The sequence below is a fragment of the Mesorhizobium sp. B1-1-5 genome (assembly GCF_006443065.1).
In the GTDB taxonomy this organism is placed as follows: domain Bacteria; phylum Pseudomonadota; class Alphaproteobacteria; order Rhizobiales; family Rhizobiaceae; genus Mesorhizobium.
In genome coordinates this window covers 1-54,559 of the sequence record NZ_VFWS01000025.1, presented here as the reverse complement: position 1 = coordinate 54,559, position 54,559 = coordinate 1, and the positions used below count along the sequence as shown (strand labels likewise).

The 54,559-nt window shown below is 62.3% G+C and carries 33 protein-coding genes; 10 read left to right on the top strand and 23 right to left on the bottom strand.

Translation table 11 applies throughout. From position 1 onward, the window contains the following. Window positions 1–169: 169 nt before the first annotated feature. The 4 genes from FJ980_RS11540 to FJ980_RS11525 are packed head-to-tail and all read right to left on the bottom strand — an operon-like array spanning window position 170 to window position 6,839. On the bottom strand, window positions 170–2,383 hold the full coding sequence (locus FJ980_RS11540; RefSeq protein ID WP_140543013.1) for an exopolysaccharide transport family protein: 2,214 nt from the start codon (window positions 2,381–2,383) through the stop codon (window positions 170–172). Between the two features lies 1 nt (window position 2,384). Then, window positions 2,385–4,379: an asparagine synthase (glutamine-hydrolyzing) gene (gene asnB / locus FJ980_RS11535; RefSeq protein ID WP_140543012.1), complete on the bottom strand. Its 1,995-nt coding sequence runs from the start codon at window positions 4,377–4,379 to the stop codon at window positions 2,385–2,387. A gap of 1 nt (window position 4,380) precedes the next feature. After that, window positions 4,381–5,634: a polymerase gene (locus FJ980_RS11530; RefSeq protein ID WP_140543011.1), complete on the bottom strand. Its 1,254-nt coding sequence runs from the start codon at window positions 5,632–5,634 to the stop codon at window positions 4,381–4,383. Next, window positions 5,631–6,839, bottom strand: coding sequence for a glycosyltransferase family 4 protein (locus FJ980_RS11525; RefSeq protein ID WP_140543010.1), 1,209 nt, complete (start codon window positions 6,837–6,839; stop codon window positions 5,631–5,633). Before FJ980_RS11525 ends, FJ980_RS11530 begins: the two co-directional genes overlap by 4 nt. 824 nt (window positions 6,840–7,663) lie before the next feature. Here FJ980_RS11525 and FJ980_RS11520 point away from each other — a divergent pair. The 3 genes from FJ980_RS11520 (at window position 7,664) to FJ980_RS11510 (ending at window position 10,999) form a co-directional block, all read left to right on the top strand. Beyond that, window positions 7,664–9,136 (top strand): calcium-binding protein, encoded by a 1,473-nt coding sequence (locus tag FJ980_RS11520; RefSeq protein WP_140543009.1) that lies wholly within the window; start codon window positions 7,664–7,666, stop codon window positions 9,134–9,136. A gap of 491 nt (window positions 9,137–9,627) precedes the next feature. After that, a complete protein-coding gene (locus FJ980_RS11515) occupies window positions 9,628–10,452 on the top strand; it encodes a hypothetical protein (RefSeq protein ID WP_246676397.1) in 825 nt (274 codons plus the stop codon). A 196-nt stretch (window positions 10,453–10,648) separates the two neighbouring features. After that, on the top strand, window positions 10,649–10,999 hold the full coding sequence (locus FJ980_RS11510) for a hypothetical protein (protein WP_140543008.1): 351 nt from the start codon (window positions 10,649–10,651) through the stop codon (window positions 10,997–10,999). A 692-nt stretch (window positions 11,000–11,691) separates the two neighbouring features. Here the strand turns inward: FJ980_RS11510 and FJ980_RS11500 are convergent. From FJ980_RS11500 to FJ980_RS11445, 12 genes are all read right to left on the bottom strand, one after another. Beyond that, window positions 11,692–11,940, bottom strand: a complete 249-nt coding sequence (locus FJ980_RS11500; protein WP_140543006.1) for a cytochrome C oxidase subunit IV family protein — start codon at window positions 11,938–11,940, stop codon at window positions 11,692–11,694. After that, complete coding sequence (locus tag FJ980_RS11495) at window positions 11,937–12,572, bottom strand: cytochrome c oxidase subunit 3 (protein ID WP_140543005.1); 636 nt, start codon at window positions 12,570–12,572, stop codon at window positions 11,937–11,939. Before FJ980_RS11495 ends, FJ980_RS11500 begins: the two co-directional genes overlap by 4 nt. Further along, complete coding sequence (ctaD, locus tag FJ980_RS11490; RefSeq protein WP_140543004.1) at window positions 12,569–14,212, bottom strand: cytochrome c oxidase subunit I; 1,644 nt, start codon at window positions 14,210–14,212, stop codon at window positions 12,569–12,571. The genes FJ980_RS11495 and ctaD overlap by 4 nt, the downstream gene beginning before the upstream one ends. Next, on the bottom strand, window positions 14,209–15,162 hold the full coding sequence (coxB, locus tag FJ980_RS11485) for a cytochrome c oxidase subunit II (protein WP_140543003.1): 954 nt from the start codon (window positions 15,160–15,162) through the stop codon (window positions 14,209–14,211). Before coxB ends, ctaD begins: the two co-directional genes overlap by 4 nt. Next, window positions 15,159–15,824, bottom strand: coding sequence for an SCO family protein (locus FJ980_RS11480; RefSeq protein ID WP_181181173.1), 666 nt, complete (start codon window positions 15,822–15,824; stop codon window positions 15,159–15,161). Before FJ980_RS11480 ends, coxB begins: the two co-directional genes overlap by 4 nt. 83 nt (window positions 15,825–15,907) lie before the next feature. Further along, window positions 15,908–16,351 (bottom strand): hypothetical protein, encoded by a 444-nt coding sequence (locus FJ980_RS11475; protein WP_140543001.1) that lies wholly within the window; start codon window positions 16,349–16,351, stop codon window positions 15,908–15,910. Continuing rightward, entirely contained in the window at window positions 16,344–17,459 is a 1,116-nt protein-coding gene (locus FJ980_RS11470) for a hypothetical protein (protein ID WP_140543000.1), read from the bottom strand. The genes FJ980_RS11475 and FJ980_RS11470 overlap by 8 nt, the downstream gene beginning before the upstream one ends. Then, window positions 17,456–17,998 (bottom strand): cytochrome c, encoded by a 543-nt coding sequence (locus tag FJ980_RS11465; protein ID WP_140542999.1) that lies wholly within the window; start codon window positions 17,996–17,998, stop codon window positions 17,456–17,458. Before FJ980_RS11465 ends, FJ980_RS11470 begins: the two co-directional genes overlap by 4 nt. Further along, window positions 17,995–18,522, bottom strand: coding sequence for a DUF3341 domain-containing protein (locus tag FJ980_RS11460; protein WP_140542998.1), 528 nt, complete (start codon window positions 18,520–18,522; stop codon window positions 17,995–17,997). Before FJ980_RS11460 ends, FJ980_RS11465 begins: the two co-directional genes overlap by 4 nt. Then, entirely contained in the window at window positions 18,519–19,877 is a 1,359-nt protein-coding gene (gene nrfD / locus FJ980_RS11455) for an NrfD/PsrC family molybdoenzyme membrane anchor subunit (RefSeq protein WP_140542997.1), read from the bottom strand. Before nrfD ends, FJ980_RS11460 begins: the two co-directional genes overlap by 4 nt. Continuing rightward, complete coding sequence (locus FJ980_RS11450; RefSeq protein WP_140542996.1) at window positions 19,870–22,842, bottom strand: TAT-variant-translocated molybdopterin oxidoreductase; 2,973 nt, start codon at window positions 22,840–22,842, stop codon at window positions 19,870–19,872. Before FJ980_RS11450 ends, nrfD begins: the two co-directional genes overlap by 8 nt. Then, window positions 22,826–23,482 carry a cytochrome c3 family protein gene (locus FJ980_RS11445; protein WP_140542995.1) on the bottom strand — a complete coding sequence of 219 codons (657 nt, stop codon included), beginning with the start codon at window positions 23,480–23,482 and terminating at the stop codon, window positions 22,826–22,828. The genes FJ980_RS11450 and FJ980_RS11445 overlap by 17 nt, the downstream gene beginning before the upstream one ends. Before the next feature lie 194 nt (window positions 23,483–23,676). On the opposite strand from FJ980_RS11445, the gene FJ980_RS11440 reads away from it, so the two are divergent. Together FJ980_RS11440 and FJ980_RS11435 are read left to right on the top strand one after the other, a co-directional pair. Then, window positions 23,677–26,130, top strand: coding sequence for a membrane-bound PQQ-dependent dehydrogenase, glucose/quinate/shikimate family (locus tag FJ980_RS11440; protein WP_140542994.1), 2,454 nt, complete (start codon window positions 23,677–23,679; stop codon window positions 26,128–26,130). Between the two features lie 414 nt (window positions 26,131–26,544). Further along, entirely contained in the window at window positions 26,545–27,642 is a 1,098-nt protein-coding gene (locus FJ980_RS11435; RefSeq protein WP_140542993.1) for an FAD-dependent oxidoreductase, read from the top strand. 3 nt (window positions 27,643–27,645) lie between these two features. On the opposite strand, the gene FJ980_RS11430 is transcribed toward FJ980_RS11435, so the two are convergent. Genes FJ980_RS11430 through FJ980_RS11420 form a run of 3 tightly spaced genes read right to left on the bottom strand, consistent with a single transcriptional unit; the run spans window position 27,646 to window position 31,569 of the window. Continuing rightward, on the bottom strand, window positions 27,646–29,925 hold the full coding sequence (locus FJ980_RS11430) for a xanthine dehydrogenase family protein molybdopterin-binding subunit (protein ID WP_140542992.1): 2,280 nt from the start codon (window positions 29,923–29,925) through the stop codon (window positions 27,646–27,648). A 2-nt stretch (window positions 29,926–29,927) separates the two neighbouring features. After that, complete coding sequence (locus tag FJ980_RS11425; protein ID WP_140542991.1) at window positions 29,928–30,950, bottom strand: xanthine dehydrogenase family protein subunit M; 1,023 nt, start codon at window positions 30,948–30,950, stop codon at window positions 29,928–29,930. Window position 30,951: 1 nt separating this feature from the next. After that, on the bottom strand, window positions 30,952–31,569 hold the full coding sequence (locus FJ980_RS11420; RefSeq protein WP_140542990.1) for a (2Fe-2S)-binding protein: 618 nt from the start codon (window positions 31,567–31,569) through the stop codon (window positions 30,952–30,954). A 182-nt stretch (window positions 31,570–31,751) separates the two neighbouring features. Here FJ980_RS11420 and FJ980_RS11415 point away from each other — a divergent pair, with 182 nt between their 5' ends. The 5 genes from FJ980_RS11415 to FJ980_RS11395 all read left to right on the top strand — a co-directional run bounded on the left by FJ980_RS11415 (window position 31,752) and on the right by FJ980_RS11395 (window position 35,266). After that, window positions 31,752–32,195 carry a PPC domain-containing DNA-binding protein gene (locus tag FJ980_RS11415; protein WP_140542989.1) on the top strand — a complete coding sequence of 148 codons (444 nt, stop codon included), beginning with the start codon at window positions 31,752–31,754 and terminating at the stop codon, window positions 32,193–32,195. Between the two features lie 9 nt (window positions 32,196–32,204). Further along, complete coding sequence (locus FJ980_RS11410; protein WP_140542988.1) at window positions 32,205–33,218, top strand: ATP-dependent DNA ligase; 1,014 nt, start codon at window positions 32,205–32,207, stop codon at window positions 33,216–33,218. A gap of 90 nt (window positions 33,219–33,308) precedes the next feature. Continuing rightward, on the top strand, window positions 33,309–33,590 hold the full coding sequence (locus FJ980_RS11405) for a hypothetical protein (protein ID WP_140542987.1): 282 nt from the start codon (window positions 33,309–33,311) through the stop codon (window positions 33,588–33,590). A gap of 732 nt (window positions 33,591–34,322) precedes the next feature. Then, window positions 34,323–34,649: a DUF768 domain-containing protein gene (locus tag FJ980_RS11400; protein ID WP_140542986.1), complete on the top strand. Its 327-nt coding sequence runs from the start codon at window positions 34,323–34,325 to the stop codon at window positions 34,647–34,649. A gap of 29 nt (window positions 34,650–34,678) precedes the next feature. Further along, window positions 34,679–35,266 carry an isochorismatase family cysteine hydrolase gene (locus FJ980_RS11395; RefSeq protein ID WP_140542985.1) on the top strand — a complete coding sequence of 196 codons (588 nt, stop codon included), beginning with the start codon at window positions 34,679–34,681 and terminating at the stop codon, window positions 35,264–35,266. Window positions 35,267–35,455: 189 nt separating this feature from the next. On the opposite strand, the gene FJ980_RS11390 is transcribed toward FJ980_RS11395, so the two are convergent. The 4 genes from FJ980_RS11390 to FJ980_RS11375 all read right to left on the bottom strand — a co-directional run. Continuing rightward, a complete protein-coding gene (locus FJ980_RS11390; RefSeq protein ID WP_181181172.1) occupies window positions 35,456–46,906 on the bottom strand; it encodes an autotransporter-associated beta strand repeat-containing protein in 11,451 nt (3,816 codons plus the stop codon). A gap of 200 nt (window positions 46,907–47,106) precedes the next feature. Further along, entirely contained in the window at window positions 47,107–48,828 is a 1,722-nt protein-coding gene (locus FJ980_RS11385) for a hypothetical protein (protein WP_140542983.1), read from the bottom strand. Between the two features lie 271 nt (window positions 48,829–49,099). Then, window positions 49,100–51,187 (bottom strand): response regulator, encoded by a 2,088-nt coding sequence (locus tag FJ980_RS11380; RefSeq protein WP_140542982.1) that lies wholly within the window; start codon window positions 51,185–51,187, stop codon window positions 49,100–49,102. An 11-nt stretch (window positions 51,188–51,198) separates the two neighbouring features. Further along, a partial coding sequence (locus FJ980_RS11375; RefSeq protein ID WP_140542981.1) for a response regulator occupies window positions 51,199–54,559 on the bottom strand: 3,361 nt, incomplete at its 5' end.

Below are 54,559 nucleotides of genomic sequence, written 5' to 3'. Positions count from 1 at the left end.
GATCTACACTCCTTGACCTTCTACTTGCTTTGTGACTGAAGACCACTTTCGTAGCGTAGCCCTGCCCGCGCAGCGATTTGGCAAGCGCATGGGCAAAGACTGCTTTGCCAGCTCCAGGCGGTCCAAAGAGTTCGATAATCATTTCTTGCGACCCAGGGGCTTGAGTGCCTTATCGTTTTCCGAACAGCAGAAGATCGCCACTGTCCCCAAAATGATATTTGGCGTGCTGCTTGAGATTTACTCCAGTGAGAGCAATCCCTACCGGAGCGGATCTCGAACCATTAGGCTGCAGTGATTCCAGAATGCCGCGTGCAACACTGCGCGGTGTCTTGGCCCACTGGACAGCAAAGATGACGGCATCTGCCCAACTGCTGAGAAGTCGGGATTCCGGACCGTGCAACCCTGGCGGCCCGTTGAGAATGACAAGATTGTACACGGCGCCCAGCTTGTCCGCGAAGTGTCGCGGCACATCGACGTCAACCAATAGCTTCAAAAGATCGTCCGAAACTATGGGTGCGGCCATGAAATCGATGCCGATACCGGGCATGCTCACGACAGCCTCGTCTAGCTCGCAGCGGCCCTTCACATAATCCGCAAACGACTTATGCGGCTTGGAAATGCTGAATTCGCGCACAAAGTCGTTGGTCAGTTGCTTATCCTGCGGGTCAAGGTCGATGAACAGGACATTGCTGCCCAGGCGTGTGGCCGACAGCGCCAGGCTCCATGCCAGCTCTGTTTTCCCATCACCCTTATCGCTGGAAGTGACGAGCATCATCTGCGACGATCGTCCGGGGGCCGGTTCGGGGGCCACATTGATCAATAGGGACAATGCAGCGCGGCCGTAGGCGGAATTTTTCTGGCTTAGAGTGAGGGTCTGCAAGCGCTTGGCACTCGCTCTTGATGTCCTGGGCAATAGCCCAACGGCAGGGAAGCCGAGCGCTGCTTCTGTCTCAGCCTCACCGCGCATTGTGCGGCTCATGCGACTTTTCAAGAGAACCAAGACGCCCCCGATGAGGCCGAATACGACCATACCCGGCGGGATAAGGAAGATCGGTGAAAGGCTTTTCGGGTTACTCGGTGGCCATGCCGCCGAAATTATCGAAACTCCCGCAGACGGAACCGCGATGCGGTTCCTCAAATCCTGTTGCCTGTTCAGAAGATCATTGTACCGCTGCGTCAATATGGTGACTGCCGGCTCCAACGCGTGAAGCCCGGAAAGCCTGCCTGCTGTGTCGGCTACGACCGCGTCAAGCACATTCTTGCGCGCCTCCAGCGCGGAAACCTGCGCGCGATAGATGTCGGCTTCCGACTTGATGCGTTCGATGCTCTGTTCGATTTCGCGCTTGACGGCAACATTCAGATCCGCATCGGCCGCGGCGCCACCCTGCCGGGCTATCAGATCGCTCAGCGTCGGCGATCCGATTGCACTCGCAAGCGTCGCGCTCGTGGCACCGGACCGTTGCAATTCTTGAATATGCTGAACACGGGCCTCGGCGGTGGAGAGGTTTGCGCGAGACAATGACAGTTGCTGATTAAGGTCGGCCGTGTCGCGGACAGCATTATCAACGGCACCCTGGTCGACAGTCCCGTGACTTAGCCGGTATTTTTCAAGGCGGTCGGTCGCTTGCGCGAGATCGGACTGCACGCCAGGCAGCGCAGCGACGACGGATTCGAGCTCCAACCTATCAGCGGCCTGAGCAGTCCGCGCGAGATCCTGGACATACACTTGCGCGAATGTGTTGGCCACGAATGCGGCCCGGACGGGATCCGGATCGGTAAAGCCGATGGTAATGACTCGCGATCGCAGTTCCTGCCCGACCCTGACGTAGCGCCTCAACGCCTTCAGCCTCGCAGCCTCCCTGCCCTCTGGGGTCATGTCAGCGTGATCCGGCCAAATCCCGGCCAAGAATGCACCTGCAAATGATTTCGATTTGGCTGGGGAAGCGGCGTTTTGCGCCGCGGCGCCATTGAGGTTGGCCTGCCGATCGGGCGTTGGCTTATAAATTGCGTCAATTACCCGACGCAGATGAGATTGTGAGGCCAGCATCGTCAGATGGTTGTCAATGCTGGTATCGAGCATATCCTGGCCGCTCGTCGGCTGAGGAGCGCTTCTGGTCGGACCGTCGACGATGATTTGCGTGGTGGCCTCATACAACGCCGGCTTGGCGAAGCCGGCTAGACCCGCAACCGCACCGCCCAAAACAGCCATTGCGACCAAAAACCATTTGCGCGCCGCCAAAGTAACCAACAATTGGCCGAAAGGGGTCAGGTCTTCTCGAGGGTCACGTAGCGGACGCCGCATGCGCGGATTGGGCTCTCGCACTTCGACGCGCATCTCTGTGGTGCGCGGCAGCTTCGTTCGCCTAGCTATCGAACCTTCCATTTTAAACTCCCGTCATTTCAAGCATGCGCGACTGTCTCGCGGGCACTGGAAGCCGGTTGGCGTCGGCGCGCCATGCCAGGAACATCAATGTTGCCCAAAGATCCCGGGAATGATCCCGCTTTCCGTTGACATGATCGCGCCAGCACGTCTGGACCCTATCGATGTCCAGAAGCCCATCTCTTGACTGGCGCATGTCGGCAAACAGGTCACTCGCCCATGCGCGCAACGGTCCTGTCAACCAGACCGCAATCGGAACATCGAAGCCCTGCTTAGGCCTATCTATCAGCCGCCGGGGAACGTAGCGGTGCAACAACTGTCGAAGCAGCCACTTGCCTCGTCCATGGCGAACCATTGCATCCGATGGCAGCCGCCAGGCGAATTCAACGACGCGATGGTCGAGCAGCGGGCAGCGGCCTTCCAGCCCGTTCGCCATGCTGGCTCGGTCCAGCTTCACCAGGATGTCGCCCGGCAAATATCCTGCCATATCGTTGTAGAGGAGCCGGGACAACAAATCGTCGAGTCGCGGTGTTCGGCGAGTTGACGCCCGGTGGCCAAATCGGGTCAGGCTTGTCGTCGATGACCCTGCCAGGCGCTGGTACAGTTCTTCCTGGTCCGAAGCGGCGAGCAATTGAGCCAATCGCTCCAGCCGATCACCGCGCAACGCATGGCCGAAGAGCGCTGAAAGTGGCAGCCTGCCAAAAAAATCGTAACGGGTGGCGCGCGCCACAAGCCCAATGCTTGCGGCAACTGAACCACGCAGCGAAGAAGGCAAACGACGACGCCGATTTGCTCGCGCCGCCATCAGATGGCGAGCGTAACCGGCGAAACATTCATCGCCTCCGTCGCCCGTCAGCGCCACAGTGACGTGCTGGCGAGCAAGTCGCGCCACCAGCAAAGTGGGGATTTGCGATTCGTCGGCGAACGGCTCGTCCCAGGCACTGGGCAATTCCGGAATGACATCGCGTGCGGAAGCAGGGGAAAGGTGCAGCTCTGTATGATCGCTGCCGATGTACTGAGCGACCGCTGCAGCATGAGGAGCTTCATCGAAACCGTGCTCCCCGAAGGCGATCGTGAAAGTGCGAATGGATTTTCGGGATTGGACCTGCATTAGCGCGGCTACGGTCGAGCTATCTACGCCGCCCGACAGGAAGGCGCCGAGCGGCACATCCGCGCACATGCGCTCTCGAACAGAAAGCCGAAGCAGCCGATCGAGTTCATTCGTCAAATCTTCGTCGCTGCCGACGATCGGGTCTTGCCGGCCTTTCGCGGCGACGTCTGCCAACGACCACCAGAATCGAACTTTATTTCGAACGGTTCCCGTACGGCGCGCTTTTGCGAAATCCGCTGCAGTTAAGGACAGAGCCGATCCCGGCGGCAATTTGAAAACGCCGCGCCAGATACAACTGTCGTCCGGCACCCAACCCTGCGACAGCATAGCCCTTACGGCGCTGGGATTGAGTTCTGGACGGAAATCCGGGAAACACCGAATGGCCTTGAGTTCGGAGCCAAAAACCAGGGCATGGCGGGTCGGGGCGACGTAGATCGGCTTTTCCCCCATCCGGTCGCGGGCCAGATGAAGAGTTCTCGTTTTTGCGTCCCACAACCCGAACGCGAACATGCCGACAAATCGCGTAAGCGCAGCTTCGAGCCCCCACTGCTCCACGGCCCCAAGCACAACTTCCGTATCGCATGTCCCGCGAAAGGTGTGGCCGGCGTTCTCAAGCTCTCGGCGCAAGTCCCGAAAATTGTATATCTCCCCATTGAAGGTGATTATGTACCGGCCGCTGTCCGAGCGCATGGGCTGGGCGCCGGTTTCCGACAAATCCACGACTGCCAGGCGGCTGTGGCCGAAAGCGACACCAGCCTCCACATCTTTCCAAAAGCTTTCGCCGTCGGGCCCTCTGTGACGGAGCGCTGTTGTCATCTGTGCTATAGCTGCGAGCGGCCTTGTGCTGGGCGAGTCTGGCGCAAGAAGGATCCCGGCGATTCCGCACATATCAACGGCTCCTCGCTCCCGCAGTTGCCGCGATAGGCTTGCGCTGCCCGGCTACGAGGCAAAGTGTGATTGAGAACCAAACGATCGGGTGGCGAATGACCAGATGCGGGAAGCCGAAGATGCCGATCGACAAGACGAGTGCCACCAGAGCGTCGAGCCTTGCACGCCAGGCAGAGATGGCCGCGATGCCAAGGATCCACAACAGGGCGAGAACCGCCAGAATGCCTCCTTGAGTATACAAATCCAGTAATGTGCTGTGAGCCTCGAAAGGCAGGTCGATAAACTCCTTGGTCACAACAGATCTGTCGACATGTGGTCCTGGGCCGAGGCCCAGCGAAGCAGACCCCAACCCCTTGCCCAGAGCATTGGTCCAGATATTGATGCGCAGATTGGCTGTCTCGGCCGTCGCCTCACCGCCCTCGCCTTTGGTCAGGCTCTTGGCGAAGTTTTCAACGGTGCTCGTTTCCGCAAGCACATAGGGTGTTGCGGAGATTGCAAGGGGGAACAAAGCAAGCAACAGCAAAAGGCTGATTTGACGACCAAGAGTGACCCTTCCGCCAACCGCGACCCATCTCCGGACGCGCAACATCAGGAAAACCAGACCGGTTATCACTATTGTCAATAGATAAGTATCGCTTTTAGTCAATCTTCCGACGTATATTATGAGAACAATACTTACAATGCCAAACGTCCTGGCTACCATATTACTTGTTGTCATTGAAAGGTATAGCGCAAGAGGACCGAACAGCGCGCAATAAAGAGCCAGTTGGTTTGGGTTGTCCGACCATCCTGTGAACCTGTCCCAAAACCAAGGGTTCACTCCGGACTGATGGAGCAAGCCGAAGCCAAGCGCCAATTGGAAAACAAAACACGCGTTCGCAATGACGATCACCCACCACGCGGTGCGACGCAGATGACGATCCGCCTGAGGATCAGCCGCAAGCAGACATGTAACGAATGCCAGCAATAGATAGGCAATCATGTCGTGAACCGGCGCGTCCATGTACTGAACGCTCGTAAGCATGCCGACAATCAGGCCTAGCCCGAGAGCGAATGCCATGATCCCCCAGAAGGCGGCAAAAATCGAAAGGGCCGGCGTGGCTTCAAGTCGACCACCGGCAAGTACGCGGCCAATCGAAATCAGTATCCAAACCGCCAGCAACAATTCGCTGATTCCGAACGGCGCCCCTGGAATTTCGAGTTGCGATGCATAAGCCATTGCAACGCCGCCGGCCAACAGGACGTCTCGGATCATTGGCGCACCTCGCCCAACGGACGGAATGCGGCATTCTTTTCGGTCTGCGGGGCCTGAACTGAGGCGCCAAGGGCTTTGGCATCAAGAATATGCCGGTAAAGATCGCAATACTGGGCGACCACCAGCGGCAGCGCGAAATGCTGCTTGACGAATTCGATGGAACGAGCGCCCATGGCCGCCCCGGCGGGGCGGTCGGCCAAGACTTGATTTATCCTGGAAGCAAATGCCTCGGCATCGCCAGGCGGAACCAGGTATCCGTTCCAGCCGGGCTGGACCACTTCGTTGCAGCCCGGCATATCTGACGCCACGATAGGCAGTCCAGCCAATCCCGCCTCGAGCAGGACGCGCGGCACTCCCTCCCGATATTGTGTCGGAAAGGCAAACAGATCCGCCATGCCAAGAAGGGCAGGAACATCGTGCCGTGGGCCTAGGGCAATGACATGAGGGGAATGGCGTTCGATTTGCGATTTGTCGACGGCGAACGGCCCCTCGGATTCCCATGGACCGACAAGCACGAAACGCGCATTCGGCCTTTTTTCAAGAACGCGGGGTACTGCCTTAAGCAGCGTTGGGATGCCCTTCTCGCGCGTCAGCCGGCCGACAAAAATGATCACTTCAGCCGATGACAGCCCAAGCTGCTCGCGCATCGCCTGCGATGACGGCGCGCTCTGTCTTGCCCTGGTAAAGCCGTCGATGTCGATGCCGGAACTGCAGATCAGGTGACCAGTCCCGCGCCCGATGAGCCGGTAGCGCTCGAAGAACGCCTTGTCATCACGATTTTGGAAAACCGTGGCAGCCGTCCAGCGCGACGAAAGCCACTGCAACCCCGAGAAGATCGGGCGCAGCGCCATAGCCCTCGGCTCACGAGAAGAAAACGTCCAGCCAAGACCATTGATGGTGCGGATGACCGGAACGGCCCCCCTTATCGCCAACGGCGTCAAGAGATTAGGCTTGGTATCAAAACTCTGTACAATGTCCGGGCGCAGGTCCGAGATCAGTTTTCTGATCGTCCTTACGGCGCCTCCACTCCCGCTGGAAAATCGGTCGAAGCCGTAGCGTCGATGCGGAATGTCGTGCTGCGAAAATGCTGTATCCGGACCGCTCGACACCGCAGTGACTTGGAAGCCCTTCTGACGCAGCGACAGCAGAAACGGAATCCTGAAGGCGTGGTCCTCGCCTCCGACACACACAAGATGCGGATTCATGCTGTCTCCCCCGACCGCCCGTCTGACTTGGGTTGCGTGCACTGGTCAGCATTTCTTCGTGCTTCCATGATCCTGGTTCGCTACTCAGATACATGTTTTGCGCCAGGGTTCACGGTACGGGCAGGCTTGCCCAATGTCCTCGTCCGTTTGAATGAGCGGACCGATCTCAGGGTGCGCGCGGCTGCGTCGGAGCGCGAATTGAATGTCCATTTCGGCGAGGGGTTTCGAGGCTCGGCTGCCTCTGAGCCGGTGACATGGTCTCAGCTTGAGCTGCGTCGGTTCAACCGTTCCTCAAGTCCTAGTTCGGCGAACGCGGCTGATCGCAGAAACCCTGGATCTGACGAGCTATCGACGAAGATACGTTCCCCGCAAAATGCCTAAAGGAAGAGAGCACTCAAGCGAAGTTTCCTTTGCTTAGAAAAAGGGAGTGCCTCGCACTGGTCACACCCGAGAAAATTTCAAGTTTTCCCAAAAATCCGGGAATTGATCCTGACAACCGTTTCCTTACTGCTGTGTTCTGCGCCCAGCATCAATGATTCTATCGGTATCGGGTTGTTTTGGTTCCAGCAGCGTTTCGATCACCGCATCGTCGGTCTTTGTAGCCTGAAGGTTGAACAACGGAATCGTGATATCCCCGGCTAATTTGATGCATCATCAAACACCGAAATTCGATGCAAATCACTGTAAGATTAGGCGTTTTTGGTGCTGGTAAACTCGTCGATCAATCATTCTATCAACGTATTTCCGTATTTGATTTGGCGCTAATGTACCCTCTCGGTTAGGCAGGGAGTGGGGCGCTTATCAATCAGAAGAAGGATGTTCGCATGGCTACCATGCATTACGCCTATGGCGCCCCCGCCTCCGGCGCCATAGCTGATGGCTTCAACTTGATCGACCTTCAGTACGCGTCGTCGGTCAACGCGCTGCCTAACGGCACCAAGGCCTTGATATATCTCAACGAAAGCAGCGGGGTGACCCAGTCTTTCATAGACAAGGTGACGCCCCTCCTCGGCAATTCCAAGGTTTTTGGCTTTTATCTCACTGACGAGCCCGACCCCACGGGCAAATATCATACACAGGTCAGCGCTGCGAATCTGAAGGCCGAATCCGACTGGATTCACTCCCATTTCCCGGGCGCGAAAACCTTCATTACGCTGATGGACATGGGGTCGTTCACGGCCTCCGATTACACCAACACGTACAATCCCGCCAACACGGGAATCGACTATTACGGGCTCGATCCCTACCCCGTGCGCTCGTCCGCGGTCGACTTCAACTACATCGACAGAGCCGTCGCTGCAGCCGAGAAGGCGGGCATTCCGCAGAGTGCGATCATTCCTGTGTTCCAGACGTTTGGCGGCGGCGGGTGGTCGACCAATACGGGCGGGTCTTATGTGATGCCTACCACCGCCCAGGAACAGACCATCTTGGACCATTGGGCAAAGCTCGTCCCGTCGCCAGCCTTTGACATGGCCTATAAGTGGTCCTCGCAGAATGGCGAGACCTCGCTTGGCAACACATCGTCAATGCGGGCGTTTTTCCTGGATCACAACACCCATACCAGCACCAGCACCAACACTGGCACCAGTACTGGCACTGGCACTGGCACTGGCACCAGTACCACAACCCCTCCCGTCACGGCCCCGACCGCCGACATAAAAGGCACCAGCGGCAACAATGTTTTACACCCGGCCGACAACGCCGTCCACACGATGGCGGGCTATGGGGGCAATGACGACTACTATGTCAACAATGCCGCCAGCAAGGTGGTCGAGGCCGCTGGCCAGGGCCAGGACAGAGTGTGGACGTCGGTGAGTTATGCGCTTGCTGCCGGCTCGTCGATTGAGGTCCTCGGCACCCAGAAGGACGCGGGCACAACGGCAATCAACTTGACCGGCAACGAATTGCGTCAGCACATCATCGGGAATGCCGGCGACAACGTCATAAAGGGCGGTGGCGGCGGCGATTGGCTGACCGGCAATGGCGGCCACGATACCTTCGTTTTCAATAGCGCCCTCGGCAAGAGCAATGTTGCCACGGTTACCGACTTCAGCCCGTCTGTGGACAAGATCCAGCTGGATGACGCTATCTTCAAAGGGCTCAGCGTTGGGGCGCTCGCAAGCAGTGCTTTCCATACCGGTACCGCCGCTCACGACAGCACCGATCATATCGTCTACAACAGCACGACCGGGGCGCTCTACTTTGACAGTGACGGCGCAGGCGGCGCAGCTCAGATTCAATTCGCCGCCCTTTCCCCGCATCTTGCGATTACGGCGAGTTCGTTCGCCGTGGTCTAAGGCGGGCATACTCTTCGTGGCGGTCTAGCGCAGACCCTTACCTGCCATAAGATCGCCGTCGATAGGAGCCTCCAAGCTCCGCAAAGCAGGGCATTGCCGGCGACAATATTCGCCGGTAATGCCTACTCCACCGTCACCGATTTCGTCAGATTGCGCGGCTGGTCGATGTCGGCGCCCATGAAGACGGCGCTGAAATAGCCAGCATCCGGATCGGCAGCGCATAGATGACAGGGCTGCATGGATGCCACCACTATGCTGGCTTGGCACCAACTCCGCCTCGAAGCTGGTCCATCGATCGAACAGATGAAGCCGAATTTTTCCGTACAGCCTAAAAGGGATCGGTGCGGGGCGATTTGGTGGATAGTTGGAGCATGCCGACGAGTTCAACGTGCGGGTATGGCGCAGCGGTTCGAGCCGCGCAACCCATCAAGTCGGAGCCCGTCGCGCCAACGGCTAGGTCGCCAAAGTTCACACGCATCAGCAATCTGCGCATGTCGGCGTTGCTCATGATGCTGATCTGCAGCCAATCGGCGCTGTATGCGGGTGGAAGCGGCAAGACGCTTCACTACACCTCCGGCGGCTCGGGCGTTGCAATCGCGAGCGCGGGCTTCGACCTCGCCGATGTACAATCCGTAGAGCAACTCAATGCCTTGCCGCCAGCGATGAAGGGGCTGATATGGCTAAATGAATCCAGCGGCGTGACGCCACGCTTCATCGCCAAGGTGAAGCCATTTATCGGCAATCCGCGGCTGTTCGGTTTTCGCCTCTGCGATGAGCCGGACATCACCGGCAAATACCATTCTCCAGCAGTTAGTCCGGCGGCCCTGAAGGCCGAGGCCGAGTGGATCAGAGCCAATGTCCCCGGGGCAGTTACATTTGTTACTTTGATGGACATGGGATCTTTCGAAGCCCCCGCCTTCATGAATACCTTTAATCCCGCCAACACAGGGATTGATCTTTTCGGCCTGGATCCATATCCGGTCCGCGGCAAAGCTTTCGATTTGGACTTCATCGATCGAACGGTCGAGGCAGCCGTTGCCGCTGGCATCCCTCTCGACAGGATTGTGCCTGTATACCAAGCCTTCGGCGGCGGCAATTGGAAGACCCGTACCGGAGCGGCTGCGGACGTCTATGTACTGCCGACACCGGACCAGGCGAAGCAGATATTCGCGCGCTGGGCCACCTACTCTCCCGCTCCTGTATTCGACTTTGCCTATGCCTGGGGTTCGCAGAACGGAGACACCAAGCTAGGCAGTGCCAGCCCTGAGGCGCTCGAACTTCGCTTGGCGTTCAAAGCGCACAACACGGCGCAGTAGCAACCGCCGCGATCATTTTACCGAAGGTACCCCAGCAGTGCAGAACGCAGATCCTCATAGCTGCGCATAAGCCATTCAACAGCTAGCCGAACAGACGATGAACTTGGCCGTTCAGCTGTATGCCGAGTCCTCGGCTGCGAAACTTATGGACGATTGATCTCTTCTCTTGCCAGCGACGCTTCTCAGCTTGGCGTCCATGGAACCAAAGGACACCGCCAGCAAGAAGACAACATACGCCAATGCCGAATATGAAGAGAGGATCGCCCTGTTCTCCGCCACCAAAGAATATCGCCGAGACGATAAACACACCGCCTGCGAGCGCGCCGACCCAGGCTGCTATGCCGCATCTGGAAAGCCCATCGTGCTGGCCGCAAAGAAAGCGGTAGCGCTCAGCAAGGCGCGCTTCGTCTTCGCTCAGATTTATCGCGCAGTCTCCGTTGGCTTCGTGCAGCATATTTCACCCCCCTGCTTCCTTTGCATACGGGGTATCGGCGACAAATGTTTCATTCAAGCGAGGGATAAGTTGCAATTTTTCGCACAGTTATGATGCCGTCACCATGCAATGCGCAATAACTGGGTCAGGGGTGATGCTCAGCGCGGCCGGGCCGCTCCACGGAGTCGCGACAATCCGTATGAGTGGTCCTTCGTTCGCACGGCGGAGGCTCCATCGAGATTTGTTACAACAGCATCAGCCGGTGCCCTGTATCTAGTCTGTGCCCCCGCCGGTCAGGCTCGGCCCGTGGGCTCCCCCGTTCTCGTGCCGGGCCGCTCGCTTATTGAACGGCGAATACGAAAATACCGGGCCGATTTCTCCAGAGGTCGACTAGGCGCGGCGGTTCAACCAACGCCACTCCAGCGGGCGAGTTGTCGAGCCGCCTTTCGCGGTCGGCTTGCGATCAGCCAAACGGTGCTGAGTGCTTTTCGAACAACGCCAATTTGTCGGCATACCCGATGCGGTTCGCAGCTCCGCAGCCCTCACATTTGAAGGTCGAGATCACCTTGAACCACGACCCTTTCCTTTTGAAGGCATGGTCACATTCCAAGCACTTGAATTCCAAGTCGGCATCATTCAGCGCCGCGGACAGGGGCATCGCTCACCTCCAATGACGTGTCCCTCATTCGCAATCATGCTGCCCGAAGACTATGAGCAAGATCACATGTTAATGCTGGGCCTGTTGCGCCTTGATGACAGGACCTCAGTCCCAATCGGCGTGCCCGTTGGCGATTGATGCCGCTCTCCTATCGCCCGATCAGCGTCAGCCCGAAAAGAATGGCGAGCCAAAGCCCGGTTGCCGCGACGGCGAGCCGCGGCAACGTGCCTGTCAGATGCATGAACAGCAGGGCGATCAGGACCGCCTTGGCGGCCGCGATCGCCAGGTTGAGGGCGACATTGAAGCCGCCGAGATCGAGGAAGGAGGAAGCCACCGTCAGTGCCAGCAGCGCGAGCAGCCCGAGATAGCCGAAGGTGAGTTTGCGCAGTTCGCTCATCGGTTGATCAGGTAAAGGACAGGGAACATGAACGCCCAGATGACGTCGACGAAGTGCCAGTAGAGGCCGACGGCAACTACGCGGCGCAACCGGTTGGCAGGGCTGGAGGGCCGCCAGAACGCGATCATGCCGGCGATGACGACGATGCCGCCGATCAGGTGCAGCGCATGCAGCGAGGTCATCGCGAAATAGAGGCCGAAGAAAAGCTGGGCGTGCACGGGATCTGGCCCCGCATAGCGGAACGGCAGGTCCAGGACCGGCGCCAGTCCTTCGTTGATCTCCTTGCCGTATTCGATCCCCTTCACGATCAGGAAGCACACGCCCAGCGCTGCAGTCGCGACCAGCGCCCAAATTGTCGGGCGCCAACGTCTATGAAGCGCAAGCATATGCGCCAATGCCATTGTGAAGCTGCTGGTGATCAGCACGGCCGTGTTCAAGGTGCCGAGCGGCAGAGAAAGGCGCTTCGAGGCGGCGGCGAAAGCAGGGCCGAAATCGATATGGGCGACCAGGAAGACCAGGAAAATCGCGCCGAACAGCATCGCCTCGGAGCCGATGAACACCCACATGGCAAAATTGTCGGCGCGCCGTTCGCGCTGGGGCGTGTCGAATGCGATGCTTTCGGTACCGCTCATCGCGCCGCTTCCTCCCGGTGCGGGCTGAAGCGCTCGTGCTCGAGCCCCTTCATGTCGTAGGCATAGGCCGGTCGCGTCACGATCGGCATGGTTTTGAAATTATGCGGCGGCGGCGGCGAGCTCGTCTGCCATTCGAGCCCAGTGGCGTTCCACGGATTGTCGGGCGCGCGAGCGCCGCGAAACAGCGACCAGCCGAGGTAGAACAAGGGCATCAAATAGCCGATCGCCAGCACCACCGCGCCGCCCGAGGACAATACGTTCCAGAACTGGAACTCAGGCGGATAGGTATGATAGCGCCGGGGCATGCCGTCGAAGCCCAGCACATATTGCGGAAAGAAGGTCAGGTTGAAGCCGACGAAAGTGACGGTCGCCGCTATACGCCCTGCGATTTCCGAATACATGCGGCCGGTCAATTTCGGCCACCAGAAATGCAGGCCCGCCATGTACGCCGTCACCATGCCGCCGACCATGATGTAGTGGAAATGCGCGATGACGAAGTAGGTGTCGTGGACATGGACATCGACCGCCAACGCCGCAAGGAACAGCCCCGCCAGCCCGCCGAAGGTGAACAGCGCCAGGAAGAACAGCGCGTAAAGCATCGGTGTCTCGAAGCTGATCTCGCCCTTGCGCAGCGTCAGGCTCCAGTTGAAGACCTTGATCGCCGACGGGATCGCGACGCAGAAGGACAGGAACGAGAACACCACGCCGGCATAGGCCGACTGCCCGCTGACGAACATGTGGTGGCCCCAGACCAGGAAGCCGAAGACCGCGATCGCCATCGACGACATCGCCACCGCCTTGTAGCCGAACAGCGGCCGGCGGCTGAAACAGGGCAGCACCTCCGACACCACACCCATGCCGGGCAGGATCATGATGTAGACCGCCGGGTGCGAGTAGAACCAGAAGAGATGCTGGAAGAGCAGCGGATCGCCGCCGAGATCGGGATTGAAGATGCCGATGCCGAACACGCGCTCCAGCACGATCAGGATCAGAGAGGCGGCGAGCACCGGCGTTGCCAGCACCATCACCAGGCTGGTGGCGTAGAGCGTCCAGACGAAAATCGGCAATCGGAACCAGGTGAGCCCCGGCGCGCGCAGCGTATGCACGGTGACGATGAAGTTGATGCCGGTCATGATCGTCGAGAAGCCGACGATGAAGACGCCGAAGGCCGCGGTCGAGACGAAGCCGTTGGCATAGAGCGTCGACAGCGGCGTGTAGAAGGTCCAGCCGGTATCGACGCCGCCGGCCACCACTGCAAACAGCGCGAACAGGCTGCCGAAGATGAAGACGTACCAGCTGGCGAGGTTGAGCCGCGGGAAAGCGAGATCGCGCGCGCCGATCATCAGCGGCAAAAGGAAATTGCCCATGGTCGCCGGGATCGACGGCACCAGGAAGAACCAGACCATGATGATGCCGTGCAGCGAGAACAGCCGGTTGTAGACATCGTCGGAGACGAGATCGCCGGCCGGCGTCGCCAGCTCGATCCGCATCAGCACCGCCATGGCGCCGCCGAGAAAGAAGAAGCCCGTCAGCGAGATGAAATAGAGCCATGCGACGCGCTTGTGGTCGGTGGTGAGAAGCCATGCCCGCAGGCCGCTGCCTTGGCCGAGATATGTACCCTGCATCGCCGCGTTGGTCATGGCTTGGCTCCAGCCGTTGGTTGAGGCGAAAGCGACTTCAGATAGGCGAGCAGCATCTGCAGCTCGCCTTCATCGATCAGGCCATCGAAGCTCGGCATGACCGGCTCGTAGCCCGCTGCGATTTCCTTCTTCGGGTTGAGAATGGAGTCGCGCAAATAGCGCTCGTCGGCGATCACCGTCTGCTGATTGTCGAGCGCCACCGGCCGGCCGAAGATGCCGTCGAGCGACGGCGCCCTCACCTTGCTGCTCGCGCCATGGCAGCCGGAGCAGCCCAGCGCGCGAAACAGTTTCTCGCCGCTTGCGGCAAGCGTCTCGCCTTCGCCCTGGCTGTTCAGCCACGCGGCATATTGCTCGGGCGCCATCACGGTCACCCAGCCGCCCATTTCGGAATGCTGAGCGCCGCAATATTGGGCGCAGAACAAATGGTAGCGGCCGGGCTCGGTGGCAATGAACCAGATATGGGTCGTGCGTCCAGGCACCGCGTCCTGCTTGATGCGGAAGGCCGGCACGTAAAAGGAGTGGATGACGTCCTGCGAGGCGAGCGACACGACAACCGGTTTGCCGACCGGAACGTGCAACTCGTTGATCTCGCGCTGGCCGCCGGGTTGCCTGAACTCCCACATCCATTGTTTGCCCAGCCCCGTGATCTCGAGCGCGTCCGCCGGCGGATGATCGCGCCGAACGAAAAGCGTCGCGCCCCAGCCGAAGAAGATGAAGGCAATGATCAGGCTGGCGATGGTCCAACTTGTTTCCAGCCATATGTTGCGGGAACGCTGTCCGGTGCGATCCGCCGGCGACCCGACGCGGTATTTCACCGCGTAGCCGACGACCAGCCCGGTGAGCGCCAGCCCGAGCACGGCTGAGAAAACGAGCAGCGTGTAGAACAGCGCATCGACATGGCCGGCTTCCGACGAGGCTTCCTGCGGGAAGAAGGGAACGCCGAAACTCACCTTGCCCTCCCCCGCATTTGCCAGAGCACCGTCGCTCCCAGGCCGAGCACCGTTGCCAGGCCAGCCACTTTCAGCGCCGCCCAGATAGCCGGCGTGTACTGGCCCTTCGAACTGTCGAATCCCGCGCAGAGCAGGAAGATGTGATCCGCGATCGAGCCAAGTTTGTTGGCCGACGCCTCGACCAGTGCAAGCTCAAGATCGCGCGGCGTAAAGGTCAGCGCCGGCAATACCTGTGAAATTCGGCCCGACGGTGTGAGCGCGATAACCGCGATCGGATGAACGAACTGATCGATGTCTTTGCGCCGGTCGAAAGTGATCCCGGCCTCGTTGGCGAGCGCCGCGCCGGCGCTCTCGCTGCTGGTTAGAAAACGCCAGGCGGACAATCCCGCCGGGCCAGCGGCGGAAGCGATGTCATCCCGCGCCGCTGCGGCATCGGCGGAGGTCTCATCGGGGTCGATCGAGATGAACAACGCGCGATAATCTGCAGGGCGAAGGGATGTCTTCTTCAGGTCGGACGCGACGGCCTGCTGGGTGACGCCGCAAAGGTTCGGGCATTTATCGTAGCCGAAGATGACAAGCGCCGGGCGCCCGCCGAGCGTCTCGCCCAGCGTCAGCTTCCGGCCGCTTGTATCGACCAATTCTCGCTCAAGGCTGAGCTGCACGCCGAGCTTCGGATCGAAGCTCGGTCGTTCGGCGGCAAAGGCCGTGCCGGCAACGAACAGACAAAGCGCGGCCAACAAACTTCTCATCGCCCTGCCCCACGCTGCTGTTGGCAATTCTGGGCCTGCGGCGCACGGGGAACCGTCGCCGTGAGCAGGGCGCAATCAGGCTCCGTGGCCGCTGCCGTCGGTCGCGACCAATCCGGCAGGCCGTGGCTGACCACCGCCCACATGGCATCATCGATCGGGATGCGGGCGATGCCGGCGTTGCGATCAACCCAGCCAAGCGTCTTGAGCTGGCGATCCTCTTCGGCGCGGAAAGCGGTCAGATCCTGCTTTGGCGCGGTCTGCAGATCAGGGCTTTCCGGACTGGTGCCCGTCGGACGCGGCAGCCAGGTCGGCGCGGTGTTGAAGATGAGCTTCACGCCGATCGCGGCTAAGGCGATGAACAGCAACAGCCCGCCGCCGAAAGCAAGCAGCACCCGCGGCTGGACATCGCGCGTCTCGGGATGACGGTGCGCCTTAGCCATGGGCGACCTCGCGCTTCCACCAGACGATCCTGTCTGGCCGGCGGAGCAGGAAGAGGAAAAGCGCGAGCCATAGCCCGCCCAATCCCATCCAGGCGGCCGCATCATGCCACAATGCCAGTGGGCCGCCGGCAAAGAGCGGTGGCCGGATTCGCCAGAAGACGTCGATGAAATGGCCGGCCAGAGCGACAGCGGCGAGCCCGACAAGGCCGCGATGGCTGCGCTTCATCCTTCGGCTGAGCAGGCCTGCGAAAGCCGAGACGTGCAAGGCAATCAGCAGCCAAAGAAGATAAAGCCAGCCGCCCGCGGAGCGCACGCCGTACCAGCGGATCTCGTCGGGCAAGTCGCCGCCCCAGACGACGACCCACTGCATGAACATGAGGTAGATCCAGGCCAGCACGAAGCCGAGCAGCATGTTGGCAAGATCCTCGCTGAGCGCGACGTCTTCCTCGCCGCCGGGCATGACCTCCACCGCCCGTCCTGCCGCCAGCACCAGGATCGCCAGGGCGAAAGCTCCGACAACCTCGGCGGCGGCTTCACAAAGCGCGTAGATGGTCGAGGTGAATTCCGGCTCGATCGAAAGCATCCAGTCGATGGCAAAGACGCTGACGGCAAGCGCGTGGAGAACGAGGCCAAGGGCGAATTTCTTGCCGTTGTGTTCATTCGAATTGGCCGGGGCCTCGGTCGTGCCGAGCACTATCCAGGTAAGGACGAGCCAGATCGCTGCGCAAACCGCAAAGCGCAGCAGGAAGAACGGCAGGTTGAGATAGGCAAGCTTTTCACGGACGGTCTCCGGGAGGTTCGCTGTGTCGGCGCCGGCCCACGGAAAGACGAGGTCGAGCCTTATCAGGACGGGCACGAGGGACACCAACGCCAGCGGCAGCAGGGCCGTCATGGTGCGGAGCGGCTGGCGGACCGCTTCTCCCCAGCGCCCGCCGGTCAATCCGTGCACCATCAATATGGTCAACGCGCCGATCGGCAGGCTGAGCGCGAAGAGAGCTGCCGCGAGCCAGGCGCCCAGCATCGCTTTGGCATCGAGCGATGCGCCTAGACCGCAGAGAACAAGTCCCGCGATACCTGTGACCGCAAAACCCTGCTCGAGGCGGCTCATGGCGAGGCCTCCGCTTCGAGCCGCGCGCGCATGCTTTGCGGAAGTTCGGCGACTGGAGCGTCGCGCGAATATTGCAGCGCGCGGATATAGGCGACGATCGCCCAGCGGTCCTGCGGCGGCACCCTGGCCGCATAAGAATACATGGCGCCGTAGCCGTTGGTCATGACGTCGTAGAAGTGACGCTCCGAGGCCTTGCGCAGCGCCTCCTGGTGGTAGCTTGGCGGCGCCGGAAAGCCGCGCTGGACGATCATGCCGTGACCATCACCGGTGCGGCCGTGACAGGGCGAGCAGAAGATGTCGAAACGCTGCTGACCGCGCTGCAGCAGCTCGATCGTGATCGGATAAGGGATTTTGTCCGGGACCGGCGTCAGATCGGCGTCGCGCGCCACCGTTCCTGTAACGGGCGTCCGCGCCGACATGCCATCGGCGAACTGGTTGCTCGCCTCCAGCGGATCATAGCGCGGCTGGTCCTCCATATCCTGCCGGCAGCCGGCGACGGCCAGCGCACCCAACATAAGCGTGAGGCGGAGGCGGCTCACGCCTCGACCTCCTCGACCATCTCGGCGCCGAGCCGCGTCAGCTGGCCCCTCGTCACGCCCTTGCGGTATTTGGGATCGGCTGCTTCGATCAGCAGATAGAACTTGCCGCCGCGCGCGTAGCTGAAGCTCTCGGCGTTGAAGACCGGATGGTGATAGCGGGGCAGCCCATTGGCCGCGAGCACGCCCAGGAAGCCCGCGAAGGCGGCGCCGAGAATGCCGGCCTCGAAGGCGATGATAACGAAAGGCGGCCAGGAATGCAGCGGCCGGCCGCCGACATTGATGGGATAATCGACTTCGACAGAGTACCAGATCAGCGCATAAACGACAGCGGCGCCGGCAATGCCGCCGGCGAGCACGGCCCAGGGGAGGCGCGTCTTCGGGATCTCCAATATCCCTTCCAGTTCCTTCATCGGAAACGGCGAGAACGCATCCATGCGCCGATAGCCGCGCTCGCGCATGCCGCGCGCCGCCGCGATGAGCGCTTCGGGACCGGCAAACACCGCCATGAGGCCGTAGAGGCTCATCGGATCTTGCCCTCCTCTTCGGCCAGTTCCTCGACCTCGAAGATGGTGATCGCCGGCAGGATGCGGATGAACAGAAAGACGAGCGCGAAGAAGGTGCCTATCGAGCCGAACAGGATGCCGAAATCGAGCCAGGCCAGCGACTGCTCGCCCCAGGCAGACGGCAGGTAGTCGCGGCTCGGCCCCGTCACGACGATGATGTAGCGCTCGATCCACATGCCGACATTGATGGCGACGGCGATCGCGAACAGCAGCGGCATGTTGCGGCGGATGCGTCTGAACCACAGCAATTGCAGCACGCCGCAGTTCAGGCTCAGCATTATCCAGAACAGCGGCGCATAGGGACCCAGCGCGCGCTGCGCCATCATGGTGCGTTCGTAAGGCTCGCCCGAATACCAGGCGAAGAATGCTTCCGAGACATAGCCATAGGCGACGACCATGCCGGCGGCGATCATCAGCTTGGCGGCATTGTCCATGTGCCTGAGCGTGATCAGGTCCTTGACCGAGAAGGCCCACCGCAATGGAATAGCAATGGTGAGCACCATGGCGAAGCCGGAGAGCAGCGCGCCGGCGACGAAATAGGGCGGGAAGATCGTCGAGTGGTAACCGGGCGTGATCGCGAAGGTGAAGTCGAGCGAGACGATCGAATGCACCGAGACGACCAACGGCGTGGCGAGCGCCGCGAGCAGGAAATAGACGACCTGGTAGCGCGCCCAATGGAAGGCTGAGCCGCGCCAGCCGAGCGCCAATATGCCGTAGAAGAGCTGCGCCGGTCTCGACCCGGCACGGTCGCGCAGCACCGCCAGGTCGGGCAGCAGCCCCATATACCAGAACAGCAGCGAGACGGTCGCGTAGGTGGCGATCGCCGCGAAGTCCCAGACCAGCGGGCTTCGCCACTGCGGCCAGTGCATATGCACATTGGGCAGCGGCAGCAGCCAGTAGAAGAACCACGGTCGTCCGAGATGGAGGATCGGGAACAGTCCCGCCATGGCGACGGCAAACAGCGTCATGGCTTCGGCGAAGCGATTGATCGAGGCGCGCCATGGCTGGCGCAGCAACAGGAGCACCGCCGAGATCAGCGTGCCGGCATGGCCGATGCCGATCCACCAGACGAAATTGGAGATCATCGTACCCCAGGCCACCGGGATATCGATACCGTAAGCGCCGACACCGACCGCGATCAGATAGGTGATCGAATAGAGCAGCAGCAGCACAAGCAGGAAGCAGAGGAAGAACGCTGTCCAGAAATGCCGTGGCAGCCGGCCGCCGAGCACAATCGAGCCGATGCGGCCGCTGATCTCGGGAAAATCGTGACGGCCGCGCAGGACAGCCGGGCTGTTCGCGCTCGCTTCAGCCATCGGTCGCCTCGCCCGGCTTGGCAAGCTTGCCGTTCGGATTGGAAATCTTGCCGAGATAGGTGGTGCGCGGTCGTGTGTTCAGCTCCTCCAGCAGCGCGTAATTCTGCGGCGCGCTTTTCTCGCGAACGACCTTTGCATCTTTCTTGTTGCGATCGCCGAAGGTGATGGCCTGGGTCGGGCAGGCCTGCTGACAGGCGGTGACCACTTCGCCATCGGCGATGTCGCGGTTCTCGATCTGCGCCTGGATGCGCTTGGCGCTGATGCGCTGGACGCAATAGGTGCATTTCTCCATCACCCCGCGCGAGCGCACGCTGACATTCGGATTGTGCACGCCCTGCTCCGAACCTGCCTCCTCCTTGTCGAAGGATTGATGATCGAGGAAGTTGAAGCGCCGCACCTTGTATGGGCAATTCTGCGAGCAGTAGCGCGTGCCGATGCAGCGGTTATAGACCTGCGCATTCAGTCCATCATGCGTGTGCACGGTGGCATTGACTGGGCACACCACTTCGCAAGGCGCCTTCTCGCAATGCATGCAGGGCACCGGCTGGAAAAACGTCTCGGGCGCGTCGACCGGCCCGGCATAGTAGCGGTCGACCCGCAGCCAGTGCATCTCGTGGCCGCGCTCGCATTCCTCCAATCCGACCGGCGCGATGTTGTTCTCCGCCTGGCAGGCCGAGACGCAGGCCATGCAGCCGATGCAGGCCGAGAGGTCGATCGCCATCGCCCAGGCTTCCTGGTCGTAAGGCCAGCCGGGATAGAGCGATTCCGTTGGCGCCGGCGGCGCATCCTGGCGCACGAAATCCGGGTTCTGTCGGAATGCATCGAGAGACGCATGGCGCACGATGGCGCGGCCTTCCATCGCCTGGTGATGCTGCGTGGTGATGACGCGCATGCTGTTCTGGCGGGGCGCGATGGCCGCGCCGGTGGCGAACCATTCCGAACCACGGCGCAAGTGGAAGGCGTCGTAGCCTTGCGATAGCGCTGCAACGGAACCGACTTTTCGCCCGAAGCCGAAGGATAGCGTTATCGTCTCGTCCGGGTGACCGGGCACGATCCAGGCAGGTGCATCGACATCCGCCCCATTGGAAGCGACGTTGACGACTTCGCCATTTCCGACCTTCAGTCGCTCGGCGGTGGCGGGCGAGACGAGCGCGGCGTTGCCCCACACAATCTTCGTCAAGGGTCGCGGCAGTTCCTGCAGCCATGAGGCGTTGGCGTAACGCCCATCGCGCAGCCAGGGATCCGCGACGAAGCGGACATCGATGCCGTTGCCTGCCATTGCTGCCGGCTTCAGTCCTGCCAAGTCCGGCGGCACTGTGACGGATACCGGCTTGGCAGCACTGTTCGCCATGACGCCGTCGCGCAGGGCCTTTCTCCAGGCATCATCATCGAGCTGCGTCCAATGCTGCCGGATAAGCGAAAGCGGATCGGCCTCGAACTCGCCGCCAAGCGCGGCAAGAAGCTCGTGTACGGTCCTGCCGTCATAGAGCGGCTTGATCAACGGCTGCACCAGCGAGGTAGTGCCGTCATAGGCGCGGATGTCGCTCCAGCTTTCGAGCTCGTGCGCAGCCGGCAAATGCCAATGCGCCAGGAACGCCGTCTCGTCACGGTAGAGACCGTGATGGACCAGCAGCTTCAAGCTGGAGAACGCCTCGCGCACATCTAGACCTGCCGGCGCGGTGTGCAGCGGGTTTGCGCCCAGCGCGACGACCGTGTCGATCGGCTCGCGGCCAATCGCTTGGCACATCGCCTCCAGGTCGCCATCGACCTGCAGCGCATCCGGCGCCTCGATAAGCTCCATCGTATTGCCGAGCGCACCCAGGCTCGCATTGGCGGCAAACGCGGCGGCATGAACGAAGGCGCTCTGCTGCGCTCCTGCAATGACCAGTGCATTGCGGCCCGCCCCGCTCAAGTCATCGACCAGCGCCGCCATCAATGCCGGGTCGACCGGCGAGCCGGAAGCTCCGGCTTGGCCGGTCAACGTCGCGTTCAATCCGGCAGCCACGGCTTCGACGTCACTTGGCTTGATCGCAAGCCGGTGATCGGCGGCGGCTCCGGTGATTGTCGGCGTCGACTCCACCGCATAAAGCCGGCTCATCTGGTCGGACGGATCGCGTACACGTCGTCGCGCAGCAAAGTCGCGCGCATAGGCGAGCCGTCCCGGTCCTTCGCCGAGGAAATCGGCGTCGAGGCTGACGATCGTTTCAGCGCGGTCAAAGCGATAGACCGGCGTCAGCGCCGACCCGAACAGGGCACGCGACGCCTCCATCGCGGCCGGCATCGCCAACGGATCATGGCGATAGAGTTTCAGCCGCGGATAGCGTGTCCGCAGCGCATCCAGCTGCGCCGCGAGCATCGGCGAGGTGGTCGCTTCAACTAGCAAGGCCCCGCCCTGCCCTTGCGATGCCGTCCATCGCGAAACGAGCCCCGCCATTGCCTTTAGGAAGTCACCATACGATGCCGGCTGGCCATCCTTGAGCGGCGTGCGTGAACGGTCGGGATCGAACAGCGTCAGCACGGCTGCCTGCATCACAGCGTCGGTGGCGCCGCGCGAGGCCGGATGATCCGGATTGCCCTCGATCTTGGTCGGCCGCCCTTCATGGCTTTCGACGATGGCGCCGATACCGAAGCCGTCACTCGACAGCGTCGTCGCATAGTAGACAGGCTTGCCTGGGACCAGGATTTCCGGCTGGCGCACATAGGGCACGATTTTTTCCGCCCTGCTGCAGGCGGCCAGCCCGGCAAGCGACAGCGAGGCGCCCATCAGCTTCAGCAGCGTCCGCCGGTTCGGCTTCGCCGGCAGGCGTTCCGCGATCGCCGGGAACTCGGCCTCGACAAAGCGACGGAATTCGGCGGTGCCGGCGACCTCGTCGAGGCTGCGCCATATTTCGCCGCCATGCGCCAGCCGCTTGCGCAGAGCCTCGATGTCGATGGCGGAACCAGGCTTGTCAGCGATGGCAGACATAGCAATCCGTCATCGTCTCGGGGTGGATGTCGAGCATGCCGATCAGCTGCCGCCTGATCTCATCGATGTCGGCAGGCGGCTGCCAGTGCATCAGGAACACGTCCTGCGGGGGACGTAAATTCGGCTCCGGATTGCGATGGCAGCCGAGGCACCACTCCATGCTCAGTGTGCGCGCCCGCATCGTCAGCGGCATCTCGTCGACCTCGCCATGACAGGTCTCGCAGGCGACACCTTTGTTGATGTGGATCGCATGATTGAAGAAGACGAAATCGGGCACGCTGTTGACGCGCTGCCATTCGATCGGCTTGCCGCCAGCCAGGCTTGCGCGGACCGGTGCCAGCATGTCGGCATTGGTGAAAAGCTGCGAATGGCAGGTCATGCAAACTTCGGTCGCCGGCAAACCCGCCGAAGACGAGGTCTCGACGCCATTGTGGCAATAGCGGCAGTCGATGCCGAGCTGGCCGACATGGTGCTTGTGACTGAACGGCACCGGCTGCGCCAATGGCTCACCTACTCCCGTAACCAGGTCCGAACGGGGAAGGATTGTCCCGATCGCGGCGGCGATCAGCAGAACGGCAAAACTTCCCCAGATGACAAAGCGCGCAACGCCATTGGCGTGTTTCGAGAAGATTTGCGGCATCCCCTCGCCGATTCTGCTGAAGGCACCCAGAGTTGACGACACCTAACGGTGCTTTCGCCGCCAAGGTTCCGAACCCGTGGCGGAATCACAGAATGGTGACTGCAACCGGAAACGGGTCGCGGATTTAATCCGCAACCACGGCCGCTCCCATGCGTTCGCCAGATATCACGATCTGTTTCACGCTGGAAAATGCCATGACCAACACCGCTGCAAACAACTCTCATCGCCCTGTGCGCCGTCGCGGTGTCGCTTTCTGGTGGAGAGCGCTGGTCGGCATCCTGTTGGTCATCCTCGGCCTGCTAATCGGCGGCGGCGGCGCATGGTTGGTCGCGCTTGGGGGCTCGTGGTATTATCTGCCGGCCGGCATCGCGTTGCTGCTCGCGGGCATCCTGCTGTTGGCGGGAAACATGGCCGGCGTCTGGCTATACGTGCTGACCTGGCTCGCCACGCTCGCCTGGGCCTATTGGGAGGTGGGTTTCGACGGCTGGGCCCTGATGCCGCGTGTGCTCGCCCCGACTGTCATCCTCGTCTTTGTCCTGCTTGCCCTTCCGGCGTTCCGCGATATGGGCAGCCGAGGCAGCCGGAATGCCGCCTATGCGACAAGTTTGCTCCTGCCGCTCATTGTCCTTGGCGCCTTCAGCTTTTCCCACTTCAATGCCGCGGCTCAATCGCAGCCGGCCGCACCGGCGACCCCAGCGCCACCTGCAACGGCCAGCGCGCCCGCCTCGCAAGACACAGCGATCCACCAGGCCGGCAATGACTGGCCGGTCTATGGCGGCTCGGAACTGGGGACGCGCTATTCGCCGCTGAACCAGATAACGGCGGCGAATGTCTCCAAGCTCACCCGCGCCTGGTCATTCCACACCGGCGACATGCCGAACGCAGCGACGAAGGATCTCTATTCGCCCGAGAACACGCCGTTGCAAGTTGGCGGCCATCTCTATGCCTGCTCGGCCAAGGACATCGTCATCTCCGCCGATGCACGCAACGGCAAGGAAGAATGGCGCTACGACCCAAAAGTGCCTGATAACGCCATACCCTACGGCGCGAGTTGCCGGAGCGTCGCTTATTTCGCGGTTCCGGGTGTGAATGCCGACCAGGCCTGTGCCACAAGGATCATCTTCGGAACGCTGGACGCCCGGCTGATCGCCGTCGATGCCAGGACGGGAAAACCCTGCTCGGATTTCGGCCAGCAAGGCAGCGTCGATCTCAACCAGGGCATCGGCGAAACGGTGCCCGGCTGGTACTCTATCACCGCGCCGCCGACGATCGTGCGCGGCATCGCCGTGGTGGGCGCGCAGGTCAAGGACGGCCAGGCCGAGAATGCGCCCTCAGGCGTCATCCGTGGCTATGACGCCGTCACCGGCAAGCTCGCCTGGGCCTGGGATATGGGCCATCCCGATCGCACCGGCGCGCCGCCCGCCGGAGACACCTACTTCCGCGGCACGCCGAACATGTGGACCGTCGCCGCCGCCGATCCGCAGCTCGGCTATGTCTACCTGCCGCTCGGCAATGCCGCAGTCGACTATTACGGCGTCGACCGCAAGGATTTCGAAAATCAATACAACTCCTCGATCGTCGCCGTCGATGTGACCACAGGCAAGCCGGTGTGGCATTTCCAGACGGTGCATCACGATCTTTGGGACTACGACCTAGGCTCGCAGCCGACGCTGATCGATTTCCCGACCGTCACCGGCAAGGTCCCGGCCATCATCGTGCCCAGCAAGCAAGGCCAGATCTACGTGCTCGACCGCAAGACGGGCAAGCCGCTCTTCCCTGTCGAGGAGCGCAAGGTGCCCTCAGGCGGGGTCGAGCCGGACAGGCTTTCCAAGACGCAGCCCTATTCCGGCTACGCGCATCTCGACCAGCCCGTGCTCACCGAAAAGGACATGTGGGGTATGAGCCCGCTGGATCAGCTCTATTGCCGCATCCAGTTCCATCGCGCCTCCTATCAGGGCGAGTACACGCCGCCGACGGTCGACCGGCCGTTCATCCAATATCCCGGCTACAATGGCGGCTCGGACTGGGGCAGCATCGCCGTCGACACCGACAGCGGCGTGCTGATCGCCAATTACAACGACATGCCGAACTACGACCAGCTCATTCCGCGCAAGAAGGCGGACGAGATGGGCTTCAAGCCGATCGACAAGGGCGGCAGCCCGAAAAAGGTGAAGGATATCGGCGACCCGCAGGCAGGATCGCCATACGCGATCGCGGTCAATGCCGGCTGGCGCCTGTCCACGGGCCTTCTCTGCTCGAAGCCGCCCTATGGCCACATCCGCGCCATCGATCTCAAGACGGGCCGGACCCTATGGGACGAGCCGCTCGGCAGCGCCGAGAACAACGGCCCGTTCGGCATTCCCTCGATGCTGCCGCTCACCATCGGGACGCCGAACAATGGCGGTCCGCTGGTGACGGCCGGCGGCCTGATCTTCATCGCCGCGACCACCGACAACAAGCTGCGCGCCATCGACATCAAGACCGGCAAGGAGGTGTGGCAGGCCGATCTTCCTGCCGGCGGCCAGACGACGCCGATGACCTATGAGGTCGGCGGTAGGCAGTATGTCGTCATCGCGCCCGGCGGCCACCATTTCATGGAAACCAAGGTCGGCGACGAAGTCATCGCCTACGCGTTGCCGGCCGGGTGACAGAGATCGGTCAGCTGGGCCAAAGATTTCAGCGCTCCAGGTCGTCGCGACGCCGCCCCGTCGGCTGTGACGGACCGTCCTTCCGCTCCGCCGGCCGCCGGCTTCGGCGCCGGGCGAGGAAATACATCCAGATCAGAATGAGAATCAGTGGGATGCCCGCCATGGGCAGCATCCACACGCCAAGGTGAAACATGAACGTCACTCTGCCCTGTTGCAGTCAGGTCGGCCCACACTCAAACCGGCGTGGGAAAAAACAGTTCCAGGCACGACCGGGCGAAAAGCGTCCTTTCGCTAAAGGCAGATGGTCGCAGAGCCTGATCGGCGCGCAACCTCTCATCGCGCAACGCGTTCCGTCCTGGTCATGTCGTCGACAAGTGCCGCACCCGTGTAGACAGTTTGGGAAAGGCGACGGTCGTGCCGCGAGAAGAAGCTTCCATCCTCATCGTCGGCGCCGGCCCGACGGGGCTGACCGCCGCGCTGGAGCTTGCACGACGAGGCGCCCGTCCCCGCGTCATAGACAAGAAGGATGGACCCACGCCGCTCAGCAAAGCCGTTGGCATCAGTTCGCACAGCCTCGATGTCCTCGAAGCGTCGGGGGTGAGCAGCAAGCTGCTCGCCGAGGGGCTCAAGGTGCGCCATGCGCATTTCCATGCAGAAGCCCGTGAACTCCTCACAATCGACTTCTCGCTGCTGCCGCACCGCTATAATTTCCTGCTGTCGTTGCCGCAGCGAGACACCGAAAAGATCATGGCGGAGACGGTCGCGGCATTCGGCGTCGACGTGGAATGGCACACTGAGCTGGTCGGCCTCACCCAGCAGGCCGACAAAATGGAGGTTCGGACCAGGCGAAACGGTGAAGAGGAGGAAAGGCGAAGCTTCGACATCGTCTTTGGGGCCGACGGCGCCGACAGCTCGGTCCGCAAATTGTCGAGCATCGCATTCGAAGGCTATACGCACAGGCGGCAATGGAGCATCACCGACGCCGAGATAGCATCCTGGCCTTATGAGCCGGGCGCGGCGCAGGCATTCCTGCACCGTGACGGCGACGTCGGCTTCATCATACCGGTCGGCGACAATCGCTTTCGCTCGGTATCCAACACGCCCGATGCGTTGGCGCGTGTGCCTGGCGACTATCGCGTAGCGAAGGTGCTGCGGACCGACCATTTCCACATTCCGGCAAAGCAGGCGGTCCGCTATCAGGCCGCCCGCATCTTCCTCGGCGGCGATGCCGCGCATGTCCATTCGCCGCTTGGCGCGCGCGGCATGAATCTCGGTATCGAGGACGCGGCATGCTTCGCCCGGCGTTTCGACGACGGCACGCTTGCGGGCTACACGGATGAGCGTCGACCGGTAGGGCGTCGCTGGATCGAGTTGAGCGAACGTATTTTGTCCACGGCGCAGTCGACCAACAGCTTCGTCCAGACATTCAGGAACCTCGTCATGTTGACGATCGGCGCCGTTCCCTTCCTGCAAAGGCCTTTGCTCGAGCGCGTGGCCGGATTGAAGGAATAGATCTCAAACGAGAAGTTGCTCGATCCTGATCGGCAAATCGCGGATACGTTTGCCGGTGGCATGGTAGACTGCGCTGGCAACAGCCGCGGCCGTGCCGACATTGCCAAGCTCCCCAAGGCCCTTCACACCGGCCGGGTTGACCGCGTGGTCGACTTCCGGAACCAGGATCACCTGCAGGTCCTTGATGTCGGCATTCACCGGCACGAGATAGTCCTGCAGGTCGCGGTTGACATAGCGGGCATAGCGGCTGTCGACTTCCGTCGCTTCATGCAGCGCCTGGCCAATGCCCCAGATCATGCCGCCCATCAGCTGGCTGCGCGCGGTGCGCGTGTTCATGATACGGCCGGCCGCGAACGCGCCGACGATGCGCGGCACGCGGATCTCCCTCGTATAGCGGTTGATGCGGACTTCGACGAACTCAGCGCCGAAGGCGTATTTCACCGAATCCTCATCCTGCTCGCCACCGTGGAATTCCGGCATGCCGGCATAGAGCTTCTTCAGCGCTTCGGGCGTCGCACCCTTGGGCGCGAACTCGGCGTATTCCTCGATTGCGCCGACCTGCATGGTCTTCAGGACATCTTCGACCTTTGCCGAAGCGCCGCCCTTGGCCACGATCTTTCCGTCGGCGAGGTCGAGTTCCTCGTTATGAGAGCCCGCCAGCGGACCGCCCTCGGCGGTCGCGCCGGCATAGAGCTTGGCGCGGATGGCATCGCAGGCCTTCAGCACTGCCGAGCAGACGCTCGCGGTGGAGATCGAGCCCCCCGAGACAGGAGCGGGAGGCAGGCTGCTGTCGCCCATCTCGACGCTGATCCGATCGATGCTGACGCCGAGGCGTTCCGACGCCATCTGACCGGCTACGGTGCGCACGCCGGTTCCGATCTCGTGCGAACCGCATTGCAGCCGCACATCGCCATCGACGGTCAGGCGCACCCGCGCCGCGCATGGCGCGACCGCGGTTGGATAGATCGCCGTCGCGCAGCCCATGCCGACCAGCCAGTCGCCGTCGCGCATCGCTCCTACTTTCGCGTCCCGCTTCGCCCAGCCAAAAGCCTCGGCCGCCTGGTCATAGCACTGGATCAGCGAGCGGCTGGAGAACGGCTTTTTGCCGATCGGCTCTGTTTTCGGTTCATTGATCCGGCGGAATTCCACCGGGTCCATGCCAAGCGCCACCGCCATTTCGTCCATGGCGTTTTCCAGCGCATAGACATAAGGGGTCTCGGGCGGCGAGCGCATGTAGCCGGGAGTATTGCGGTCCGCCTGCACCAGCGAGACATGTGTCAGCACCGAGCCATAGCCATACATGCGGCCGGTGGCCGACGTGCCGCCCACGACATAGGAGTCCGGCCGCGAGGTGACCTCCCAGCCCTCATGCGCGAAAGCAGTGATGCGGCCGTCCTTGCCGGCGCCGATCCGGATGCGGTGCCTTGTCTCCGCCCTATAGGTCTGAGTGCCGAAGGCCTGCATCCGGCTGGTCACGCAACGCACCGGTCGGCCGAGCCGCCTGGCGGCAACCGCGACGATGGCGGTGCGCGGCGTCATCGGTCCCTTGGATCCGAAGGCGCCGCCGATGAAGGGGCTGACGATGCGCACCTTTGCGGGATCGATCTTCAACTGCCTGGCAAGCTCAACCTTCCAGCCGGTCACGTTTTGCGAGGGCTCGTGGACGATCAGTTGGTCGCCCTGCCAGAAGGCGGTGGTCGAGAACAGCTCGATCGGATTGTGGTGCTGCGTGGGCGTCGAATAGCGCGCGTCGATCTTCACCGCGGCCTCTCTATAGGCGGCATCGAAGTCGCCGGCCTTCACGTCTTCCTTGAACAGAGGACTCTTGCCGGCGGCGGGAATGGTCGCCGTGCCCGGACTGTCGAAGCTCGCCGTGGGCGTCTCCGCATCATACTCGGCGCGGATCAACTGCGCTGCCTCTTCGGCGGCTTCGAATGTCTCGGCAACCGCGAGCGCGATGATCTGGCCGTCATGGAAGATCGTCCGGTCATGCAGCGGCCCGATCGAGGTGGCGCCGGAATTGCCGAATTTCGGCTTCTCGACCTTGTCCATGTCGCCATAAGTGACGATGTCGAGCAACCCGGGCACGGCACGGGCGTCGTCGAGATGAAGCTTGGCCACCTTGCCCTTGGCAATACTGCTGGTGGCCAGCGCGCCATAGGCGATGTTGGCGGTCGGCAGGTCGGCTGGGTAATGCGCCTGCCCGGTGACCTTAAGCCGTGCATCGACGCGCGGCAGCGGTTGGCCCTGGTTCTCTTTCGGTCTCGGAGCGGCAGTGTCCATGGTCACACCTTCATGTCGCGGGTTTCGAGCAGCGCGCGCACCAGCGTTCGCTTGCCGAGCTCGATCTTGAATGCGTTGTGCTGGCGCGGCTCGGCCCCGGCGAAGGCGGCATCCGCCGCCGTTCCCGCCGAAGCCTCGTCGAGCTTCTTTCCTTGCAGGGCTTCCTCCGCCGCTTTGGCGCGCCAGGGCACGGTCGCCACGCCGCCCAGGGCAATGCGCGCCTCGCGAACGTTGTCGCCGTCCAGGTCGAGCGCAACGGCGGCCGAAGCCAGCGCGAACGCGTAGGATTCGCGGTCTCGGATCTTCAGATAAAGCGAGCGCCGGGCCCATGGCACAGCCGGCACTTCTATGGCGGTGATGATCTCGTCAGCAGCGAGATCGGTCTCGATCTCAGGCGTATCGCGCGGCTGGCGATGCAGCTTGGCGAGCGGTATCTTTCGCGCCCCACGCGAGCCCTCGGCACGCACGACAGCGTCGAGCGCGATCAGCGCCTGGGCAAAGTCGCCGTGATAGGTCGCGATGCAGGCATCGCTGCCGCCCAGCACCGCATGCTGCCGGTTGAAACCCTCCATCGCAGCGCAGCCCGATCCTGGCACGCGCTTGTTGCATTGCCAGGATGTCTCGCGAAAATATTCGCAGCGCGTGCGTTGCAGGACGTTGCCGGCGAGACTTGCCATGTTGCGGATCTGGCCGCTTGCGGCCAGCCGCAAGCTGTCGGCAATAACGGGATAGCCATGCTTGAGCTCGGCGTGATCTGCAGCCTCGCCCATACGCACCAGGGCGCCGAAGCGGATGCCCTCGTCGGTCACCCGGATTTGCCTGAGGCCTGGATCCTTGAGCCGGTTGAGGTCGACCAGCCGGTTCGGCTCGGCAACGCCGAGCTTCATATAATCGGCAAGGTTGGTGCCGCCGGCGATGAACTGCGCATTCGCTCGCGTCGGCTGGTCGTCCTCGGTCGTGAAGCGGGATGCGATCGCGACGGCCGCGGAAATGTCGGTCGGCTGTTCGTAGACGAAGGGACGCATATCAGGCTCCCTTCATCTGATCGCGTGCCTGCAGGACGGCAGCGACAATGTTTGGATAGGCGGCGCAACGGCAGATATTGCCGCTCATATAGTCGCGGATGTCGTCTTCGGATTTTGCGTGCCCTTCATTGATGCAACCAATGGCCGACAGGATTTGGCCCGGCGTGCAGTAGCCGCACTGGAACGCATCGTGGTCGATGAAGGCCTGCTGCATCGGATGCAGCTTACCGTCGCTGGATGCTAGCCCCTCGACGGTCGTCACATCCTTGCCGGCATTCATCACCGCGAAACTGAGACAGGAGAGCACGCGTTTCCCGTCGACAAGAACCGTGCACGCTCCGCACTGTCCATGGTCGCAACCCTTCTTGGTGCCGGTTAGCCCGACATGATCTCGCAAGGCGTCAAGCAGGCTGGTTCTAGTGTCGAGCGACAGCTCATAGGCCTGCTTGTTGATCCGCATCGACGTCACCACTGGCTCGCGAAGTTCCGCGCCAGCGGCGGCAGGCGCTTCGGCTTTGGCCGATGAAACGAGCAACGGTGCCGCGGCGGCCGAGACCGTGCCTGTCATGAAGTTCCGCCGGCTGAGGCCAAGCGTGGATGGGACGGAAGGCTGGGACATGGCTCGCTCCTGGCTGGCTGCTCATCGGGGCCTAACCACTCATGCAGGCCATTGTTCCGACCTGGTCCGCGCGGGATCCTAGGCCTCACAGAAGTGTGATCCTTCGAAGATGCTCATGATGCGGGAACATGCATGCCGGCTTCGAGTTCTACGGCCAATACCAACGCTGATGGCGGGCCGATATGAAATCGAAACTGGTCGCGCAGACGTCTGGACAAAGGACATTCGTGGTCGTGCTGGATCCAGGCGAGGAAGCATTTGCTGCCCTGTCCGACTTCGCCGGCGAGCAAGGAATTGCCGGCGCCTCGCTGACCGCGATCGGCGCATTCGAGAAGGCAACCGTCGGCTGGTTCGACTTTGGCTCGAAATCTTACCGCAAGATCCCGGTCGGCCAACAATGCGAGGTTCTGAGCGCCATTGGCGACATCGCGGTCGACGACAGCAGCAGACCGAGCCTGCATATCCATGCCGTCCTGGGTCTAAGCGACGGGTCGACGCGCGGCGGCCACCTTGTTGAAGGCATCGTCAAGCCTACGCTCGAAGTCACGGTGACGGAATCGCCCGTTCACCTGCGGCGCACCAAACGCCCCGGCCTTGGCATCGCCTTGATCGATCTCGACGCCTGAGGGCGGACGATGGCAGCGGCCGCGACCGACGCGTTTCCTCTCCCCCTCGATACATCCCCAATGGAGGCTCGGATCGACGAAGCACTGCCGCAGGACAAAGGCGTCTGGCAGTTCGAACCGAAATGGGATGGGTTTCGCTGCCTCGCTTTCAAGAATCGCAAAACGGTCGATCTCAGGGCGAAGTCGGGCAAGCCGCTTGGGCGTTACTTTCCCGAACTGACAGCGATGATGCAAAACCTCGAAGCCAAGGATTTCGTGGTCGACGGCGAAATCGTCATCGAGATCGACGGCGCCGCGTCCTTCGACGCCCTGCAGATGCGGCTTCATCCGGCGGAGAGCCGCATCCGCAAGCTGAGCGCGGAGACGCCGGCGCGACTGATCCTGTTCGATATGCTGGTCGCGCCGGGCGGCAAATCGCTGCTCGAAGTCGCGCTGACGCAAAGGCGCACGGCAATTGAAGACTTCGTCGCGCAAGCAAACACCGACGCTCTTCAGCTCTCGCCCTGCACCACGAGTTTCGCGACCGCCAGGCGATGGCTGGAAGACGCCGGGCATGGCTCTACCGACGGCGTCGTCGCCAAACGGCTGAACGATCCCTATCAGCCGGGCGAGCGCGCGATGATCAAGGTCAAGCGGCTGCGCACTGCCGACTGCGTGGTCGGCGGCTTCCGTTATCTGAACGGCAAGTCGCAGGTCGGATCGCTATTGCTCGGCCTCTACAATGAGCGGGGCTTGCTTGACCATGTCGGCTTCACCTCGACAATCGCCAACGAGGAACGGGCCACGCTCACGAAGAAGTTGGAGGCGCTGCGTGGCGGGCCCGGCTTCACCGGCAAGGCGCCGGGTGGGCCGAGCCGGTGGAGCACGGAGCGCAGCGGCGAATGGGAGCCGTTGCGGCCGGAACTGGTCGTGGAAGTCCGCTTCGACCACGTCACCGGCGAGCGCTTCCGGCATGGCACTCGATTCATTCGCTGGCGGCCCGAAAAAGCGCCGCGACAATGTACGTTCGAGCAGATCTCGTAGCAGCGCCCCACCGGAACAACCGACCCCCTCAAACGGTTTGTCTTTAGAACAGCCCCGCGTCACGAACGCACCTATCTTGGAGACAGGAAAATGGATCCGCGCGACAAGCAGCGAGCCGCAAGGCGGGATGAAACCGAAGCTCCCGGCATCGAACAACAGGACTGGGACGCTCTTGATAATGGTCGGGTGCCGCCTGGCAGCGTCGCCATCAACGGCGATCCGGAGGACGATGCCGAAGCACAAGGCGTCCTCCCCGAAGAGGATGACGACAACCCCTATCAGGAGAGCGACGAAGCCTTGCCCGACGATGAGGAAGAACGTGTGCTGTCGCGGGATCCTTCCAAGGAAGGCAGTCGTTTTGACGAAGCATAGCGAAAGCTAGCGTGCCGTTGTTGACGATATGGCCGGTGGTGCAGAGCACCTTGAGGAAGGCTGGACCAGCTTCACTTTTGGCGGCCAGTTCGCGTCCCGACATTTTGGCATCGCCACATCGGTAAGAGCAGCGATGGGATTTTCCCGCCTTCTATTGCCTGCAACTGCCTGCAACGCTCCGCGGGCTGCGCGAGAAGGCATCGCCGCAGAGCAAGGCCGTCTCGGCGCCATATCAGAAGGCCGTGGGATCACTACACATGGCCCGTCAAAAATCGGGGGGCGCAAATCGGCAGTGGACCCTTCACTGTTTGTAACTGGGGGGAACAACGGGGTGTGGGACAAGTTTTTGATTAAGCAAGCCGCTTTATGTTTGACCTGCAACCATGGCCGAGAAACGCGACAATAAATCCACAGCCGCTCTTCTTAGGCGGCAATTCTCGAATGAAACCATGCGCCGATATTTACGCAGCTTGCCCTTGTTTCACGTAAACCGCTGGCTTCCTGACAAACTGCGCGAATCGCTCAAGCGTCTCGACCGCAAGCGTAAGTGAAACCAACCGCGCTGCGCTTAGGGTCAATCCAACAAAAGGCGCGGGCCACGCTCTTGCCGTTCAGACGAACGCGCCACCAACTCTCCTTCACATTACGATCACAGCCCTTCGGGAGGGGCAGAGACTATGCATCCTTGCTTGAGCGTCCGCGTTTGTGATTCACAAATCCGGAGTTCAAGCCATGAAGGTCGACACTCTTCCTGCGCCTACAGCCAACCCAGCCCAGGTCGATATCCTCGTCAACAAACCGGGACACTTCGTCGAGGAGTGGATCGAGGGACATGCGGTTAGACCGGCCGCCGAAGCATCCCCGGAAGCCGCTGCAGAAAGACTGGCGAGAGCTTGCATCGCGGACGCGGAGCGGGAAGGCATCCTCGCGGAAGAAATCAGCGATGAGGTCGGCGATTTGAAAGAGTACCTCGCTGACACGGTCCTCGCCGAGGCCGGCCGCGAAACGGGCGTCGACACCGCTCCGACGGCGCAAGCATTGGGTGACACAAAGGCTTAGCTTTCACGGCAGGGAAGTTGTGGATCGCGATGACGCCAATCTCAACACGAGCCGTCCACATTTGCGTCGACATGCAGATGATGTTCTTGCCGCCTGGGCCATGGGCGGTTGAGTGGCTGCCCGCCATCCTGCCGAAGGTGCTTTCGCTTGTCGATGGCAGACCGGGGCGAACGATTTTCACCAGGTTCATAACGGCGAGAAGACCTGGCGAAGGCCAGGGCCATTGGCGTCAATACTATGAGCGCTGGTCGCAGATGACCATCGAATGTGCCGGCCCGGGCAGCCTCGAACTGCTGCCCGAACTGCGTGATTTCGTGCCGCCGGCTCGCGTTTTCGATAAGCCCGTTTACTCACCTTGGCTGACCGGCGAGCTCCATCGGAGCCTTCAGGCGGAAGGTGTGACCGAGCTCATCGTCAGCGGTGGCGAGGCCGACATGTGCGTCTTGGCGACGCTGCTCGGAGCGATCGACTTCGGTTACAGAACGATCCTGGTCGAGGATGCGATCTGCAGCACATCGGACGAAGCCTACGAAAATATACTCAAGCTGTTCACGACGCGATATTCGCATCATGTCGAAGTCGCCGCTGCGGAGGAGGTTCTGGATTTCTGGCGCTGACCCATCGCTCATCTCGCCCGGCACATACCGGCCAAGTGCTGCCGGCAACGGATGAGCAGCCGCCCCTCGAATGCTCAGTCGCATCAGTGGGTGCGGTCATCCGATGTCGGCATCGTGGCATGGTCTGCAGTAGACACTCACTGAATTCTCAGACCGGGAATTCTCCGACCGGTTGCCGATGCTCAGCTCCTACCAGCGCACGCTGAAGCCGAGCTTTGCGCCGATTGCCCGGCTGTCGCCGAAGTTTTTCAGGCTCGATTTGGCGAAGGCTTCGCCGTAGACCGTGTAGCGATCGTCGGCCCAGGAGAGCGATCCGCCGACACCCAAACTGCCCCAGAGCGGCTGGTCGTGCTCATGCAGCGCCGTGCCCGACACATTCACGTCGTTGCCGTCCAAGAAATCATAATAGAGGTTGGCGATGCCGTAGAGGTGCGAGCGGCTGACCTTGCCTTGAGCGCCCGTCCAGGCATCCTCATAATCGAGCGACAGGCCGGCGCGGCCGATCAGAACATCGCTGCCGCTCAGCGATACCGCCGCATCGAACGGGTCGGTGAAACTGCTGAAGCGCACCGAGGAATAAGCAAGCTGAGCCTGCGGCGTCAGCGTCCACTTGCCCTGCAGCGCAAGCTTCTGGCCGGCTTCGATGCTCAGCGCATAGCCAAATCCGTTGTTGCCCTTGGCAAGCTCGCTGCCCAGCGTGGCCGATCTCAAGTTGCTGTCATACCACGTCACCTCGCCCTGAGCGTCGGTGTAGAAGCCGTTGTCGCCATACCAGGTCAGCGTGCCGCCGAAGCCATAACCGGTGGCCCGGATGGAGCCGACGCCGTAGATCGATGATATGTCCGACGACGCCGTCCCGTAGTGGAAGGTGAGGCCGCCGAGAAGAATGCCGGTGGCATCCTCATAAAGCAGCCCGTCGATGCCGGACTGCAGCTTCCAGGTGGTCACGTCGTAGTCCGAGACGGTGGTGGCGCTGTTCGGGCTCTGCCTTGTATGCGTCGCCTCGATGCGGGCCCAGATGGCGCTCTGGGTCGGGACGCTGCCGATCTCGTCGGCGCCCTGGCCTGCTCCAGTCCACGAGCGGTTGCCGACGCGCTGCTGCAGGGTGCCGAGCTCGTTCAGGCTCTGCAGCACGCCGGGATAGGCCTCATAGATCGGCACGGCCGGCGAATAGAGCGGATTGTTGATCAGCGCGGAGCGGAGATACCAGTCGCCGTCGGCCGGCGTGCTCACGCCGTTCTGATAGAGCCGATAGGCATAGGCGCCGCTGACCACGGCCTGGTTGCCCTGGAAGACATAGTCGCCGGCAAGCGTGAACGAACCCGCCGAGCTGCCATCGACGTCCACGATCTTGATCCCTTCCACTGTCTGGACTCCTGCCCCTCCGACATTGGTGACGGAAAGCACGGAGGTGCCTGAGGTGCTGCCGTGCACCACCAGCTTGTCGGTGGTCGAAGTATCGCCATCGAGCGCGGCATTGAGGAAAATGGTGCCGCCGGCGCCGGTGTAATCGCCGTTGATGGTCAGCGTCGTGCCGGGCGCGACGCCGAGACGCACCGAGCCGCTGTTGTTGAGCGAGGCGACGGCCTGGTTGAAGCCGCCGAGCTCGAGCGTCGCGCCGGAAGCGACGGAGAATGCAGAGCCGGAGCCCAGCGCGTCCGCCGCGCCCGCCGCGAGCGTGCCCTGCTGGATAGAGGTCGGTCCGGCGAAGGTCGAGCCTGCCGCCGTCAGAACAAGCGTTCCCTGTCCTGCCTTGGTGAACGCACCCGACCCGGTCACAGCCCCGTTCAGGGTCAAGGTCGTGGCGGCCGCTGTCGAGATGGTGCCGGAGCTCATCACGCTGACAGCACGTGAGGTGGCAAAGCTGCCGGTCGTGTCGAGCGTGCCGCCGTCGAAGGAGAGCGCGCCGGCGGCATCGCCCAGATTGGCATCCTGTGAGACCCGCAGCGTGCCGCCATTGATTGCCGTGCCGCCCGTGTAGCTGTTGATGCCGGTCAGGACCAGCGTGCCGCGATCCGACTTCATCAATTGCGCGTCGCCCGAGAGAGCCGAGGCGATCGTTGCGGTCATCCCCGCGCCCGCCGCCGTGCCGTCGCCGACGACGATGCTGCTCGACGGTCCGGTGAGCTTGATCCCGTCGCTCTGGACAACGTAGCCGTCGGTCATGAACTGCATGCCCGATGCGGTCACCTGGCCGAGACCGTTGTCCACCGTCACCGTTCCCGCTTGGCCCGCGAAGATCGCGAAGGATGCGTCGGCGAAGCCGGCATTGGCCGTTCCTGCCTCATCGGTCCAGTTGTCGTTGCCGGCCGCTGCCTCCCAGACGCCGTCGCCGCCATTGACTGCGCCATTGTTCTTGGGGCCGACCTTGCCGTCCCAATAGTTGAAGGTGAGCCCTTGCGTGTTGACGATGTTGACCTGGTGATCGATCGAGGTCTGGATATAGCCCGATGACGGGATCGAGCCGACCACCAGGCCATTGTTGGTCAGCGTGCCGCTGTAGCTGAAGATGCGGTAGACGCCTGGCCCGAAGGTGCCGCCAGCGCTGACGCTGACGTTCAAAATGCCGTCGAGCACCAGATTGCCGCCGATCGTGGTCAGGTCGTTGAGCGCCCCGCCGACGACGTCGGCCTGCCCGAGGGAGTAGTTGAGGACCGAGCCGCTAGACAAATTGAGATTGCCGGCGATCGCCAGCGTGCCTGGCGTGCCGTCGGCCGAACCCGGCGACAGGGTTGCGCCGTCGGCAACCGTGACATCGCCGCCGATCGAGCCCTTGCCGCCGATGGTCGCGCCGCTTCCGACAGAGACCGAACCGGCGACCGCGCTGTTGTCGCCATCGACATAGAGGCCGCCGGCCGTGACTGTGGTTGACCCTGCATAGCTGTTCGCACCGGTGAGGGTCAGCGCGCCGGCGCCGGTCTTGTTGAGGCCGCCGGCGCCCGTGATCACGCCCGACAAAGTGAGATCCGCATCGGTCTGGAAGGTGCCGGTGCCCACGGTAAGGTCAATACCGCGCGTCGAGCTGAATACCGCAGTGGTCCTCAGCGTCGTACCGTCGTCCAGGCTCAAGCCGCCGGATGCGTCGCCAAGGTTGGCGTCGGCCGAAACCTGCAGCGTGCCGCCATGGATGGCGGTGCCGCCGGTGTAGCTGTTGGCACCGCCGAGCACGAGCGTGCCGAGGTCGGTCTTCGCCAGTTGGCTGGCGCCGGTGAGGTTCGAAGCGATGGTTGCCGTGTAGGCGGCGCCGACCAGCGTGCCGTCACCGACGCGGATAGTCGCCTGCGGTCCGTCGAGCGCGATGCCGTCGCCCTGGATCGTGTAGCCGCCGGTCGCAAACTGCATGCCGGCGGAGTGAATGTCACCCAGGCTGTCGTCGACATCGACCGTACCGGCAGCGCCGGCGAAGATGGCGAAGACGCCATCCTGGTAGGGAGCGTTGAGCGTCCCGTCATTGTTGGTCCAGTTGTCGTTGCCGGCGGAATTCTGCCAGACGCCGTCGCCCCCGTTGATCGTTCCGTCGCCTTTCGGCCCGGCTGCGCCATCCCAGAAGTTGAGCAGCACGCCGGAAGTGTTTACGAGATTGACCTGATGCGCGATCGAGGTCTGCACGCTGTAGTCGCTCGATGTTGAGTCGAGACCCTGGTCGTTGAGCGTTCCGTCAAAGCTGATGACGCGATAGATGCCCGGCCCGAAATTGCCGCCGGGCGCCTCCGTCACGTTGATCGTGCCGTCGAGCGCCAGATTGCCGTGCACGACCGCGAGGTCATTGTAGGCGCCGCCAACCACGCCGGCCTGGCCGAACGAGTAATCGAGGTTCGAGCCGTCGGCCAGTTCGAGGTTGCCGTTGATGGTGAGCGTGCCGGGCGTTGAATCCAGGCCACCGGGGGCCAGCCTGCCGGCCGCGTCGACGAAAACATCGCCGCCGATGGTGCCGTTGCCGCCAAGCGTGCCGAAATTGACGTCGGTCAGTCCGGTCGCGGCCGCCTGGTTGCCATTGATGTAGAGCCCGCCACCCCCGGCGATCAGCGCGGTGCCGCCGTAGCTGTTGTCGGCCGTGAGCACGGTGTTGCCCGTGCCGTCCTCGCTGACGCCGCCGCTGCCGGAGATCGTGCCGTCAAAGGTATAGAGGTCGGAGCGGTTGAAGCTGAGGGTGCCGTTATCGACCACATCGCCCAAGATGGAGCCCGTGGTGCCTCCGGTACCCAGCAACAAGGTGCCGCTCGCAATCGTCGTGCCGCCGGCGTAGGTGTTGTCGGCGCCGAGGAACAGCGCCCCGGTGCCCGTCTTGGTGAGCGCCCCTGCTCCGTTGACGGCGCCCTCCCACTGTAGGGCGCTGTCGACCTGGAATGTTCCGCCGCCCGCCTGAAGCGTGGCATCGCGTCCGGTTACAATGCTCGACAGGCTCTGATGCAGCGTGCCGCCGTCAAAGGTCACCTTGCCGGCAGCATCGCCGAGATTGTTGTCGGCCGTGATTTCGACAGTGCCGCCATTGATGACGGTGCCGCCCTGGTAGCTGTTGGCGCCGCTGAGCACGAGCGTGCCGCCGCCTTCCTTGGTCAAAGTCCCGGCGCCGCTCACGGCGTTGGTCAGCGCCAGGCTGGTCGCGCTGTCGGTGTCGAAGGTACCGCCGCCGGCATTGAGCGTCACGGCGCGGGCAGAAGTGATATCGGCCGACGTGTGCAGCGTGCCGCCGTTCAGCGAAAGGCCGCCGGACGCGTCGCCGAGATTGCTGTCGGTTGCGACCTGAACCGTGCCGCCATTGATCGCGGTGCCGCTGCTGTAGCTGTTGGTGCCGGACAGCACCAGCGTGCCGAGCTCCGTCTTCAGTAGCTGGCTGCTGCCGGTGAGGTTTGAGGTGATTGTCGCCACATAGGCCGCACCGGCTGCGGTGCCGTCGCCGACGCGGATGGTCGATTGCGGCCCGACCAAAGCGACGTCGCCGCCCTGGATCAGATAGCCGCCGGTGGCGAACTGCATGCCCGCCGCCTGCACCTGCCCGTTGGTGTTGTCGACCGTGACCGTCCCGGCGGCACCCTGGAAGACGGCGAAGCTGGCGTTGGCGAAGGGCGCGGCGAAGGTGCCGCTGGCATCGGTCCAGTTCTGGTCGCTGGCCGCCCGCCAGGTGCCGCTGCCGCCATCCACCGCACCGTTGGAATGGGGGCCGGCATTGCCGTCCCAAAAGCTGAGCGTCAGCCCCGCGGAATTGACGAGGTTGACCTGGTTGGCGACCGCGGTCTGGACGAAATAATCAGGTGACGTGACGTTCAGTCCGTTATTCGTCAGCGAACCGCCATAGTTGAGGATGCGATAGACGCCCGGCCCGAAGGTGCCGCCCGGCGTCTGCGTGATGTTGAGCGTGCCGTCGAGCGTCAGGTTGCCGCCGACATTGATGAGATCGTTGAGCGGTCCGCCCAGCACGTTCGCCTGGCCGAAATTGACGTTGACGGCCGACGTGTTGTTGAGCGTGAGGTTGCCGCCGATGGTGAGCGCGCCAGGTGCATTGCCGGCGTCGCCAGGGCTGAGCGTACCGCCTGCCTGGATCGTGACGTTGCCGCCGATAATGCCGATACCGCCGAGCGTCGTGGCATTTCCGGCGGTGGTCTGGCCCGTCGCGGCGGACTGATCGCCGTTGACGAGCAGCGTGCCGGCAGTGATGACGGTGGATCCGGCATAGCTGTTGTTGCCGGTCAGCGTCGTCGTGCCGAGGCCGGACTTGGTCAGGCCGCCCGTGCCGGAGATCGTGCCGCCGAATGTGTAATTGTTGTTCAGATTGAAGGCGAGCCTGCCGTTGTTAAGCACGCTCGGCGTGTCGAGCGCGCCGGCGGTGGTGCCGAAGCCGACCTGCAGCACCCCCGTCTCGATCGTCGTGCCGGCGCTGTAGCTGTGATTGCCGGTCAGGACCAGCGTACCGGAGCCCTGCTTGTCCAGGGTTTCGAAGCTCGCCACGTTGCTGCCGTCGAGGGTGCGGCCCGCAACGGTATTCACCTGCAGCGTGTCGCCCTCGCCGGTTTCGCCGCCGGTGCCGGCATTGATTGCTCCAATGACGGCTCCGCCATCCTGGAGCGCCAGCGTGTCGTTGCCGGCGGCGAGGTCGAGCGCCCCGGCGCCTGTATTCAGCGTGCCGGCCAGATTGACGGTGTCGCTGCCGCCGTCCAGATCGCCCGTCGCCCGGAGAACGCCGCCGGCGTTGACGTTGATGGTGTTGTTGCCGGCATCGCCGGTGATGGCGGTCTGGGTAGGGCCGGCGGCCTGAACCGTGCCGCCGACGGCCAGGGTTGAACTGCCTGTCATGGCGATGGTCGGCGTTTCCAGGCTGCCATTCACCTGCAACGTGCCGGCGCTGATGGTCGTCTTGGCAATCGCATTGTTCAGCGATGTCAGCACGCTGGTGCCCGTGCCGATCTGCGCCAGGGTGCCAGGCCCGCTCAGCGTGCCGCCGAACGTAAAAGTGTCGCTGCGATTGAGGGACAGGGTGGACGTTGGCGAATTGACGATGACGTTGCCGACACCGGCATTGCCGGTGGTGCCGCCATTGCCGATCATCAGATTGCCGTCATTGATGACGGTGTTGCCCGAATAGGTGTTGTTGCCGGTGAGAACCCAGGTGCCGCCGTCGTTCTTGGCGAGCGTCGTGGCGCCGGTGCCGTTGTCGCCGATGGCACCGCCCATCGTGTTAAGGCCGGTGTTGGTGCCGCCCAGGGCAATCGTTCGCGTCGCGTTGGTGCCGGTCAGGCCGACCGTCCCGGTGTTGGCGAAGACGAGCGCGCCGGTTCCCGAAGACTGGATATAGGTTACACCGGTATCGAGCGTGAACTGACGGTTAGTCGTGTCTCCCGCGCCGACGTAACGCAGCGTCGAATCCTTGCCGATCACCAGGTTGCCGGCCGCGTTGGAGGACGCACCGACGCTGCTGGCCATGCCGCCATCAGCCAGCTTGTCGACGATCAGTATCCCGCCGCCGATGGTGGTCGCGCCGGTATAGCTGCTGGCCTGATTGGTCAGGCGCCAGGTGCCGGTGCCGGTCTTGGCGAGCGAAGTGACGCCGGCGACATTGTCGTCCAGTCGGGCGGCCAGGATATTGGTGCCGGTATTGGTGCCGGCCAACGTCAAGGTGCGCGGGCCGTTGCCGGCCAGCGTTACCGGGCCGCCATAGGTGAACTGTATGGGGCCGGTGCCGGAAGAATCGAGCGTGGCGCCGCCCGCGCCCAGCGTGAACTGCCGGTCGGTCGTGGTGGCCGCGCCGACATATTGCAGGGTAGCGCCGTTGCCGATCACCAGATTCGCCGGATTGGAAGACGAGGCGCCGATCGAACTGTTGATGCCGCCGTTCGCCAGGCAGGTGACCTGGAGCGTCCCGGCATTGATAACCGTGCTGCCGGTATAGCTGCTGTTGCAGCCGGTGAGCGCCTGGATGTTGGCGCCGTTCTTGATCAGCCCGCCGGTGCCGCTGATGGCGCCCGCATAGGAACGGGTGTCGACGCCATTGATCGTCAGCGTCGCATTGCCCAGGCTGATGTTCCCGCCATTGGCGCCGCCGCCGATCAGGGAGGTCACCACCGTGTCGAAGCCCGCGAGGTCGAGCACGACGCCGGCGGTGTTGTCGAGCGTCATGTGTCCCTGCGGACCAAAGGCGTTGGTCGCCCCCGCGCGCAGCACGCCGCCCGAAACCTGGGTGTTGCCGGTCGATGTGTTCGTGCCGGACAGGATCAGCGTGCCCGGGCCGTCCTTGCGGAAGCTGCCGGCGCCGACGACATTGCCGGTGAAGGTCAGGGTGGTGGCGGCGTTGGACACATTGATGGCGCCGATATTCGCCGACAGCTGGAAACCGCGGTCGGTGGTGACGCTGCCGCCGGTGTAGATCAGCGAGGCATTGTTGAAGACCAGATTGGTCGCAGCGCTGCTCGAGGCGCCGATGCCGCTGGCCACGCCTCCGTTGCGGATGCAATCGGTGCTGATGTTCGCGCCTTGCAAGTTGGTCGCACCGGTATAGCTGTTGTTGCAGCCGGTGAAGGTCTGGGTGCCGCCGCCCGTGCGCAGGATGCCACCGGTGCCGCTGATCGTGCCCGAATAGCTGCCGTTGCCGCCATTGATCTGCAGCGTGGCCGAACCCAGCGCGACATTGCCGCCATTGGCACCGCCGCCATTGAGAGCGCCGATGACAGTGTTGAAATTGTTGAGATCGAGCTGCGCGCCGGCCACATTGGCGAGCGTCATCGGTCCACTCCCCAGGGCATTCGCGGCGCCCGCGCGCAGGATGCCGGCATTGACCGTATTGCCGCCGGTATAGGTATTGGCCGCGGTCAGGACCAGAGTGCCCGCACCGTTCTTCGTCAGGGCGCCGCCGCCCACCACCTGGCCGCCGACCGTCAGCGTCGTGCCGCCCGCACTGACATCGACGACGCCGCCGCCGGTCCCCAGGGTGAAGCCGCGATTGGTGGTGGTCGTGACGCCGGTATAGCGTAATCCGCCGCCGCCGCTCAGCGTCAGGTTGGCCGGAGCGCTGCTGCTCTGGCCGATCGGGCTGACCTGTCCGCCATTGGGCAGCGTGCTTACCGCCAACAGGCCGCCGGTGACGGCGACGGCGCCGGTAAAGTCGTTATTGGAGTTGGCGAGCGTCAGCGTGCCGGCACCGCTCTTGGTGAAGTCGGCTCCATCGGCGCTGGTGACGAGACCTGAAAAGACGAGATTGGCGTTCGCGTTGGTGACCTCGACCCCGGCACCCAGGATGGCGCCCGACTTGCCGAAGGTAAAACCGCGGTCGCTGGTATCGCCCGTGCCGGTATAGCGCAGCGTGCTGCCTTCCAGCACCAGATTGGACGAATTCGCCGAGGACGCGCCGATGCTGCTCGCCGCGCCGCCATTGCCGATGCTGGCCACCGCCAGCGTGCCCTGCACGACGCGGGTGGCGCCGGTATAGCTGTTGGCCGTGTTGGTGAGCGTGACCAGTCCCGTGCCCGCCTTGGTGAACCCCATGCCCGGACCGTTGTCGACGATCTGCGAAGCGATGGTGAAATTGCCGGTGCTGTTCTGCTGGACCCCCAGCACGCCGCCATTGGCGCCGGTCATCTTGCCGCCGGTGATCAGCTGGTTGTTGCCCAGCACTGTCGGGGCGACGATGATCGTGCCGTCCACGCCCAGCGTCTCGCCGGGGCTGCCGGTCACGGTGGTGGAAACCGCCTGGGTATAGCGCAGGCCGCCAAGCTGCTTGGTACCGCTCACCGTGCCGAAGAAGCCGGTCACATCGGTGATGAACTCGTTGTCCAGCCAGTTGGCGGCATTGTCCTTGTCGGTGTAGTCGGCGTCGGTGAAGGCGAGGATGTTGCCGCCCACGACCTTGGCATAGTCGGTGCCGTTGACGGTGGCCCAGCCGCCGAGCGACGTGTTGCTGGTGGTGATGTTGCCGCTGGTCGGCAGGTTGAAGTTCATCAGCCCGCCGGTGCGGGTGATGGCGCCGAGATTGACGGTCAGGCTGCCGCCGCCGGTGCCGGATACCGCATTGATCGTGTTGTTGCCGGCGGTGATCGTCAGGCCGTCGAAGGTCTGCGTGTCGCCCTCATTCGCGGCACCGGTCACCTTCAGCGTGCCGCCGGTCATGACCAGGGTAGAATCGCTGCCGACGATATTGCTCGTCGGACCGCCGGCCGCGCTGAAGTCGAGGGCAAGCGTGCCTCCGCCGATGGTCGTGTCGCCGGTATAGGTGCTGGCGCCGGTCAGCGTCTGGATGCTGTTGCCCGTTTTGCTGAGCCCGCCGCTGCCGGAGATGCTGCCACCGAAGCTTGCGGTGGTGCCGGTCGGCCCGTCTATCGTCAGCTTCGCGCTGCCAAGGTTGAGCGTACCGCCGGTGCCGGTCAGGGTGGTCAGCGTCTGGTCGAAACCGTTGAGATCCAGCGTGCCGCCATTGACCTGGAACGTCTTCGAGCCGGCGAAGGCCGTGGCCGATCCCGCGCGCAGCGTTCCGCTGTCGACGATGGTCTGGCCGGTATAGGTGTTCGCGCCGGAAACGACCCAGGTTCCGGCTCCGGCGCTGCGCAGATTGCCGGCGCCCGAGATCACGCCCGAAGCCACATTGTCGGCGCCGGTGAAGCTGCCGCCCAGCGTGCCGGTGCCGTTGAGCGTCGTGCTTCCGCTCAACGCCAGCGCGCCGCTGCCGTCGTTGCTGAGCGTGCCGCTGATTACCCAGTTGCGGTTGGTGCTGGCGCCCGCCCCGACATAGCTCAAGGTGCCGCTAATGCTGGTTGTAGTCCCCGCGCCCAGCGAGCTGGCGACGCCGGTATTCGCCAGGGTCGCCGCGACAACCTTGCCCGCGCCGACGATGCCGGTGCCCGTTAGGGTGTTGGCATCGCCAAGCCTTAAAACCTGCCCGGCGTTGGCGCTAAATGTAGCGCTGCCGCCGCTGATGACACCGAGCAGTTCCAGGTCGGCAGTTGCCGCGGTGAAGGAAGGCGCCTGGGCGGTACCGGCATTGCCCACCGAGATTGAGCCTGTCAGCGTCAGGGTGCCAGTGCCGCTATTGCTGAGGCCCGTGCCACGATAACCGTTGGAGAATAGACCCCAATTGCGGTTCGATACATCGCCATCGCCGGCATAGATGGCGATGCGAGTTCCGGCAGTTCCACTCGGATTCGATATACTGATGGTGCCGTTCGCAACTGTGGTGGGCGCTCCTAGGGAACTGGCCTGACCCAGATTGCCGATCGAGGTGAAGGTGGAGGTGCCAGCGCCAACGAAGCTGGTTGCACCGGTGTAGTTGTTGGTATCGTCGGTCAGGTTCACCCCGGGATTGACGGAAAGACCGCCGGTGCCGGTGAAATGGGCGCCGCCGATACCCGCCCCAAAGAGGCTGACCGCCGTGCCGCTGAGTGTGACGGTGCGTCCGGTCAGGCTTCCGCCGGTCGTGCCGATGTTCAGCGCCCCACCCGAGATGATGATGTTGTTGCCGACATCGCCTAGAGCCGCAGCGCCGCTGGCGGTCAACGAACCGTTGACGTTGATATCGCCCACGAAGCTGTTGGTGCCCGTCAGCGAGAGCGCGGCCCCGCCGGTGATCACCGGGCTGCTGCCGAAGCTGTTGTTGCCGGTGAGGGACAAGGTGCCGGCGTTCACGGTCAGGCCGCCGGTGAAGCTGTTGTTGCCCGTCAGTGTCAGCGTTCCCGCGCCGGCCTTGACCACTGCGCCCGTGCCGTTGATCGTCGAGTTGATCGTCGCGGTGCCGGTCGTGACCGAAAGCGTGGGGTTGACCCCGCCGAGAGTGAGTGTGCTGCCCGTTACGGTGTAGCCACTGACCTCGAACGTCATGTTGTGGACGGTGATCGGCACGCCGAGGGTGACGGTGCCCGCCGTGCCGCCAAAGAAGGCGTCGTCGAGCGCGCCGTTGTTCCAGGCACTGTAGGGGCCGCTCACACCGTCATTGCTGGCGCTCCAGACTGACGTGCTCAGATCCCAGATGCCGGTGCCGCCGCGGTTGAGCGATGTGTTGTTGACGTCCCAGTAGAGGTTGGCTGCCGCAGCCGGTGTTGTCGCGGCAAGCCCTGCAAGGAGCGCCAACGGCAGAAGCGTGCCCTTCATCGTATGGACGACGAATGCCGACAAACCGACGACTTGTGGGGCGTAGCTGGCCGCTTGGCCCTTCCATTTGGTCATGCGTCCGCCGCGAAACGCTCGCGAGCCACAAGATTGGGTAGCCGAGTCCTGCCGCATGCTGCCTCGCACCGTGCCTTGGCGCGATGGTAGTCGGGGAAAATTTATCAAAACCATACCGCCAAGCCGACTTTGAGGATGGGCAACGGCAATGGAACGTAACTTACGGTATCGAACATCGGCGAAAGGCCTTGCAAAGGCCGTTAGTTGGGCATCAGGCCTGCCTTCCTGAGGGAGCCGAGAAACGTTTCGGCATCATCGGAATTGCCGAACCGCAGTAATGCCTCCTGTCGAACATTTGCTACCAGTCCGGGCTCATGGAGCATCAGCCAGGAACGCTCGCGCTCGGCATCGGCAGCGTAGCCCCCTTCAGCAAAGATCGCGGCGGCAATCACACGATAGAGCGCATTGTCGGGAACATTCGCTTTTCTGATCCACATGACCGCCTGCTCGATGTCGCGGTTGAAATAAGCGCAGATAGCCAACGCTACCTCGTAATAGGCGAGCGGCCCCGGATTGCGATTTCGCGCTTCCGCGACCAGCGGGCATCCCTCTTTCCAATTTCCGGACAACGCCAGCCGATACCCGTACTCACCTACGAATACGGTGTCATTGGGATTGATGATGATGCCGCGGCGCCCAACTCTGATGGCCGCTTCGGTCTCCCCCCTGAAATAAAGTGCCATCATCTGTGCCTGAAGGGCCCGGACGTTGTTTGGCTCCAGCTGCACCGCGCGATCCGCCGCGGCAAGGGCGCGATCGATCAACGGTGCCGATTTCTGGGATTCGAACGGATAATAGAACCGAAATTCATCGATGTAGATCAACGACAGAAGCGCCCAGGCCGTCGCGTATCGAGGAAATCGCTCCACGGCGCTTTCGAGACAGGAACGGACAGCGGGGCGGCTCTCAGGGTTGAAACCGGCTCGATACGAGTAATAGGAAAGCGTGCAGAAATAGGCAGCCTGGTCGTCGGGAGCATCGGGAACGGCACGCTTGGCATCCGCCTCGAATAGAGCGCCATATGGTTGTGCCAGGCTCGTGGCGACATTGGCGGCGATATCGGCTTGGATTTTCAGAAGTTCGGGAACTGTCGTCGAGCCATCGTAGCTGTGCGCCCAGAGAACCGATCCATCTGCACGGTTGAGCATGCGAACCCGAACCCGAAAGGTCCCGGCGGACATGTCCACGCTTCCCGCCAGCGCGTACCGTACATCCGGACCCACCTGGCCGAGCGACTGGACCACGACGATGTCGCTGAATTTGGAGAGCTGACTTATGACCTCCTGCGTAAGCCCGCGGGCCAAAGCCGTGGTCGCGCTCGAGCCGTTCATATCGTCGAACCACTCAACCAGCAAATGCGGGATTTCCGGCTCGCTTGGAGAAAGCCGGGAAGAACCGAACCACAAGACGAGGGCCAAGGCGGCAGCAGCCAGCACGGCCATCGCCGCGATGGGAACAGGCTTGTCCAGTCGGCGCGGTTGTTGCAGGGGCTCGCCTACAATCGCGGGCGCAGGTTCATCTGCGCCGGGAGCTACGTTGGCGCGCGATGAGAACGCGGCAACATATCCTCCCTTGGGAAGGCCAATGAGAATGGGATCGGCCAGGCCGGCTGTCAGGTAATAGCGTTCAAGCGACCTGCGAAGGTGGCTGGCTGCGATGCGCACGATCGGATCGGTCTGCGGGTCGAACGAAGGGCCGCGATCGAATACCTCCACCGCTATTGAATAGGCCTTGATGCGATCGCTGCGCCCCGCCAAGGTTTCGTCCACGACATAACTGAGAAACCGACGCTCGCGATCGGTTGCCTGAAAGTCCGCGCTGCTCAGAATACGCGCCAACTGGGCTCTGCAGTCATCGGTGGAGAGATCTGCCTGTTGATGTACGTTCAATTTCGCGCCAATCGATCCGTCGTCTATCTTCATACCGCCGAGTCGTCCGCGCGACGGCGCAGGCGTCTGTTGGTACATTCCGGCTCATGTGCCCGCAATGGTGCTTGCGCGTACCTTCGTAGCGGTGTCGTCCGCGGGTTGCCGTTCGCTTTCGGCCCCCCTCCCGATCTACACGTTGCGGCACAAGGAGGGTCCGGCTGCAATGAACGTTGCAACAATGCCGGGCAGCATGGTGCTCAGCGGCTGTTCTCGGATTCAATCTGTTGGCGCGAAAGGCCCGGTTGGCCACCTGCCAAGTCTGGATCTATCCGGAGCCGGCTGTCGGCCGGCCGCCGACTGGCTTCAAGGCGCTGACCCGCAAGATGCTCTCGATGAGATCTTTTTCCCGGAACGGCTTGTTGACCAATGGCACGTCCGATGGGCGGTTTGAAATTGCCTCAGCGTCGGCATAGCCGGTTATCATAACCGCTGGCCAATCGGAGCGCAGGTTGCGCGCGAAGCGGATTACCTCGACTCCGGACACCAGCGGCATTGCGAAATCGGTGACAATGACGTCGAACTCATGCGGTGTCCGTTCAATAATTGCCAGTGCCTCGGCACCGCCTGCTGCGCATGTCACTGTAAACCCGTGTTGCCGAAGCGATTCCGCCGTTAGCTGCCGCAATCCGCTGCTGTCGTCAATCAACAGAAGCGAAGGGAAAGCCTTCCCTGCAGCCTCGACCAGGACTCTCTCTCCATCCGGATCTGCCACATTATCGGATGGCTGCTCCGCTGAACGCGGCAGCCACAGCTCCATGGATGTTCCGCGCCCGACGAGGCTGTCTATGCGAAGCGCGCCGCCCGATTGCTTCATGAAACCGTATACCGTGCTGAGACCCAGCCCGGTGCCTTTCCCGACGGGCTTCGTCGTGAAAAACGGTTCGACGACCTTGGTCAGAATCTCCTTCGGGATGCCGGCACCGGTATCCTTGACGGTGAGGACTGCATAGTCTCCGGCCGCCAGGTCTTCGGAAGGTATTTTGACGACCCGATTTTGCGCCTGCACGGCAATTGTCCCGCCGGAGGGCATCGCGTCACGCGCGTTGAACACCAGATTCATCAACGCCAACTCCAATTGAACGACGTCGACATGCGCGGGCCAAACGGAGTCGTCGACCTCCCACTCAAAGCGGATCAGGCCGCCGAGCACGGGAGCCACCAAGCCGTTCATCGTATCTTCCAGCGCAGCCAGCCGCACTGCCGTCGGCTTCAGATTCTGACGCCGCGAAAAGGCAAGCATGCGGTTGACAAGTTCGGCGCCTTGCTTCGCGGAGCGGCGGGTGAGTTCAACGATCTTCTTTGCTTGTTCGTCAAGCGTGAGCTGCCTCTCGAGCAATCCTAGTCCGCTCAGAACCGCGGCAAGCAGATTGTTGAAATCGTGTGCCAGCCCTCCGGTGAGTTTCCCGACCGCTTCGAGGCGCTGTGACTGAAGAAGTTGATTTTCGAGTTCACGCCGCTCGGTCACGTCAAGCAAAGTGCCGAGGATTTCAGGTCGGCGTCCGTCGACACCTTTCGACAGGATCCCTTGGTCGAGAAAGATACGATATTTGCCATCGGCGCACTGCCAGCGGAACTCGCATGTGTAGGAGCCTGTCACCTTTGCCGCCAATAAAGCTTCCCGCACCCTGGGTAGATCTTCCGGATGCACCCGGCTCAGCCCAAACCGCGGCTCGGACGTCAGTCGCTCAGGTGGGAATCCCGTCAGACGTTCGACACCTTTTGAAACAAAACGGGCTGCAAAGGGCGGCTCGGCGACCCTGGCGTGAAAACAGACGGGCAAGGATCCAAGAATGGCCTCCTGCCGTTCTTCGGCGCCGCGCAGCGATCGTTCGGCCTCGACCTTTTGTTTTTCGGCCTGCAAGGCTTTCGCTAGTAGTGCCTGTTCTGCGACCGCATTGCGCTGGATCTCGAGCGTCTTTTCGTGAAGCTCGACGAATACAGCCACTTTGGATCGCAGCATGGCGGGGTCGAAGGGCTTGAACATATAGTCCACTGCGCCGGCGTCGTAGCCACGCAGCATATGAGCATCTTCCTTGTTGATGGCCGTGAGGAAGATGAGAGGGGTTCGTCTGGACTGTTCGCGCTGGCGGATTAATGAGGCTGTTTCGTAGCCGTCGAGGCCCGGCATCAAAACATCCAGCAAGATAACGGCGAAATCCTCCTTTAGGAGGCAGCGCAGCGCCTCCTCGCCGGATTGCACAGCGACGACTTCCGCGAGTGGAGTGAGAACTTCTTCGATCGCCAACAGGTTTCGTTCGTCATCATCGACTGCCAGGATGCGTGCCTTTGACTGATTGTCCGCCAACTGCACAATCTCCAGTTTCTTCGAACGGATCCGCGACAGCCTTTGCATCGGGCATACCGTCAGTTGACTGACCTAAGCAGATTTTGGGATGTCTCGACCCGATCCCGAGAGCGGCCGATCCAGACCCGCAGCAGTGCCAACAGCAGGTCGAGGTCGACAGGCTTGGCAATATAGTCGGAAGCCCCGGCTTCCAGGCATTTCTGCCGGTCGCCTTTCATCGCCTTTGCTGTCACCGATATCAATGGAATATGCGCGATGGAGGGTGTGTTGCGGATACTCCTCATCGTCTCGTAGCCGTCCATCTCCGGCATCATGATGTCGATCAAGGCTGCGTCGACGTCGGCATTCTCCTCCAGCAACGCTATCCCATCGCGACCGCGCTCAGCGTGAAGGACTTCGATATCGTAGGTCTCAAGGACGCTCGTCAGCGAATAGATGTTTCGAATATCGTCATCGACGATCAGGACTTTCGCGCCCGCAAGATTCGACCTGTTGTCAGCTCGTTCGACACCTGCCCCGCTTTCCTCGCGCAATCCTCCCGGAAGCGTCGCAGATATATGGAGAGCCAATTGAGCGAAATTCTCAGCTCGCGGTACCGCGGACAAAGCGGGGTTCAACGCCAGCACCTGTTCAACTGCTTCCGAATGAGGGGCAAAAAACAGAAGTGGGGGAAGGCCGTCTGAAAACTGGTTGGTGAGCTCGTCGAGGGCCCGCGCATTATCCCTGGCAGATTTTCCAAGCCCAAGGACAACCGCATCGAATGAGGCGAGGTCGATGTCCTCCGCGGTTGCCGCGCGACTGATTGCGGTGACCGATGTGACGCCGTCCCGGATCGTCTCGACCAGGGAAAGGCGGCGCTCGGGATCGGAGTCAGCCACGAGCACCCGGCGCTGGACGCGTAGGTTCCTCGAATGAATTTCCTGGAACACCTTCACCAGCTCCTCGGATGACACCGGTTTGGTCGAGATGCTCGATGCCCCTTTGCGAGCCAGCCCATCGATGTCTTCCGCTCCGGAAATCACGTGAATGGGAATGCCGGCGGTCTTCGGATCATGGCGCAGCAGGTCGAAGAGCACCCATCCATCGATGTCCGCAAGGCCGAGGTCCAGTGTGATCGCGTCCGGCACCAGCTTGCGGGCCAGCGCCAAGGTACCGGAGCCTGCGGTCGACAGGACGCCTTTCAACCCGGCAGACCGTGCCAGGCCCAACAGGAGACCCCCAAAGGTCGGGTCGTCCTCGACGATCAAAACGACCCTGTCTTGCGCCGATATAGCGTCGCGATCGTCCATCAATTCCGCCGACGGCAAACCGCTGGGCGCCGCTGTCGTCGCGATTGCCTCGGTGGCCGGAAGCAGTTCCGGCTGGCTGGCGGCGGCAACCCTGGGACCATCGATCGGAATGATCAGCGTAAACGTCGATCCTTTGCCGGGAATGCTTTCAACTCTTAGCTCACCGCCGAGCAAACGGGCGATCTCACGGCTGATCGAGAGCCCAAGACCGGTCCCTCCATATTTGCGGCTGGTCGTGCCGTCGGCCTGCTGGAACGCCTCGAAAATCAGTTTCTGTTTGTCTTCCGGGATGCCGATACCGGTGTCGGTCACCGCTATGGCAAGCGCTTTCCTGGGCAGCTTGGCGCCGTTGCGGCGTCCCGCCTTCTCCATTTTGAAATTCAGGCTGACCTTGCCTTCGGAGGTGAACTTGAAGGCGTTCGACAGCAGGTTGAGCACGATCTGCTGCAACCGCTTCTCGTCCGTGCGCACGGTTTCCGGAAGAGCGGGATCGACATTGATGGTAAAGCCCAGACCCTTGTCGGCTGCAAGCTGGCGGAACGTGCGCTCCATATGCTGGCGCAAATGGGCGACCGGCATATGGTTGATCTCGATCGAGACCGTGCCGGACTCGATCTTCGACAAATCGAGGATGTCGTTGATCAGACTGAGAAGGTCTGTGCCGGCCGAATTGATGGTGCGAGCAAACTCGACCTGCTTTTCGTTGAGGTTGCCCTGCTGGTTCGTGGCAAGCAGATTTGAAAGGATGAGAAGCGAATTGAGCGGTGTTCTGAGCTCATGGCTCATGTTGGCGAGGAACTCGGATTTGTACTTGGAGGTAAGCGCCAGCTGCTCGGCTTTCTCCTCGAGCGCCCGGCGCGCCATCTCGATTTCGAGATTTTTGTTTTCGACCTGTTTCTTTTCGTTCTCCAGAAGTTGGGCCTTCTCCTGGAGTTCCTCGTTCGTGGCGTGCAGTTCCTCCTGCTTTTTCGTCAGCTCGGTCTGACGCGCCTGCAGCTCGGACGTCAGCAGTTGCGATTGCTTGAGCAGGCCCTCGGTGCGCATCGTCGCGGCGATCGTGTTGAGGACGATGCCGACCGATTCCATCAGCTGATTGAGAAACGATTGATGCGTGTCGCGGAACTCGCCGAAGGACGCGAGCTCGATGACGGCCTTGACCTCATCCTCGAATAGGGCGGGCAGAATGATGACATTCGCCGGCGAGGCGCTGCCAAGCCCCGATGTGACGCGCAAAAAGTCCGGCGGAACATTGTCGAGCATAATGGCTCGCTTGTCGGCAGCGCTTTGTCCGACGAGACCCTCACGCAGATCGAGGCGTTGCTTGATTGCCGCCTTGCTCTCGGCACCATAGGACGCGGCCAGTTCCAAATACGACTCCTCCTCGTCCCGATTGGTCACGTAAAAGACGCCGTATTGCGCGTTCACAAGCGGAGCGAGCTCGGACATGATGAGACGCGACACCGTGGCCAGATCGCGCTCTCCCTGCAGCATGCGGGAGAAGCGCGCCAGATTGGTCTTCAGCCAATCTTGCTCGGCGTTTTTCAACGTCTGATCCTTGAGATTGCGGATCATCTCATTGATGTTGTCCTTGAGCGCGGCGACCTCACCGGAAGCCTCGACGCTGATCGAGCGCGTCAGATCGCCCTTCGTCACCGCCGTCGAGACCTCGGCGATTGCGCGGACCTGGGTGGTCAGATTGGCCGCCAACTGATTGACGTTATCCGTAAGATCGCGCCACAGACCGGCAGCGCCCGGCACGCGTGCCTGGCCTCCAAGCTTGCCTTCGATGCCGACTTCGCGCGCGACATTGGTCACCTGGTCGGCAAAGGTGGCGAGCGTTTCGATCATCCCATTGATGGTGTCCGCGAGGGAGGCGATTTCGCCCTTCGCGTCCACAGTCAGCTTGCGTTTGAGATTGCCTTGCGCAACCGCAGTCACGACGTCGGCGATGCCGCGCACCTGGTTGGTCAGATTGGTGGCCATCAGGTTGACGTTGTCGGTCAGATCCTTCCAGGTGCCGGCCACGCCGCGCACTTCGGCCTGACCTCCAAGCTTTCCTTCCGTGCCGACTTCACGTGCGACGCGTGTCACCTCGCCGGCGAAGGAGTTCAGCTGGTCGACCATGGTGTTG

Bases quoted from the DNA above. Each gene is read 5' to 3' on its own strand.
- FJ980_RS11500 (WP_140543006.1), bottom strand. From the start codon at position 11,940: ATGAGCGAACTGCGCAAACTCACCTTCGGCTATCTCGGGCTGCTCGCG.
- FJ980_RS11460 (WP_140542998.1), bottom strand. From the start codon at position 18,522: ATGAGCCTCTACGGCCTCATGGCGGTGTTTGCCGGTCCCGAAGCGCTC.
- FJ980_RS11495 (WP_140543005.1), bottom strand. From the start codon at position 12,572: ATGAGCGGTACCGAAAGCATCGCATTCGACACGCCCCAGCGCGAACGG.
- ctaD (WP_140543004.1), bottom strand. From the start codon at position 14,212: ATGACCAACGCGGCGATGCAGGGTACATATCTCGGCCAAGGCAGCGGC.
- FJ980_RS11440 (WP_140542994.1), top strand. From the start codon at position 23,677: ATGACCAACACCGCTGCAAACAACTCTCATCGCCCTGTGCGCCGTCGC.
- FJ980_RS11420 (WP_140542990.1), bottom strand. From the start codon at position 31,569: ATGTCCCAGCCTTCCGTCCCATCCACGCTTGGCCTCAGCCGGCGGAAC.
- FJ980_RS11415 (WP_140542989.1), top strand. From the start codon at position 31,752: ATGAAATCGAAACTGGTCGCGCAGACGTCTGGACAAAGGACATTCGTG.
- FJ980_RS11400 (WP_140542986.1), top strand. From the start codon at position 34,323: ATGAAGGTCGACACTCTTCCTGCGCCTACAGCCAACCCAGCCCAGGTC.
- FJ980_RS11395 (WP_140542985.1), top strand. From the start codon at position 34,679: ATGACGCCAATCTCAACACGAGCCGTCCACATTTGCGTCGACATGCAG.
- FJ980_RS11445 (WP_140542995.1), bottom strand. From the start codon at position 23,482: ATGCCGCAAATCTTCTCGAAACACGCCAATGGCGTTGCGCGCTTTGTC.
- FJ980_RS11410 (WP_140542988.1), top strand. From the start codon at position 32,205: ATGGCAGCGGCCGCGACCGACGCGTTTCCTCTCCCCCTCGATACATCC.
- FJ980_RS11520 (WP_140543009.1), top strand. From the start codon at position 7,664: ATGGCTACCATGCATTACGCCTATGGCGCCCCCGCCTCCGGCGCCATA.
- nrfD (WP_140542997.1), bottom strand. From the start codon at position 19,877: ATGGCTGAAGCGAGCGCGAACAGCCCGGCTGTCCTGCGCGGCCGTCAC.
- FJ980_RS11425 (WP_140542991.1), bottom strand. From the start codon at position 30,950: ATGCGTCCCTTCGTCTACGAACAGCCGACCGACATTTCCGCGGCCGTC.
- FJ980_RS11380 (WP_140542982.1), bottom strand. From the start codon at position 51,187: ATGCAAAGGCTGTCGCGGATCCGTTCGAAGAAACTGGAGATTGTGCAG.
- FJ980_RS11515 (WP_246676397.1), top strand. From the start codon at position 9,628: ATGTCGGCGTTGCTCATGATGCTGATCTGCAGCCAATCGGCGCTGTAT.
- asnB (WP_140543012.1), bottom strand. From the start codon at position 4,379: ATGTGCGGAATCGCCGGGATCCTTCTTGCGCCAGACTCGCCCAGCACA.
- FJ980_RS11510 (WP_140543008.1), top strand. From the start codon at position 10,649: ATGGAACCAAAGGACACCGCCAGCAAGAAGACAACATACGCCAATGCC.
- FJ980_RS11475 (WP_140543001.1), bottom strand. From the start codon at position 16,351: ATGGCTAAGGCGCACCGTCATCCCGAGACGCGCGATGTCCAGCCGCGG.
- FJ980_RS11390 (WP_181181172.1), bottom strand. From the start codon at position 46,906: ATGACCAAATGGAAGGGCCAAGCGGCCAGCTACGCCCCACAAGTCGTC.
- FJ980_RS11430 (WP_140542992.1), bottom strand. From the start codon at position 29,925: ATGGACACTGCCGCTCCGAGACCGAAAGAGAACCAGGGCCAACCGCTG.
- FJ980_RS11405 (WP_140542987.1), top strand. From the start codon at position 33,309: ATGGATCCGCGCGACAAGCAGCGAGCCGCAAGGCGGGATGAAACCGAA.
- FJ980_RS11450 (WP_140542996.1), bottom strand. From the start codon at position 22,842: ATGTCTGCCATCGCTGACAAGCCTGGTTCCGCCATCGACATCGAGGCT.
- FJ980_RS11470 (WP_140543000.1), bottom strand. From the start codon at position 17,459: ATGAGCCGCCTCGAGCAGGGTTTTGCGGTCACAGGTATCGCGGGACTT.
- FJ980_RS11540 (WP_140543013.1), bottom strand. From the start codon at position 2,383: ATGGAAGGTTCGATAGCTAGGCGAACGAAGCTGCCGCGCACCACAGAG.
- FJ980_RS11385 (WP_140542983.1), bottom strand. From the start codon at position 48,828: ATGAAGATAGACGACGGATCGATTGGCGCGAAATTGAACGTACATCAA.
- FJ980_RS11525 (WP_140543010.1), bottom strand. From the start codon at position 6,839: ATGAATCCGCATCTTGTGTGTGTCGGAGGCGAGGACCACGCCTTCAGG.
- FJ980_RS11530 (WP_140543011.1), bottom strand. From the start codon at position 5,634: ATGATCCGAGACGTCCTGTTGGCCGGCGGCGTTGCAATGGCTTATGCA.